Origin of the sequence: Acinetobacter sp. CIP 64.2 (assembly GCF_000369645.1) — a bacterium.
Lineage (GTDB): Bacteria > Pseudomonadota > Gammaproteobacteria > Pseudomonadales > Moraxellaceae > Acinetobacter.
Map to the genome: position 1 here is coordinate 896,812 of NZ_KB850121.1, position 54,131 is coordinate 950,942.

Genomic DNA, 54,131 nt, shown 5'->3' on the forward strand with positions numbered 1-54,131 from the left:
AAAGCATACCCATATTATGGTTACTTTGATTGTTATCTCCTTTGCTAGTTCCTTGAGACAGAACATAGTTAAGTCCTGCTAAAAGGTTCACTTTCTTGGTTTCAGCATTTACCGTTGAACTGGTTACGACCACACTGGTAGCTACAGCAAGATTTAGCATTAATTTTTTCATCTAATACTTATCCTATATATTGTTGTTATTGATAATGACCAGCCGATAGTAACTGGCGAATTTCACTTGCCATTTTAGGGCTACGCCAAGGAAACAAAACTTTAAGGCTGTAGTTAGGTTTAAATTGATCTCGTGTTCCAATATTGACTTGGAATTCACGCTTGATTGGTGTTCTATACTCACGTTGATTAACATGAGTTCCCATCATGGGGTTACTGATCACAGTGGTTGTAGTTCTAAAGCGATCCTCAACCAAGTTGTAGTGTCCTACAGAGGTGATATAGTCAAAAGGATATTTAACTAAACGTTGATCAGGTTGATCAAAAAGGATGATTGTTTTGTCTTGGCTATTAATCCATACCCCACGATTTTGATAATCAAATGTTTCACCCTGACTTTTGAGCTGATCAGTCATCCCATCGAAGTAGGTATTTCCATATTCATAGAGGTAGTAAATGATCACAAACCAGAATAAGTCAAAGCCAAAGAAAAAGTAGCCAAACCATCCAAAGGAAAAAATTTTGGCAACAATGAGAAAGATCACAACCGGCAATACCACACACTTTAAAAATAGCTTAGATTTTTGTGGACGCTTTTCGATTGGAATGATTTTTGGTTTAGTTAATTCAGTCATAGTTTTTCCCACATATGTTCAATGTAATACTTCACAATCACAAGGGGATATAAAAATAAGTATTTTTGTATAGGCGTGACTTAGCCATCCACCTTATGAATTGTTGTATTTAAAAAATGCTGCTTTTAATACAGTTAGTTAAGAATTAGCTCTGTATTGCCCATTGTTTGAAATAATCAGGCTGAACATGTGGTAGAGGTACAGATGAGAAAAGAGAATGTGACATGATAAATTCCTATATGCGAATAAATGTTCTACCAAATCACTGCTAAATGATGGTGGCAGAACAAAGAGGGGGTTAGCAGACTGGGCATATAGAACCAGCACGCACGAAGCGTCCCCCTCCCGTTCTACCGCAAAGGGGGAACAAGAAGGTTTCGCACATAATCCACACTTGGAAAAGTATGAATCTGGTACGCTATACGCCACGGTCTGCTAAAACCGACTGACAATTTAGGTCAGCAAAGGAATGATAGTTTTAAGCAGCCGTCCAGTCAATTACTTTGGAATCAATTTAAATTTTATGAAGTTTTATTTAATCTTGAGTGGAAGTATATTTCGTCAACAAATGCTTCTGTAATCCTATGATTTAATGAAACAAGAAATTGAGTCACGTATACCTTTAAATTTTTACATTAAAGTCTTAATCTATGTTTAAGACTTTAATTTCCCAGTCAAAATATAATTGTAAACTAAGGAATATTGGTGTGATTAAAATCCAATATTCTTGCTAACTTTCTCAAAAAGTCGCTGTTTTGTGAAAGCACGGAAAGATTTTTGTTCTTCAAGTAGTCTTTCCCATACTATTATGTCTGATTGTAAGCTAGCAAAAATCCAAGCATTTGGATCTAAATGGTCTTTCCTCATAACTGAAAAACCCATATGAATAGCGGAGCAGATAAATGCACCGTTAGAAACATAAGCATTATCGAATAGATTCAACTTCCGATGATATCTTTCAACACTATGTTTTAGACCATAACTTCCCAAACTATAACGAACCGTCTTTAACTTTTTTAAATGCTGTAAGTACATACAACATCGTTGGCACTCATCAAGTGAATTTCTTAGTATCTCTCGACTTTCATGAAAGTGCTTAATATATTCAGTCTTTGAATCATGAAAAGTACGTCTTTTATAAAAAGATTCATGATAGTTATCAGCATGACCAAAACCATTAGCTGTTAATAAAGGCTCTTGATCTAAGACCTTTGCAATATCAACAAGTGTAATTAAATAATTTGATGAGTCTGAATTTTGTTGAAGCTGAGCCATTGCTATAGCCCATGGTTTATTCACTTCTTTTAAAGAAATTGCATCAAGTGCATCAGTTTGATTTTTTGCCTGCTCACTTCTAACAAGTTCTTTAGCGCGTTTCTTTGCTCGCTGAACAGATAATCCAGATGGGAAAACTAAGTTTTGCATAAGTGCTAACCTTATAGCTTGCCATTTTCATTGTGCAGCCCACATCACCCCTATGGCATACAATAAGGATAGTAAGATTGATCTCAAGAAGAGAAATATACATTATCACAAGGGGATATTCGCCAACTCAACTAAAATTGAGCGGTGGACTGACTAGCATAGTATTGATGCTTCATACTAAATTAATGATGAAAAATATAAATGTCAAAAGATTTTTAGTATTTAGTAAAAACGAAAGAGCCTTTTTAGACTCCTTCTAGAATATGCCAGATTTTTCTATAGACCTGACCATTTACGCCTAATGCTTGATTCCAATCAGAATCGCTAAGATTTCTTAATCGGACACGAAGCGCAGGTAGTGATTCTTTAGAGTCAGATTTACAATAACTTGCTAAGGGCTTTGCAACAGTGCGGGGAATACCTAGTAAGCGCATGACGATTGCATCATCACTGTTAACACCATAGAAGACTTGTGATGGTACTCGTCCAGCTCTGCCAGCGATATTACAAAAGGTCTTCAGGTGGCATATCTTTCATTGACTTATTAATAGGATATTGATGCGAAGCTAAAATAACACCACTCACTGGAAAATTAATACCTTGAGCAATTGTTGTAGTCGCAACTAGATAATTTAATCTTTCGCTTTCAAAAAGCCATTCTATTAATTGGCGTACTTCTTCTGGTAAGCCAGAGTGATGAACACCGATCCCAAACTCTAATAATTCAATTAATGGAAAGTCTTTCCCTAATTCTAGAATAAGATAATTTTGAACAAGTTTTATATCCTCATGTATTACATTAGGTCTTGCCTCACTTTCTTTAATCTTTTGGGCTAATGACCATACAAATGCCGGCTTAGAGTGTATTATGATAACTGGTCCACGTTTTTTCAAAAATGAAGCAGCCATTGCTGTTATACGCCCTTGATGAAGCCTTTGAACAGAAATATTTTAAGAATTTAGAGGGAAATCCTGTCCACAATAGTGTCTAGGATCATCATTGATTCATATTTGTATTGAATCCCTCTCCCCAAACAACATTTTTTTTTGTACTTAAGTATAATAGCGAACTCAATTACCCTCGTTGCTATAAGCTTCAAGTATCAAGTCATGCATACATAACTCACATTATTATGCTAGGAAACTAAGTGAACATTCTTCAATACGAATCAAAAATCTGGGCAACAGCCGACCTACTACGTGGCTGTGGCATCAAAGAATCTGAATGGCCATCTTATATGATGCCATTTTTTGCATTAGCAATGATTGAAAGCCGCCTGATGCGCATGTTTGACGATCTTAGAACAGAGATTGGTGAAGATACATTTGCTCAAATCAAGAAAGATGATCTCTACGACCTGATCAAAGATAAAGGTCAAGGCTATAACATATTCATTTTTGAGAAAACAAAGTCGCTCACAGATATTTGCAAGAACGATAAGTCATTTGATATTGACTTCGATGCTTATCTAAATGGTTTTGATAATGAAACTAGAGACTTGTTAGGCGTAGATGCTTCTGAGGGAGAAAAATTTCTAGATATTAAAGGTGTTATCTCCAAGCTTAAAGCTAAGAAGGTATTGTTTAATTATACCAAGCTATGGGCAGAGATTGACCTCAAACCGTTCAATAACTCTGAAATTACTACACTAGAAGAACACATTAAGCGCAAGTGGGCTGATATTTCTGCTGAAACCGCTGGAGAACAATATACACCAGACGACGTGATCGCACTGATTGCTGAAATCATCGCATCTAAGATTGAAGAGTCAAGTACACTACTCAAAATCTATGACTGTACCTGTGGTGGTGGTAATATGTTATTTGGGGTTGAAGATCGCATCAACCAAAAATTCAAGCGCCTCACCCAAACATATGGTCAGGACTGGAACGATGCACTCTACGCCTTGGCCAAAATTGAAAGCCGCTTCCGCCCAGATTCTAAAATAGAGCATGGCAATACGCTGGTAGAAGACAAATTTTATAACGAAGAATTTGATGTTGTTATTGCCAACCCACCTTATGGTGTGAGTTGGAAGGGTTATCAAAAAGATATTGAAAATGATAAGACCAGACGTTTCAAATTCTTGCCTTCTATTTCAGATGGCCAACTTTTGTTTATGCAACACCTTATATCGAAGCTAAATGCCTCTGGTATAGGCGTGGTAGTTCATAACGGCTCTACCCTATTCAGTGGTGATGCAGGTTCCGCTGAAAGTAATATTCGCAGATGGATGCTCGATAGCGATATTGTCGAAGCAGTGATCCAACTACCTACCGATGAATTTTTTAATACTGGCATTTATACCTATTTGTGGATACTCAATAAAAATAAGCAGCCACATCACAAAGATAAAGTGATGCTAATTAACGCCAGCGATAAGTTCACTCCCCTTAAAAAAAGCAAAGGTTCCAAACGCAAAGAAGTAGATGAGATCAACCGCTTGGACATAGTTGCTACACTCACTGCCTACCAAGATAATGATTACGCTCGTGTGTTCGAAAAAGAATTTTTCTATTTCAATAAACAAGCCATCATGCTCACCAATATAGACGAGCAAAATAGAACCTTTGAAGCACACCTGCCGCTGAAGGAAGATAAATTTGGTGAAATGAAGCGTGCAAGCTCGATTGAGTTAATGCCCATCAAGATCACTCAAGGTGAACTGGAGCTAACTGAATTCAGTATCACTCAGTATGATACAACCCATCACGCCTCGCTAGAAAACTACTACATTGATGCCATCAAAACTAAAGTTGCTCAGCTAGATTACAAAGAGCAGCCTTTACTCATCACCACTATCGATGCTAAATACTATTACGATACCAATCAAGAAACCTTGATTAAGGAAACGGATAACAATAAAGAAGCTCTCGGCTGCGGTAAAATTATTGTGAAGGCTAGCTATAAAAAAGCCAACAAAAAATTCGCTGATCGCATTGAAATCAACGTGGAGCTAACGGCAGATTATCAAAAAGATTACGAAGTCATCCCATTCAATAAAGATCCCGTTATCAACCAAGCTGCTATTGAAGCCTTTATGATACGTTACATTAGTAAACCGTTTGAATATTTGGAAAACGTAGTTGGTGTGGAGATAAACTTCAATAAGATTTTTTACAAGCCCAAAACTCTACGTTCTGTAAATGAAATTACAGTAGAAATTGCAAAGTTGGATGAGCAGTTGAGACAACTAGAAACGGAGTTGGCATTATGAGTGTAATGAAGACTGAAGGTTATGCAACGTATAAAAATGCTGATACCGATTGGCTGGAGGCGCTACCAGAAGATTGGCATTATGCAAGGATAAAAGAAATAGGTACTGTAAGAGGGCGTGTTGGATGGAAAGCACTTAAAGCTGATGAATATGTTGATGAAGGATATATATTTCTTGCTACACCTAACATAAAGGAAAAAGAGATAGATTTTTCAAACGTTAATTATATAACCTTTGAAAGGTATGCCGAGTCGCCTGAAATACAACTGAGGCTTGGCGATATATTGCTCACAAAAGATGGTTCAACATTGGGAACTGCAAATATCGTTATCTCACTCCCCAATAAAGCAACTGTTAATAGTTCTATTGCTGTTCTTCGAATAAAAGAATCCGTATGTAATAAATATATTTATTATCAAATCTTATCAGAATTTATTCAAAAAAAAATTAACTTAAAAAAGAGTGGGATGGGCGTCCCTCATCTATTCCAACGAGATATCAACAATTTTTTTATTCTTCTTCCCCCCCTATTTGAACAAACTGCCATCGTTTCCTATCTCGACACCAAAACTGCACAGATTGATCAAAAAATAGAATTGCTTAATCAAAAGGCAATGCAATATGCCCAACTTAAAAAATCGCTCATCAATGAAACTGTGACCCACGGTTTGGATAAATCCGTGCAGATGAAAGCCAGCGGGGTAGATTGGATTGGTCTGGTGCCAGAACATTGGGAAATACAGCGTATTGGCACTGCATTTGAAGAACGTAGCGAAAAAGTAAATGACACAGATTACCCTCCATTGTCAGTGTCTATGGCAGGTATAGTTCCTCAGATGGACTCTGTTGCAAAAACAGATAATAATGATAATCGCAAGCGAGTTGCTATTGGTGATTATGTTATTAATAGTCGTTCTGATAGACGCGGTGCTTCAGGAATATCAACCTATGATGGTTCTGTTTCTGTTATTAGCATCGTGCTTTCGCCCAAAAGAAAATTTTTTGGGAAATACCTACATCATCTGTTTAGAAGTTACAGCTTCATTGAAGAATTTTACAGAGTCGGACGTGGAATAGTTGATGACCTTTGGACGACACGTTATTCAGTTATGAAAAGTATCGAGTTTTCCTACCCAACTTATGATGAGCAAAAACAAATAGCTGATTATTTAGATGAAAAAACCGCGCATATAGATCGGATCATCACTACTATCAACAGCCAAATAGATCAATTGAAAAACCTACGCAAAACATTGATTAATGATGTGGTTACTGGAAAAATAAAAGTAATAAACTAAGGATTGTTAGGATGAATGAACTGCACCTACAAGATAAATTCCTAATCCCATTCTTTCGAGATGGCTTAGGCTATAAGGAAGTCAAAGCCAATACGATCACTCAGTCTCTGATCATTGAAGAAGACTTACAGGCATTTATTGAAAGCAGTTCACTAAACCAAAAGCCTTACGAAGTTCTTCTAAAAAAATATAAAGGTGATAAAAAAACATTATTGCAAGATTTAATGATACTGCTTAGCGAGCGTATTGCCAGCAGCCGTAATATGGCGTTGTTCATTAATGCCAATAAATCGATTACCTTGCAAGGCATTAAGATTCATTTATTTTACACTAGCGACAGTGTCATTCATGGCAATACATTGTTTGATGAAAATATTTTTTCAGTCGTACAAGAATTACCTTATAAATTCAACTATCAAGGCACACAAATCTATTCGTTCCGTCCTGATCTTGTGCTATTTGTGAATGGTATTTACCTCGGCTATAGCGAATTAAAAAGTAACTACACTAGCCAGAGCGCCAGAAAAAATGGGCGAAGGAAGGTGCTGAAGGATTACTTTGATGCCGTGAAAGTATATTACCAATACATCGACAGCAATGTCATGCTGAGCGAGAAAGAAAAGCAACATGTGCGAAAAGATTTTCTCAAAATCTTTGAGAGTGCGATTCACATTACGACTACAGATGTTGGCGAAACTTATGTTATTCGCACTATTTCCGATTATTTTGACGAAATTTTAACTACCTGTCGTGAAGGCAAATTCGACCGCGAAGATATAGAAAAAAAGGTGAATAGTGTATTCAAGCTCTATCCCCTACTTAAACTCAATGCTGAAAAGAAAGATAAGCTTAAAGAACTATTTTCTGCTTTATACGGCAGACTGATGATTGAGAAGGAAATTCTGTATTATAACTTTATTGAGCGGGATGTTTATGTCAACAAAGGCGTGAAGGAAGTTAAAAACGAGCAAGGTCATTTGATTTCGCCACGGCCAAAACAGAAATACGGCACTGATAAAATCATGGCCAAGATTGATGAACTTTTAGCACATGAGCAAGATCCAGACTATTTTGAGAAGCTGCTGGAAAAACAGTTAGTAGGTGTTTCCGAGGCCAAGAAGAAAGAATTACTAGAAAAACGTAGGGCTTATTCCAACAACAAGAATGTGTATTCACTACTAATGCAATATGCCGCTGGGTTTGGCAAATCTAATATCATCGGTTGGTCTGCCCTACAATTAAAAGATCTACGTCGCCCCGATAACAACGGCAAATCACAATACGTATACGACAAAATCATGATAGTGGTGGATCGACTGCAACTGCGTAGCCAAATTGATTCACTTATGCTCAACATGAACATCGATAAGCGTATGGTGATCGAGGCAACCAATAAAAAAACTTTTCAAGAGGCATTGGCATCTGACACCCGATTGGTAATTGTTAATTTACAAAAATTTGGTGCAGTACGTGAAATGCTTGATGCTGAAGTACTGAAAAAACTCGCAGGTATGCGTATTGTTTTCTTGATTGATGAAATCCATCGCTCTAACAGTGGTGACCAGCATGAAGATATGGTGAGTATTTTTGATGAACTACAAAGCCCATTTGATGGCGCCAGCTATACAGAGCAAGCCACCAAAAAGAACTTGATTATTGGCTTTACTGCCACACCAGACGACCATACTCTAGCGCGATTTGGTGAGTTTAGTGGCTATGCCGAAAGTGAGAAACTATGGCGTCCGTTTGACAGCTATACTATGAAAGAAGCGATTGAAGATGGCTTCATTTTGAACCCACTTAAAAACATTGTGCCCGTTGCATCTAAGATGCTGTTTGATTTACCTACGAATCCACTGGAAGGCTTTACCAAAAAGGAATACAAAGATGCACAGAAAAAACAGATCTATGAAAATCGTGATCGAATTGAGGCTATCTCGAAATACGTTGCCGACCTATTAGTCAAAGATGTTTATCGACAGATACGTGGCACAGGCAAGGCAATGTTAGCCGTATATTCCATTAAAGCAGCCATTGCTTACAAAGGTGCTGTAACGAAACATTTTAATGATTTAGTAAAAGAACCCAAGTATCAGAAATACGCAGATGCACCTGTTCATATAGTATATTCCAGTAATCAAGATGAACAAAGCGCAACTGGACTAAATGGTGGTTTAACAGAAGAGAAGGTGCTGGAGAATTTTGCACTTAGTAAAAATGGCTTGATGATTGTTGTCGCTAAATTACAAACTGGATTCGACGAAAAGAAGTTACACACCTTATTTTTAGATAAAGAAATAAAAGGCATTGGTGCAATTCAAACTATTTCTCGTGTAAATCGCACCACCAAATATAAAAACGACTGCAAGATCGTTGATTTTTCATATAACAACGTGAATGTACAAAATATCAAAGATGCTTTCGAGCATTTTTCTGATATAGTAGTAAGTGACTTTGATCCATTTGGTGATAAAAAAGTATTAGCTATATTACTGATTGAATTGAAAAAATCAGATGCCTACAATAAATTCTTTGCCATATTTACCGCAATTCATAATAATACTACAAAGCGCGATGACCCAGAGAGCTATCTTGACTTTGAAAGTAGCTTGAAAAAATACATTGATGCTAACCCACAACGCACTGCTGATACCAAAGCCAAAGCCGCCCAATACTTCACTATTCTTAATCGCATTGAATTCGTAATACAATTGGATACTAAGTACAGTGAACCAAGCTTTTTATTCTTTTGGCAGAAGTTCAATATGTTGTACAACATGCTACATAGAAGCGACGATATTAAAGACCCAATTGAAGTGTATTTTGACAACAAGATTGGTATTGTTGAAGTCGTTGCCGAAGAGTCGAAAAATAAGAAGAAAAAACCAACAACAGTTGCTGAAGGTATACCATCAGGTCCCGGAGGTCAATTTGATATTCTAGCCATCATTGCAGCACGCAATGAGCAAGAAGCAAAAATAGGAACATTGATCAAGGATTTTGAAACCAAAATTATTGATTTCTTCCAATATGTGCGTGAGTCCAGTGAGGGCAAACGGTTAATCATTAAAATGAAGTCACATATTTCTGAAAATGAGATTTATGAAGATTTTTCAAAAATTTATAGACGATACCGCGCACTCTATCGCTCTAAAGTTGGTGACTACTTTTTCAAAGAAACTGAAGATCTTGTTGACAAGCTTTGTGATGACTTTGAGATTCTGCTTAAAGAAAATTAAGCATCTCACTATAATTATTCAAAATAAATTATAGGAAGATATTAAAATATTCATTCCTATAATTTATTAGTTTTAGTATGAGACTTTATTGTCTGATCACAATTAAAGAAACTATAAATATATTACTAATTACATCCAAACTAAGGGTTTAACAACCACCTATCCATCTATTGAATCATCCACAATAATCTGAACTTTACCAGCAGTCATATTCTGGCTGTAATTTGAAATTGCTAATACCGCATCAACAAGAGAATAGGATTTTTGTACAATACTCTTAAAAGTAGTTCCCATACCTTTGGAAATGTTTCTTGCAGCAAAGAACATGGAGAGCAAATTTTCTTAGCAATATATTGATTAATTTCAAAGCTTTCCAAACGCTTATTATCAAAAAAAATTGTGGTGTAAAACTCATGGGGTCAGCACTCATATATTCCTGAACGTTTACGCAAGAATGCTTTGACAGCCACTTCGATTGCCTTATTGGGGTTTACCTTATATCGCACTAATCTAATGCTAAAAGCAGATGGCTTTAGTTCCATTAAAAGGGCGCAAATGTTTAAACAGGAATATGCAATGAAATAGCTATTTGCTAAAGATAGTATTTTTACAGCAATGAAAAAGCCATTTATAACTTGGTACAAAAAGGATTTTCACCCTAATCAACATCCTGTAATTGCTCAGTATGATATTTGGGTAGAAACATTGGAGCGTACAGGAGACCCATTACAGGCTGGCGAAGCATTATGACATGCAGGGAAATAATTCTCTGCATGTAGAGTCAACGCTAATTAGATCAAATTTATAAGCTTGGTAAATGACAATACCATCCACCAAATACCAATCTCTTATAAAAGAAAAAGCTCGAAAATCGAGCTTAATACTTTGTTTAAATTAACATTATTCATTCATCTTTTTTATGAGCTATAGACTTTTCTTGTGCTGCATTAAATAGGCATTTATAGAGCAAGTACCAGCCAAACTCACCAAAGTGCTCGTTAATTTTATGATTATCAATTGTTTTTTGAATACGTAAAGACAATTGAGGTCTATATGCATCATATGGATCTTTCAATCTATAATCCAATAAACGAAGAATAGCTTTCAAATGATATCTTGCATGATCAACCATACCTTCTTCTTTTAGTTTATCAGCCACTGTCATGCCAATAAAATAAATATACTTAAATTCATCACTACTTAATTTATCTGGTAAAACATTGTAGAAATTTAAATATTTATTAACTTTTTCATGTGTTTGAATATAAATTTCTTGAAAATTTCTATTAATTAGTTCAATCCATTGTTCTTCCATAGGATCTATCACTGATTCAGGAATTTTTCCCTCATCTTTAATAAAAGCCCGCATCGAACCTCTTATGACTTCAAGAATATCTAAATAAACTGCCTTTTCCAATTTAAACCTAGCAACCATATATTTCTCTGAAAGTTTAAACATTAATATAAAAGCCCCAAACTATGTTTGGGGCTTTTTCTAAAAAAAATCAATTAGTTAAAAAGCTAACAAATGCTTCCCAGCCTTGATATTAGCTAAATACTCCATATCAAGGTGATTACTAAGAGACTCCATATCCGTTTCTTGTTGAGCATATACGGCTGTTATTGAAGCTTCTTGAGCACATTCATCAGGAAATCTTGGTATAATTTTAGCTTTTGAACTTGTTTCCATTGCCCATTTAACAATTTCTGGATTCATAATCAGTTCTCAAAAAATATATCTCCACTTAAGACTACAATTATAGCTTTACTGTGCCTAATAATTCAACACATGGGGTATGTTTAATGTAAATATTTACTCTATTAGGCTTAACTTTCTAAGGAATACCTCTCTCCAAAAAAGGTAGTACATAGTCTTTCCCATCTTGGAATACAACATATTGACCGTGTTTAATTTCAAATTTACTTGAAGTCCTATAAGTACAGCCATGAAAATATTTCATAGAAACCATAATCCAATCAATAACATATATTGGTTTAGATTCTTCTCTACTTTTAATAAGGAATGCGATTATCTCATTTTCCAAATTTTTCTTTTTCCTTTGTTGAACCTGAATCCTTTCTTCTTCACTATGATTACACACTAGATGTTTACCATACTTTCTGTTCAGATAGTTGATAAACCCTGTTAGAGCTGCTTTTTGACCTGATTTCTCTGACAAATAGTGACTAATTTCTGACTGAGTTGGTATCTGGTGCGTTCTTAGCAATAAACCAACAGCAGGTTGTAGAGCTAATCTTACTGATTTCAATGTAGTTCTGCCTGCATGAAGTTTTGCCATAAGCTCAGACTGATAACCTTGTAATAGTTCATAGATAATAGGTTGGTCAGCAATCTTGGCAAACAAAGCATCTATCCTACAGCCTTCAGCTAAATCCGTTTTTTTAGAATCCTGAAAGTTTTCTTGATAAAGGATATGTAGCCATTGTTTCACTTTAAGGTATTTTCTCAATCCTTTCGGTTTAAAGTGCTGAAGTATCAACTCATATGAAGGCAGCTTGTTCCAGAATCGAGTAACTTCCACAAAGAAAGGCACATAAAGCTCAATAGTCATCACAGCTTTATTACTACCAACATCCTGTAATAGCCATTCAGAGAACTTAATAAAAGCGACTCTTACCTGTTCAGCAGAAATAGTAAATTTTAGTAGATGGACTCTTTGCTTGAACCGCTTTAACCAACCACAGGAGTCACAGGTGCTTCCCATACCCGCAGGCATCTGTATTCCACAGACTTTACAGTCGATCAATCCAACTTCATGACATTTCTTACAAATCCTGACATGTTCAGTTTCTATTAAAAGGCGATTCTTACGGCATTGTGAACAATTTTCATAACCCTTCTCTTGTCGATAACATTTAGGGCAGATTGAAAGACCAGTGCCATTCTTTTCAGTTTTGGTTAATTTTGTGGACATTGCACCACAGTATCCACAAGGCTTTTTCTGCCTGAAATATGGGCTGCATGAATTACATACAGGTCCATACACTGTAATCTTTCCTATTTTATATTCTTGCTTACCACATCGAATGCAAGGCTTGTTATTATGGCAAGTTTCACAAATTAGTTTTTCCTCTTTATAATGAATTCGTTTTTTCTCACCACATGATGAGCATACACAAAGCTTGAACATACGAACATAACAACTATGGCAATATCCCTCACCTTTATAAATACGGTGATATTTAGCAACTGATTTACCACACTGACTACAATCTTTCACGAGGCAATAATCCTATGCACTTTACGTTGCAATCTTGCCCATTTTCGCATGACGATTTTCTCGGAAACGGGGTCATCTTTGCACTGACGTTTTGAGTAGTTCTTACTCTGTCGCTCTAAGCCATTCACTAAGGGAAATAAAGTCTGGGGCAGTTTATCCTGTGAGACAACATTCAAAATCGCATTCGCAGAAAGAGAGTGCGACTGAGCAATGTCTATGAGCTTTTCCAAAGGTTGTTGCAATAAGATATAGCAATCCCTCAACAAGCCGTGTCTCTCCGCAATCGGAAGCCATTCAAATGTTCCTACAGTCTTGGGTAAAACCAGTGTCTCTAGAGATACGCCCAAATCAGCAAAAATATTGGCAAAACGACCATTTTTATGTGCAGCAGCTTTTCTTAATAACAGAACGAATACCTTTGCCACAGCAAACCATTCGGCTACTAATAAGAAATTAGTGCCACAGTTTATATTGCCTTGTTGAATTGCAGCTTGGGCAGCTTTCTGGAATGCTGAATTTGCTTTAATACCTTGACTGTTACGAAGATCAAATCCGCAGTGATGACATATACATAATACGTGCTCCAAACCTTGCAATTTGTGTGGTAAGAAATAAAATCCACATTCAGGACAAGAATCTTGTAATGATATCTGATGCTTAATACAGACTGTTGCCCATGCCATTCTCCATTCCTTGCGTAGATAAGGTATCCCCTCAGCAAAACAATGTGGGCAATACTGTTGTCCTACTGACTTCTTACGATTTCTAATGCCTTGACACAATATCCATGACCAAATCGCACTCTCAGCATGGAATTCATGAACACATTTTTTTGCCAAATGGATAAGTAGCATTTGATCGAGCACATCAATTTGCAATCCTGTTGCCTTAGACAATGCCAATAAATGCTCATGTGCTAAATTACGTTCAAAATCTATTGTCCAAATTCTGTACTTATCCCAAATACGCCACGACAAAACCATAGGATCGCACCCTTGATACAAGGCTGTACGGACCAACCAAGAACTCAAGGTCTCATCATCAATTAAATGTGGTGAGCGTAAGAGGGAGCGTTTCATACTCGTCCCTTTATAGTAGAACGGAAATCCTGCTGTGCATTGATCAAATCAAGATCAATGATTTCTGAACCATTACGTATTGCCTTAATGGCACACTTTGCCAATAGATTACTGATATTTCCGAGATTTCCATCAGACTTGTAATAAATGGCTTGTGCTATTTTAGGGTCATGCAGATTAGATTTATGCTTAAGTGGCAGGATCTGTTCAAACGAAACCAGCATACGTTGAAAATCAGAATCTAACGGCCAAACAGGGAGTTCCGCCACGTCAAACCGACTAGCAAATTGTTTATCAGTAAATAAAATATTTACTGCATTTTCAGTTCCAACCCCAATAATTGGTATTCGTAGTTCATTACATAGTCTTTTAAGGGCATTCATCATCTCACGTTGTTTACGTGCCGTTCCTGTAAACATTGAGTGAAACTCATCAATTATCAGCATTTTCACACTATAAGTACGCATTAAATGCAAAGCCTGCGTATACAGAATTTCAGTGGAAGCTGTTTGACGATATGGTGCGACCAATTTCTCTAAAATAGAGATATACAATGCTTTTTCATTTGCGGTACTAGGAGCTTCGATCAAAATAATAGGGATGACCAATTCCAAATCTTCTGTCTCATAGGGTTCTTTATACTTCTCATAAAAATGCTGAACCAAAGTAGTTTTGCCATTATTTGATTCACCCACAATCATTAAATTGGGCATTCTAGGTCTCTTGGGAAAATTAAATAAGTCTTCCAAATTTTGTAAAATATCCTTAGCAGCCTGATAGCCAATCCAACGAGCTGTATTGATAAATTCAATTCTTTCATCATCAGATAAAACCACAATGTGCTGAAATTTTGGATGAATATGTGAGAATTTATGCATCATTGAATATCCTCAAATGGTTGAATGAAATCAGTATCTAATAATCCGTCTACTTTAATTGGGGCTTCATTTTCAGGGCGCTTTTGTTTTTCAATCGGTTGAACTGGCGTAACATTTTTTTGATGAATTTTGCTTCGTTGTCTCATACGTCTCATTTTTTTAGTTTGGGCCGCAGCATTATCAACAATCTTTTCCATTTCAATGAGTGTTTCAATGATTTGATGTTCGTTGTAGTCCTTGAGGCCACGTTCTTTTAACCGTTTTTTACTCGCACGTAACTGCCATAGACTAGTGGATGGCAAGTTCTGATTAGCTACAGGAATCGGAATATAGTTTTTCGTATCAGGATTTAAGAAATAAATAATGGAAATATCACGGGGATCTCTACGGAAGATATACTTACGTGCCTTACCATCCTCTCCCCGTAACCCAATATAAGGGGCAAGTATAAAATCAAAATATCGAACCCCATCCCAAGTTACACCTGTATTCTGGATAGTACGCTCTTCAAATGGCATAAAATCCAACATCACAGTTTTAGGATTAGCAGGTACATGTGGCAACCCACAACCTATCTCATAATCAGTCCCATAAATTCCATCACGCCATTTACTGGTAGGTGACATATTCAAAGTAGAGTGAATCTCTTTATGATAGACACTAACAATTTGTTTCAGTATCCATGCTTCAGCTTCATCAAATGTGAGACAGGCGTATTTTTCAGAATCATATTCTTTTCTTTCTTGAATATTAGAAAAGGTTGTACCTTTTAATTTATGAGTCTCTTTCATAAAAGTTCCAACCAGTCGCTCAATATGCCCACCATAATTAGGCACTTTAACTGGTCTAAACTCTAAATTGATGTCATATTCCAAACACGCCCTTCTCAAAGTTTCTGTGCGAAAATCTGGTCCATTATCTACATGAATCTTTTTAGGAATCCCCCATACTTTCCATTCACCAGTTATCTCTTTTGCTGCCAACCATTCCTCTTTTGGTAAAACAGCATGTGCTATACACATAGCAACTGCAATTTCGGATGGTGCATCAAGAGATAAGTAATAACCAAGGATCATCCGGCTATACACATCAATCGCAAAAGTAACCCAAGGTCTTCCTATCGGCTGTCTATTCAAATCATCAACCAGTATTAAATCTACTGGTGTATGATCTATTTGAATAACATCAAGTGGATACAATACATTTGGAAACATACCTGCTTTTGGGGCGAACTTATCTTTGGCTTTTTTAGGCTGTCCACGACCATATAAAACATCTTTAGCTGATAAACTTAATATGCGTTTACGAATAGAGTTTTTCGTAGGTCTTGTAAGATTTCTTTGACTACAGACAATTTTAATCTGATTAAATATCTCATGTTGAGATAATCTCTGAGGAGATAAATAATATTCCTGAATAACATCATGAATAATTTTGTCTTGTTCAAATGTTAAACGTGAATTGCCTTCTCGCCACCCTCGTTGTTTTGGTATTAAAGAGCTTACAGAACGTGTTGCCTTATATACTCCAAACCATCTATATAGGGTTGCTCGCCCAATACCCTTATTTTTTGCATATTCATCAATTTCTTTTCGCCCCGAAATCTCTCCATTCAATAGAGGCAAAATCAGGTTATATCTACGTTCAGCTTCTTTCCAGTCATCAGGCTCAATACTATTTAAGTCTGGATAGCTCACCTGTAGGGAATTATTTGATTTTGATAAAGAAAGGATGGGCAAAACCATTAGCCTACCAGTCTCACTACACTGACATTCAATATATGAGAAATCAATCTGCCGTTTAATTTTATAGTTCTTACCACTGGGTATATGAATAACCGATGCCCCAACAGAAAAATCTACTTGTTCCCGGTTCAGAGGAATCATACTTTCTTTGGAATTATCTTCCATACTGACTTACCTCAATCATTGAATCCTTGTTTAGGGGTAAGGACAAGTCTGTCACCAATATTTTCTTAGCCAGAAGTTGCCATAACAATTGAGATTGCCTAGCATGTTGCGCCACAGGAAATTGAACTAAATAATCTGCAACTGAAATCATTCCTGAATTTTCAATAAAGTCATAAGCTTTCTGGATTTCCTGCTCATTAAAAGCAGTTCTTTTAAAGCTATGTAGAATTTTAATATTGTCTAATTCTTGCCCACGAATTCTTGACTCATCATAGATATGGAATAAAAAGTTCCGTTTCTTTGCCCATCGAGCGGCTGCTTTCCATTTTGTACGCCAAATTCGCCAATTCTCTCGCCACTCACTTTCTGGTTTTACTTCAACCAACATCCCGCTTTTGGTGCAATTTTGGAATAGTACTAAATAATCTGGATGGTATTTATAGTTGCCCCCATTCAGTGCAAAAGGAATTGAAACTGGTTGTGAAATTATTTCAATCACATTGTCATCAAATTCATGAAGCATAACAAAGTCACGTTCTAAAGATGATTCATAAGGAATGGAAGCTTTGTTTCTAAAAGAGTAATATCCCGAAACACTACGTTTGGTTGGGCCAATTTTTCTAACAGATTTATACATTGTGATCTACCTTCTTATTTATACAATATTAGATGATGTCTCATCTATTTATGGTGTTTTTCAACACTGTCTCACTTATTTATGGTATTTTTGTCTCATTTATTTACGAATTATAGTCTAAAAATGGGGCTTTCAGCCTAATTTTGTCTCATTTATTTCTGATTATCACAGAGGCTCACAACCCAAACCAGGTGAAATCACCTTGGCGCATTTGGGTGTTCTATTCTTGGATGAATTACCCGAGTTTGACCGTAAAGTTCTGGAAGTGCTACGCCAGCCGCTCGAATCCAAAGAGATCGTGATTTCACGGGCAGCACGACAAACGACTTTTCCTGCAAACTTTCAATTTATTGCTGCAATGAATCCTTGCCCTTGTGGCTATGCCTTTAATCAGGATAGTCGCTGCCAATGTTCGCCAGACAGTATTCAACGTTATCAAAACCGAATTTCAGGTCCTTTATTGGATCGTATTGATTTACATATTGATGTACCGCCTTTACAGGCACAAGAATTACAGAATCGCGCGCCAACTGAAAACTCAGCCACAGTACGGCAGCGTGTGATTAACGCCTATGAAAAACAGCTGCAACGCCAGCAATGTTTAAATCAGGCACTTTCACCGAAGCGATTAGAACAACATGCTCTATTGGATGACAGTTCGAGTAAGATTCTTGAAATGGCTCAGCAACGTTTGAATCTGTCTGCACGTGCTTACCACCGGATATTAAGAGTTGCGCGAACCATTGCGGATCTAGCTGAAAATGAAGTGATCAATAGCAGCCACATTAGCGAAGCACTGTCTTATCGTGGACATCAAAGCTAAAAAAGTGGCCTTAAGGCCGCTTTTTTTTAGGTCAGCTAAAGTCAGAAGGCATAACCGAGTGCTAAAACCACTTTGTTCTTTTGTTTGGTTTCATCACGGGTGTAGCCTCCAAAAATATAATCCAGCCCCCATGTGGCGCCTGTATTGCCCAATGGGTGAGACAAACCTAGGGTTGCGTGGCGGAAGGCAAAATCCGTTTTGGTCACATCCCCTGCTTTGGCTTGATAAGCCAGATATTCATCATCATCGCCATAATAATAAGCAGCAACTTGTACTTTACCGGTAAAGCCACCGGCGAGTTTTGGTGTATAAGTCGCGAGGAAATAGGTATCACCTTTATTTCCGAAACTCACATTATTCAATAAAGTCTGTGCCGTTACGCTAAAGTCCTTATAACTCAACCCCAAAATAGTTTCATAACCTGTCGACTCCCAACCGGGGTAATAGTAATAAATCGTTCCGCCAATTTGATAACCCAGATCTTCGGTAATTTTGCCTTTATAACCTGCATAGAAATCATTTTCGAAAGATTTTTTCTCTTCCTTCACATCGGTTGGTGAGGTATTAAAATCAGCATAGGCAGCGGTTAAAGTCGAAAACCAATAGCCCAAATAAAACCCACTGTCATGCGTATAGTCCAGTCCCCCTTGGACCGCTGGCGTATCACTTTCTGGCGAGTTGGTCATGCCGCGTAAATTGTAACTTGAGACCACATTCACATTACCCGTAACGGTCCCTGGAAATGGGAGTTTATTCTCCTCCGCCCAACTCCATGCTGAGGTTGCAGTCATCACACCCAATAACGTAGCCTTGCTTGCAAATTTCATCATATTGATCTCCCCCTATATTTAGATACTCAATTGATTTTTAAGCTTTAAATTGCAGCAGAGTCTACTTAGCAATTGCTATGCCAAACTCAAAAATAAAAATAATTCAATATAAAACAAATGGTTAATATAAACTCAAACAATCAAACCCGCCTTCAGCTCAACCCAGTTTCAATCTTGCAATAGAACTGGGCGCGCCATACGCCTGATAGCGCATAAAAAGCACCGTTTTAGTCAGATGAAAAATCTTATCAATATAAATAATCACTTTAGGTTTGCATAAAAAATCAACAGAATAAGAAAAAATAATGTTTCATTATCGAGTTAGATTCATAGGTGAAGCCCTTTACAAATCACTTAGCACCTCACAGATGGGTTAATGATAATGATCGATGAAACCGTCCTGCTGACTTTAGGATTCTTTGCCTTCTGTGGTGGTCTGATTGACGCCGCAGTAGGAGGTGGCGGTTTAGTCCAAATTCCTGCGCTATTGCATGCCTTACCTCAACACAGCATTGCAACCGTATTGGGCACAAATAAGCTGGCGGTTTGGGCCGGAACCGCATCTTCCATTTTTAGATATGTGAATAAAATTAAATTTGTCTGGAAGCTTCTGATTCCAACGATGCTTGCTGCATTTATATTTGCCTTTGTCGGTGCAATGACGACTGCCTATATTCCAAAACAATTGATGAGCTATGTTGTTTTCTGCTTACTGATCATGATGGCCATTTATACTTTTTTAAAAAAAGATTTAGGCGCACAAAGTACTTATGTGAAATGTGGTTACAAAGACATCGCGCTTGGCGTTGTTTTTGGAGGGTTGATTGGATTCTATGATGGTATTTTTGGCCCAGGTAGTGGCAGCTTCCTTCTTTTTCTCTTTGTCAAAGTTTTTGGTTTTGATTTTCTCAACGCATCTGCATCAGCAAAGGTTGTTAACCTTGGTACCTTTAGCTCAGCACTTTTATTTTTTATTCCAACAGGTCATGTGCTATGGGAAATCGGCTTAATCATCGCCTTATGTAATGTGATTGGTTCTTTAGTTGGTGTATTCCTAGCACTCCGATATGGCAGTCAATTTATTCGCTTGTTTTTTCTGATTCTGCTCATTTTTCTGATTGCTCGCATGGGATGTTCAATATTTTAACCCTACCTCAAACGTTTATACTGCCATATCATAGTCTTTCTGCTTCTGAAAAAACCTGATCTCAAATCATAAAAGCCAGCAGGTTTGCTGGCTTTTATCTTAATGTAATCAGAAGCTTTTGCTTAAGCTAAATAAAACACCTGTGTCATAAGGTTTTTTCTGCCCGTCGGTCATGCCTGACTTACTGATATTAGTTCCAACCACATCGACCTCAGCCAAAATCCCAAGGAAATTATAATTTACGCCCAATTTATAATCGACATAATTATCATCCTTGCCAGGCCCACCAGCAACAACACTTAAAGCATCGGTATTCTTCAATTTATTGTAACCCACCGATGCAAGACCCGTTAAGCCTGTATCAGCAATCGGAGCTGAATATCCTAAATTAAAATACCAGAAATCATCACTTCGGCCCCAGTAATCCGGTGAATAGTTCACTCCTACACTCAGTGCATCACCAGCAAAAATAGTTTCTGGGAAGGTTAATTTTCCGAACACTTCAGTAAAGGCCAAACCCTTTTTACCATTATAACTATTTGTATAATTTGACTTAGATCCAATATAACCATAATGAGTCACACCAACGTCATACACTGGCTTAATTTTATCTGTCAAAGCAAAGCTATTGGTGAATCCCAAGGTCGCATCAGTTTCAGTGGAAACACCAGAGATACCGAAGTCAACACTGGAACCCCAAAGAGCTAAATAAGCGCCTGAAGTATGTGAAAATGTAAAACCACCTTGAATGGCCGGGTTATTTGAAGATTGCGTCACACCACGGAAACGATAGTCCGTTGTAGCAGCAACATTCCCTGAGGCTGTTACCCCATAAAATGAAGGTTTATCTTCCGCCATAGCAAAAGTCGAAGTCACAGCACAAACACTCAACGCGATCGCTTTACATGCAAATTTCATCATATTGATCTCCCCCATGATGGATATTCGACTGAATTCATGTTTTAAATTGCATCGAAGAGTAATTAGCAATTGCTGTGCCAACTTAGGAAAATCTGCGTTAAATCTTATTTCAGTTTGGCAAAAGTACTGATTTTTTGCTTTATTTGCCTCAAAACTGGTCTTTCATAAAAAAATCATATTTTTTTGAACTATTTAAAAGCATATAAAAAAACAAGGCTATTTTATGCACAAAAACAATGCATCAAGTGAATGTTCAGAAACGCTAATCATGCTTAAAACAACAGCACCTCACTGGGAAATTTAACTGTGTTCCACAACAGTGCGTCTACAAAAAGCTTAAACAGGTATGAACAAAGTAAACTTTAGATTGGTCAGTCACTGTCATTCGTCGGGATGTCATTTTTTGCAAATTCATCTGAATATTTTTTAAACAAAGAAAAAATAACTCTTTCAATAAAAAGAAAAAATATAACAATAAATCACATATTTCAACCAGAATAAATTTAAAAATAATTTGTATATTTCACATCCAAAATAAATCAATTTATTATTTAAAATCAAAATATTAAATTAATTATGATTGTTTTTTAAACACAGAACAAATCATAAAATTGTATAAGTATTTTATTTAATAATAATTAAATTATTTTAATAAAAATCTATCTTTTTTATGCATAACTTATACAATTGGTCAAAATTTCGGTCTTACCCCAAATTTATTTTATTTAATGAGGCGAGCTATGCCAAAGGCAAAGAAACTTACTTTAGCGGTTTTGATTAATGCCGCGTTAATTACCTCAACATATGCAAGCGAACAAAGCGAAGCAAAAGGACTTGTTGAAGATGCCAAAGGGGATATTTTATTCCGTACTGGTTATTTAAGCCGCGACAAAAAGAATGGTGTCAAAGACACGAGTTCATATGCTCAAACAGCAATGGTAAAACTAGAAACAGGCTTTACCCAAGGTCTAGTTGGCTTTGGCGCGGGTGTGATCGGCGATGGCTCATTTAAACTGGGCTCAAACAACAATTCTGGTAACGGTATGATCCCGAAACGTCCAGATGGTTCAGCCTATGATCACTGGGCACGTGGTGGCGGTTTTGTTAAAGCGCGTATCTCAAATACAACCGTAACCTACGGTACCCAAGTGTTAGACCTTCCAGTTCTAGCAAGTAATACTACACGCTTGGTTCCTGAATACTTTGAAGGTGTTTTGGCAACCAGCCGTGAAATTGATGGCTTAGAATTAACTGCTGGTAAATTCACCAAAGACCAGTACTCTGATCAAATCAATCGCGATGGCCGACATCTTGATAGCGCTGTAGTTTGGGGCGCAAAATATAAATTCGATGACAATTTAAGTACGTCTTATTTTGGTATGGATAGCAAAGACAAACTCAAACGTCATTATGTCAATGCCAACTACAAACAACCTTTAGATAAAGATAGCGCGCTTACTTATGACTTAAGTGCTTACCATACCAAGTGGGATAAAGAAGCAAGCACGTATTCAAGCACGACTGATGACTTATCTAATCGTAAAAATACCATTTGGGCTCTGTCTACCACGTATAACACTGGGCCTCACAGCGTAATGTTGGCTTACCAACAAAACAATGGCAATACTGGTTATGACTATGGTGAGAATGCCGATGGCGCTCAAAGTATCTACTTGCCAAACTCTTATCTGTCTGACTTCATTGGTAACAGTGAAAAATCGGCGCAATTGCAATACAACATCGACTTTGGTGGCTATGGTGTTCCAGGCTTAAGCTGGACTACAGCTTATGTCTATGGTTGGGATATCAAAGTTAAGAATTTGACTGATAATGCACATGAACGCGAATTCTTTAACCAAGTGAAATATACTGTGCAATCTGGTTTTGCCAAAGATGCAAGTTTGCGTTTACGTCATTCATATTATCGTGCAAGCGATGACTACCAAACAAATGCCTACATTGGAGATACCAATGAATGGCGTATCTGGCTTGATATTCCTGTGAAATTATTCTAATTCACAGTTCATCAAGTTAAAAAAACCTCCATTCAAATGAATGGAGGTTTTTTATGACCAGCAACTAAACAAAAAGCAGCTGATCACGCCGACCAAAATTACTTTTTAGCCGCTTCAATCGCTTTAAGCACTTCAGCTTTCGCCACATCAGCACCTTCCCAGCCACTGATTTTTACCCACTTACCAGGCTCTAAATCTTTATAGTGAGCAAAGAAATGCTCCACTTGGCTGATCAATAACGGTGGAAGATCCGTATATTCTTGAACGTCTTTATAAAGTGGAGATAATTTTTCGTGTGGAACCGCGATCAATTTCGCATCAATACCACCATCATCTTCCATTTTCAATTTACCCACTGGGCGGCAACGAATCACAGAACCCGCAGCAACAGGATGTGGGGTTACAACAAGTACGTCTAATGGGTCACCATCTTCTGACAATGTATTTGGCACATAACCGTAGTTTGCTGGGTAGAACATTGCTGTACCCATGAAACGGTCTACAAATAATGCATCTGAATCTTTATCAATTTCATATTTGATTGGCGCTGCATTTGCAGGAATTTCAATGATGACATAGATGTCGTTTGGTGCGTCTTTACCCGCAGGAATATTGCTATAGCTCATATCAACACTCGTTTATATTGTGAAGTCAGATTTAAATCGGACAGATTATAACGTGAATACAATGAAAATGATGCTAGATATACGCCGAGCTGGCGAATTTTATCGCCAGCCACGACTAAGTCATTTTGATTGTGATCACAAACAGTAAAATTGGACAAAGTAGAGAGAAAAACCAGATGATGGAGCGTAAAGTTGCAAGATTAGCTAAATAACAAATCCCATAAATCACGCGAAATACGATATAGGCCCAGCCTAAGGTAAAAATAAATCGCTCTGGTACCACCATGTACTCAGCCATCAAAATGGCAGCAATAAATAACGGTAGACTTTCAAAGCTATTTTGCTGCACCGCATTTGCCCGTGCAGATAATCCCGTTGTTTTGGCTAAAAATTCACGCGGATTTTGATTATCTTTTGCCTGAAAACCACCTTTTGATTTCGCAATCAAGGTAAATACATACGGCAACAAACATGCGACTATAATCATCAATATAATGCCGCTAATACCTTGCATGCTGAGATCCATCATTTGAAGTTCTTCTGATCATGCTATCATAATCTATAATTTATTGAACTTTCATTTGTGCTTGTTCAACAAGCGTTTCTTTTACACAGGATGTTTGTGTAAAAGTTGTGTTTTTTCATACAGTTTTAAGGTCAAGCTATGCGACAACCCGATCAAAAAGAAATGTTTGATGTGCTCGCACAACAACGACAACATCAGCTTTTAGTTGATCGTGTCTTGAAAGTCGTGCTTCCAATCATGGCATTTCTGCTCAGTGTGATTTGTGCCAATCTCAATTGGCAGTCAACTTTGGGGACCTTTGTGATCCTAAGCATTGCCTTTTATGCAGTTGGTATTTATCGCTTAACACTGTGGCATTGGCTCGCAGTCATTGCGCTGTATGCGGTTGCTGATAATTATTTTAGTTTTAATGGTATTGATGCCACCCGATTACGTTTTCAATTGGCCACAATGATGGTATTTGTCGGCATTGTCGGGATCGGACGTCCTTATATCGATCGCTGGCTCATGAAGTCAAATGGTACTAAATAAATCCAAATAAAAAAACGCCGCGATTGCGGCGTTTTTTCAGCGATGTACTTAAGCTGGTTTACGTAAATCTTTACGTAAGATTTTACCGACGTTTGATTTCGGTAACTCTTCCATAAACTCAACATAACGTGGGCACTTATAACCCGTTAAGTTTTGTTTTGCATAAGCAATGATTTCTTCAGTCGTTAATGATGGATCTTTCTTCACAATGAAGAGTTTCGGCACTTCACCTGATTTTTCATCAGGCACGCCAATCGCAGCCACTTCCAATACTTTTGGATGTTTGGCAATGACTTCTTCAATTTCACTTGGATAAACGTTAAAACCAGACACCAAGATCATGTCTTTCTTACGGTCAACAATCTTCACATAACCACGCGAATCCATCACACCGATATCACCCGTACGGAAGAAGTTATCAGCGGTCATCACTTTCGCGGTTTCGTCTGGACGGTTCCAATAGCCTTTCATGACTTGTGGACCACGAATCGAAATTTCACCTTGTTCGCCGAGTGCAACTTCGTTACCGTCGTCATCTAAAATCGCCACTTCAGTCAATGGCAATGGAATACCGATCGTGCCACTAAATTCAGTGCTTGCAGGTGGGTTTGCCGTTGCAACAGGAGACGTTTCAGACAAGCCATAACCTTCGATAATGGTTGTGCCTGTGATCTTTTTCCAAGCTGCTGCAGTTGATGGCAATACTGCCATACCACCGCCCATCGCCATCTTCAGATTGCTATGATCAAGCTGTTTGAATTCTTCGTTATTCACCAAAGCATTGAATAAAGTATTTACTGCTGGGAAGAATGAAGGTTGATATTTACGTAATTCACCAACCACTGCTGGTAGATCACGTGGATTTGGAATCAAGATATTGGCTTGACCTTTGTACATACCGTAAAGCGCGCACACCATAAATGCAAAGATATGATAGAGCGGCAATGCACAAACGATACGGTCACCCTTCGCGCTATCAGAACTACCAAACTTACTTGAGAAGATCGCTTCGCACTGAAGCAAGTTCGCCACAAGGTTTCGATGGGTCAATTCAGCCCCTTTCGACACACCAGTGGTACCACCTGTGTATTGCAATACTGCTGTATCGCTTAAAGTGAGGCTTGGACGTTTGTAGTTACTTGGATTGGCTTTATTTAATGCGGCATTGAATTTGGTATGGCCTGGGATATTCCATGCTGGAATCTGTTTACGTACTTTACGCAACACAAAGTTGACCAATGTGCCTTTCAATGCGCCCAGCATATCACCCACTGAAGCCACCACGACATGCTTCACAGGGGTCTTACCAAGAATGCTTTGATAAACACTGGCAAAGTTTTCAATAATGACCAAGGCTTCTGCACCAGAGTCATTCAATTGATGCTCAAGCTCACGCGCTGTATACAATGGGTTCACGTTAACAAGGACTAAACCTGCACGGAATACCCCTAAAGCAACCACTGGATATTGAAAAACGTTCGGCATCATCACCGCAACACGAGCGCCTTTGGCTAAACCCAGCGTTTGTAAATAGGTTGCAAATTGACGACTAGCGACTTCTAATTCATTAAACGTTAAAACTTTATCCATGAAGATAAAGGCATCACGTGAACCAAATTTTTGGAAATTGCGTTCAAAAATATCAACAAGTGAGGTGTTTTCAGCAGGCAGTTCAACTGTTTCTGGAATTCCTGTCTTTTGGTATTCAGCAAACCAAATCTTTTCCATAATGCCATTATCTCCGAGTGGTAATCCTTAAAAATGTAACAACGTTACGTCCATGACAAAACATTTTTTTTAACTTTTTGAATTGCCCTGTCAACCTATCCAAACAATATGAATACATTGTCATATATAACGTATTTGTATCACAGAATACTAGCCTTATCTCTGAATGAAGAGTCTATTTGCTTTTTGATATCCGCGTGGTAAAAGTTGCCCCTTTGTTGCTCTTTTTCCTAGATATTTTTGGAGATCATCCCCTTTCAGTTTGAGGTGCTGTTGTCCTGCAGCGACTTGGATTATTTCATCTAACGTTAGGGTTGTCATGGATAAAATTTGCTCTTTTTCATCAAGTTGTATCAACTTGTTACCTTTACCTTTATTCAGTACAGGAAGTTCTGCTAAATCAATAATCAGCAATCGTCCTGATGAACTCAGTATGGCAACGTGGGTTGCTTGCTGGATTGGGAGTAATGGCAGAGCTGTTGCCTTATCTGCAACTGTCAAGAAAGTCTTGCCTGCTTTGGCATTGGTATCCAGTTGTGCAACTTGGGTTTTAAAACCATAACCTTTGGAACTGGCAACCAGTAATTCATTCTGGTCATCGTCCACCAAGACTTGAATAAATGAAACACCGCTTGCTGGTGACAGTTTGGAACTCAAAGGTTCACCAAAGCCACGCGCTGAAGGGAGGCTGCTAATTGGCAAGGCATAACTGCGCCCCGTTTCATCTAAAAAGTACACCCGTTGATTGGTTTTACCAACCGCATGACTTAAATACTGGTCACCCGCTCGGAAGTTGAGATTAGCCGCATCCACTTCAGCACCTTTGGCTGCACGGACCCAACCTGCTTCGGACAAGACCACGGTCACGGCTTCTGCTGGCATCAAATCCTGTTCTTTAATCTGGACGGCGTCTGCACGGACGACCATTGGTGAACGGCGATCATCACCGAACTTTTTCGCATCTTCTTTCAATTCATTGATAATCAGATTTTTTAATGATTCTGGATTGGCCAATTGCTCGCGAATAATCGCCGCTTTTGCTTCCAGTTCTTCTTGCTCACGGCGAATTTCCATCTCTTCAAGCTTGGCCAAATGGCGCAGTTTCAGCTCTAGAATCGCTTCGGCTTGAATATCATCAATCCCAAAATGCTGCATCAATACAGGTTTCGGTTGATCTTCTTCACGGATAATCCGAATCACGGTATCAATATCGAGATAAGCAATTAAAAGACCTGCCAAGATATGCAGGCGTTTTTCGATTTTATTTAAATGATACTGCAAACGACGCGTTACCGTTTGCTTACGGATCTCAATCCACTCTAACAAGATACGGCGAATCGATTTCACTTGCGGGCGGCCATCGGCCCCAATCATGTTCAAGTTAACACGATAGCTGGACTCTAAATCCGTGGTTGCAAACAAATGACTCATCACCGTTTCTGCATCAACACGATTAGAACGTAGCACAATCACCAAACGAGTAGGATTGGCATGGTCGGATTCATCACGAACATCACTGACCAAAGGCAATTTCTTGGCAATCATCTGATCGGCGATTTGAGTAATTACCTTTGAACCAGAAACCTGATAAGGTAATTCAGTAATCACGATTTCATTCTTATCGACCGTGTACACGGCACGCATACGATAGCTACCACGACCTGTGGTTTGAATTTTAAGCAGTTCTTCAGGCGGAGTAATAATCTCTGCTTTGGTCGGTAAATCTGGTGCAGGAATATATTCTGCTAATTTTTCATCAGTGGTTTCAGGATTACGAATCAGTGCGATCGTCCCTTTTACCACTTCACGTAAGTTATGTGGCGGGATATCCGTCGCCATTCCCACCGCAATCCCCGTGGTACCATTCAGCAAGATATTCGGCACACGTGCAGGTAAAGTAATCGGCTCTTTCATTGAACCATCAAAGTTATCCTGCCATTCACTGGTACCTTGCCCGAGCTCGCTCAGTAATAACTCACTATATGCGGACAGTTTAGCTTCGGTATAACGCATAGCCGCAAATGATTTTGGATCATCGGGTGAACCCCAGTTGCCCTGACCTTCAACCAATGGATAGCGATAGCTAAATGGCTGTGCCATCAACACCATCGCTTCATAACAAGCGGAGTCACCATGTGGATGGTATTTACCAAGTACGTCTCCCACGGTACGCGCCGATTTTTTCGGTTTACCGGTCGACTTTAAGCCCAGCTCGCTCATCGCATAAACAATACGGCGCTGTACAGGTTTTAAACCATCACTGATATGGGGCAATGCACGATCCATAATCACGTACATGGCATAGTTCAAGTAAGCCTGCTCAGTGAATTCGGCTACGGAACGGTTTTCTGTTGCATGATGTGCAAGGCTGGTCATTTCAGCGAGTCATCCAAAATCATTTATTATCGTCAATGCTTTGTATGCTATGTGGATGAAGGCGTTGTGACAAGCCCTTGTTGTTGTTTAAACGTCAAATGGTGTCTTAGAAGGATTTCAAGCCCTCAAAACTTAAACATTCTTCAAGATTTATAAGCTGACAAGCGGCATGACGCCGCTATTCAAGGCTATATTTTTGCTATATACATTCACTTCTTTTCAAAGATTTTTCTTTTGACTTAAATAGATCAATGCTCATCTGTTGAGGAAGCAGATTCTGCATCATCTTCCTTATAGATAAATTTCGGCATTTCCAGCCCAAAATAAATCGCAATCAAACGTAGCGTAAAACCAAAGACCAAAGTCAAAATTACAGTCAGATCATGTGGTAAACCAACTTCCAAACACACCCAATAACAAATCACGGCGACAAAGGAAATACTGGCATACAACTCACGGCGGAACACCAACGGTACATCATTACACAAGATATCACGCAAAATACCGCCCGACACCCCAGTGAGTACCCCTGCAACCGCAGACACCACAAAACCATGTCCCATCGACAAAGCAATCTGACAGCCAATAATAGTAAAGCCAATTAAGCCCAAGGCATCTAGAACCAAGAAGATATTGCGCAGATGGCGCATCCATTTGGCAATAATAATGGTGACAAAAGCGGCAATACAGGTCAGCACCAAATATTCAGGATGTTTCACCCAAGTCAACGGATAATGCCCTAATAGCACATCACGTACCGAGCCACCGCCCAATGCCGTGACACAGGCAATCAGTACCACACCAAACCAGTCCATACTGCGTCGCCCCGCTGACAGTGCGCCCGTCATTGCTTCCGCAGTAATGGCAATAATATAAATTACGGTGAGTAACATCTGCCTACATCCCTAAATCAGGCGTAAAAGTGTGCGCTATTCTAAGACAAACTTAGATGAATTGTGCACAACATTGTTTAAATTTTTTCCCCGAGCCACAAACGCAGGGTTGTTTCATGGTGATTTGCAGATCCAGCGTCGGATCAAGGAAATACCACTGCTGTTGGTGTAATACAAAATGTGAAATCTCATGATGAATATGCGCTTGCTTGCCATCATGATAATGTGCCTTGAACTCAACCAGCGCATGGGTTTTATCCAGCTTGGGCTGATGTTGCACGACATCCAGTTTGAGCCATTGATTCGATTGACTCCAGTCTGCAATCGCAGCTCGATCTAAAGCGGTTTGTTGGCCCAAAGCGGTGGTTTGCAGAATATAGTCGATCTGCTGCAAGGCAAAGGCACTATAACGCGAGCGCATCAATTGCTCTGCAGTTTGCGCGACCTGCTGTTTTAAATGTAAGGGCTGGCAGCACTCAGCATATTGCCCCTGCCCGCAAGGACAGTGTTGTGACAACGTCATTTTCAACTCTCAAATAAAATAGCCCTGAACCAGACCATTGCGAAACAAAGGTCAAACTCAGGGCTATTCGGGAACGACTACATTATTTCTCTACAGGTTTTTCTTTGGCAATAATGCGCACTTTTTCGATTTTGTGCCCATCCATTGTGACCACTTCAAAACGATAGCCATCGACTTCGATCATGTCACCATTTTCAGGTAAACGACCCAAGTGGAACAGGATATAGCCAGACAACGTAGAATATTCTTCACTTTCATCAACCAAGTCTTTGCCCAATAGCAAAGACACATGGCGAATATCAGTTGAACCTTCCAGTAACATCGAACCGTCATCCAGACTTTCCGCTGTTGCTTCTAATTCATCTTCGTCAGGAAATTCACCTGCGATCGCTTCCAGCATATCAATTGGTGTGGCAATACCTTCAATTGAACCATATTCATTCAAGACAATCGCCATTTGCAACGGTGCTTGACGTAACTGTTCCATCACCATCAACACTTGCGCATTCTCATGCACAATCACAGGTTCACGTAAGTGCTTAGTAAAATCAATCGCCCCGGTTTCAATGTATTCATTCAACACTTTATGCGTTAAAACAACACCTTCAATATTGTCCAACTCACCACGTGCAATGATCAAACGTGAATGGGTCATCGCCATTAAACGTTCTTTTAGCTCGGCAGGATCATCATCTAAATCCAGCCATTCCAACTCTGGGCGTGGCGTCATCACTGACTTGACTGGACGCTCGGATAAACCCAGCACACCTTGTACCAAGACACTATGATAGACCCCATTGTCTTCATCAAAGACTTCTTTGGCATAAGCCTGTGTTGCTAAAACATCTTCAGTTTCTTTATGCTGACCTTCGTTACCACTGCCCTTACTGCCGAGCATACGCAGTACCGCAGAAGCAGTGCGATAACGTAAATCTGTCGTGGTGACCAATTTCTCTTGGTTACGGCGCATGGTTTGGTTCACCATTTCCACCAGCACAGAGAAACCGATCGCAGCATACAAATAACCTTTCGGGATATGGAAACCAAAGCCTTCGACCACCAATGAGAAACCAATCATCATCAGGAAGCCAAGACACAGAATCACCACGGTCGGATGCTTATTAACAAAGTCCATTAACGGGCGTGAAGCCAACAACATGATGCCGATTGCAATCGTGACCGCGATCATCATCACCGAAAGCTCTTTCACCATCCCCACGGCAGTGATGACGCTGTCGAGTGAGAAAACCGCATCCAGCACCACGATCTGCACCACCACCATCCAGAACACGGCATGCACCGGATTTTCTTCTTTATGTGCTTGCTTTCCTTCGATTCGTTCATGCAGTTCCATGGTGCCTTTAAATAACAAGAACACACCACCAAACAGTAGAATCAAGTCACGTCCAGAAAAGGGATGATCAAAAATATGGAACAGCGGTGTGGTTAATGTCACGACCCATGCGATCGAGGCCAGCAAGATCAAACGCATTATCAGGGCCAGCAGCAAACCAATCTTACGCGCAGCATTCCGTTGTTCGGGTGGTAATTTTTCGGCTAAAATTGCAATAAAAACAAGGTTATCAATACCCAATACAATTTCAAGCACCACCAATGTAGCTAAGCCAACCCAAGCAGCAGGATCTGACATCCATTCCAGAATCATTGAGGTGACTCCTCTGCAAAATCAGCAATATTGTTATGAAGTTGAGATTTTAAAAGGCTGGCACTAGGAGCCAAAACATTTTTTTTAGGAAATAAGAACAATGCGGAGCGACAACAACCACTACTCATAGAGGTACATAAATTAATAAAAGGATTTTCAGTATAGGCAAGATTGCAGTGAAATTCATCTTTTTTATGTGGATGATTTTGTCAAATTCTTTCGAGGCACGCCAAAAGTCCATTGTATGTAAAATGTGCATAAAACTGTCACAAACCTGATTTAGCCTAGACAAGCACAGTGAAAATGATAAGGTGAAAATAAACGAATGAATAGTGTATTAAGAATGACAGAGAAAAAAAGCATTAACCCGACTCCCATAACCACTCAATCTCTGATTGCCCTCTATTGCGGTTCGCGTACAGGCAACAAACCGATTTATCGAGACAAAGCCATTGAACTTGCCCAGCATATTGCCAATCAGGGCTTTGGGATTGTCTATGGCGGTGCCAGCATTGGCTTGATGGGCCAAGTGGCTGATACCGTACTGGAACATGCGGGTGAAGTGGTCGGCGTGATTCCAGAGTTTATGCTGGACTATGAAATCGCTCACCATAAACTGACCGAACTACATATCGTTAACAGTATGCATGAACGTAAGGCACTGATGGCTGAACGTGCCAGTGCCTTTATTGCCTTACCGGGTGGTTTAGGCACTTTTGAAGAAATTCTGGAAATTGCGACTTGGGGACAACTCAATCAGCATCAGAAACCGATGATTATCTATAACGTCAATCGTTTTTATGATGCGCTGATTGCCCAGCTGGATCATGCGGTTGAAGAAGGCTTCTTACCGCCGCAGCATCGTGCCAAAGTGATTATTTGCGAAACACTGGAACAGATTTCAAGTGTGATTAAAAACTTAAACACGCCCAGCCATATCGAAGTCTGAAACCGACCAATAAAAAGCGGATCACATCGATCCGCTTTTTTTTTTATCTCTCACATTGATTTATTGCACATTTACTTGGTACACCGCGGTTGAACCACTCACTTCATTGCCGACGACCAATAAAGGCTTGCCGTTTGGTGAGTCTTTAGCTGCAATAAAGATCAGGCCTTCAGGCCCTAAATCTCCCTGTTTGGCAATATCCGTCTCAGCAAAATGACGCGAGGTAAAATATTCAATAAATTTTGGTTTATTCGGTGTGCTGATGTCATACACCATAATACCACTCATCCGTTCCAAGCCGATAAAAGCAAAGGTTTTTTGACCAATTGTGCCAATTGTAACCCCTTCTGGTTCAGGGCCTTTATTATCACTACGGTCATCAAAGGCAACCGCTTCATGATCACTGTTAAAATATTCAGGGAACAGTTCAGCCGTTTTCTTTTCAAACTCACTGCCTGAATCCCAGACCAACTGACCTTGGGTATTCCAGATACTGAATGAACGTGCACCATAAGCATAGAGCTTGTCATATGTGAGCAAACCATTGGCATCCAGTTTCGGAGAACCATCCGCATTGGTCTGATAGCCCATATTCCATGCGATGTTAAGACGGCCTAATTGCGCATCCTCACGGCAAGCACCTGCGGCTGTCGCCGTTGCGCCACAATATGCAAAAGTCACTGGATTGAGTTTGGCACCCTTCACCCCGACCGCAAGTTGTTGTAAATGTGCTGGGTAATCGCCACCCGTATTAAAGCCTTTGCTGTTAAACAGATGCTTCATTCGGATATTTTCAACAAAGCCTTTACTGGCATCGCCTGCATAATAGGCTTTGGAATCTTTTAACCACTCACGGCTATCCCCTTCATTGGCCGTGACCAAATAGGTTTGACCATTGGCTTGATAACTGGCAATCGAGTCAGGTTGGTACATCCCGACCAGCCCCGCCCAGGTCTTGATATCAATCTTCTTGTCTTTATCACTGACATCGAGCTCATTACCGACTTGACCGTGATCTTTATAACCCAAAGGATAAATATCCGTGACTTTCTTTTGCGCAATATCAATCCGCGCAATGGCATTATTTTCTTGTAAGGTCACCCAAGCCGTTTTACTGTCTGCGGCAACAGTAATATATTCCGGCTCCAAGTCTTGAGCCACGCTTGCATTGGGCCCAAAAATACGTACACCTTTGGCAAGCAAATCTGCTTTCTGCGTATTCCACGCCTTAAAATCAGCCGTATTTACTTTTGGTTGCTGAATATTACTGACATCAATAATGCTGACTGATCCTTCAGGATCAACTGAATAATCATCATTCGGCTCGCCTTCATTGGCCACCAAGACGGTTTTGCCATCAGGGCTAAAGGTCAACATATCAGGCAAAGAACCCACGGTAACCTGACTGATAAAACTTAAATCTTTGGCATTGAAAAAGACCACCATCCCTGCATCGGTTTTGTTTTCAGCTTGAACGGCGAGTGCAACAATGCCATTTTTCACCGCAACACTATTGACGTCTGAATTGGCTAAATAGGTTCGTGCAGAAAGTTCTGCAATATGGATGGGCTTTTCAGGTTTAGATGCATCTAAAACATCCACTAAACCTTTCTGTGCGTTGACCACAAACAGACGTTTTGTCGCAGCATCATAGGCTGGAATTTCTGCTGCGCTTTTGGCAAAAACGTTAGTCTCGTAACGTCCTAGCAAACTCAGTTTGATGGTATTTGGCGTCGGCTCAACCACCTCAGCCGGGTTGCTCTTGTTGTCATTGTCATCATTACACGCCACCAACCCCACAGACAGTATTGCGGTCAGTAAAACTGAAATCCTAAATTTCATGATCAAATTCCATACAATTCATTTTGTAAGGCTAATCTAGTCCATTGAGTTTCAAGTTCGATGACACTCTAATGTCATTTCCATGACCACTCCTTGACAATTTTTGTCTTTATTTCACACACAGTTGCATTAAACTAAAACTGGCTTTTTATTCATCATGGCTCATGACAACAACACATCAAGCAGTACAGCCTGAATTTCGTCTATTGGTGCTCTTAGTCTCGATTGGCTTTTTTATGCAAGCCTTGGATACCACCATCGTCAATACGGCAATTCCAGCGATGGCCGTACAGCTCAATGAAAACCCATTGCAAATGCATAGTGTCATTGTGGCCTATGTGCTGTCGGTTGCAGCCTGTATTCCACTGAGTGGCTGGCTGGCGGATCGCTTCGGTATCCGGAATACCTATCTCAGTTCCATGGTGATTTTTAGTCTGGCCTCTCTCGGCTGTGGTCTCTCCCAAAATCTGGAACAACTGTTATTCTTTCGCGTGATACAAGGCCTTGGCGGCGCCTTACTCATGCCTGTCGGGCGTTTAGCCCTGTTAAAGCTGATCCCACGCACACAATTCCTGTCTGCCATGAGCTTAATGAGCCTTGCAGGTCTGGTCGGTCCCTTGCTGGGGCCAACCTTAGGCGGATGGCTGGTTGAAGTCACAACATGGCACTGGATTTTCCTCATCAATATTCCAATGGGCGTGCTGGGCATGATCATGACCCTAAAAGTCATGCCAAATCAAAAAGAACCTACGGTAAAAGCGTTTGACTTCAGTGGCTTTATTTTATTAATGGTGGCAATGGTGGGCCTATCTTTAGGCATTGAAAATATTGCGGCTTCACAATATTCACGTCTGGTCAGTCTGGTATTACTGGCAGGCGGGCTAATTGCGACCGTGGGCTATGCTTATCATGCCCACAGCCATCAAAATGCGCTCTTTCATGGCCGCTTATTCCGCTACAAGATTTTCTCTATCGGGGTGCTGGGCAATTTCTTTGCCCGTTTGGGCAGTAATGCCATTCCCTTTATTTTGCCTTTGATGCTGCAGGTTGCCTTTGGCTTTGAACCTTTCATCACGGGTTTGATGATGATTCCAATGGTTTTAGGCTCATTATTTTCCAAACCGATCGTAAGGCCACTCATTCAGCATGTGGGTTATCGCCGTTTTCTGCTGACCAATACGGTTCTGGTCGGCTTATGTATTGCCAGCTTTTCACTCATGACCGCAGCAACCCCGCTTGGGTTGAAGGTACTGCACCTGTTTATTTTTGGCACACTCAATTCCTTGCAATTTGTCGGCATGAATACACTCACCCTAAAAGATTTGCCGCAACAGGATGCCAGCAGTGGTAATAGCTTCTTGTCTATGATTATGATGCTCTCGATGAGTATTGGCGTGGCGCTGGCAGGAACACTGATCAATGTATTTGGTCAATACTTTACAACAGCATCGATTAGTACTGCGTTTCATGCCACGCTGATTACACTGGGCTGTATCAATATTATTACAGCAATGGTGTTTTGGCAGATTCCCAAAGAAACGACCGAATAAGTCAAGAGATCACGCCTCAAACAAATGAAAAGAATAAGGAAAATGACATGATTATTCCTCAGCATTGGGCTGAAGCCAAAATCAAAACCAAGATTGCAGGTCGCCAATACTCACTCAAACGTTTTGGCTGGTCAAATCAAGACCCTGATGCAGCCCAAGCACATGCTGAGCAACGCCTTGCCGAAGCAATTGCAAAGATCAAAGCCGGAGAAAATATTCATCGTATTGATCATAAAGTTGCTTATAACGGTGCAGAAGGCTTACCCATTCGAGAAGAAATCATTGCTCAGCATGATGATGTGATTATCACACGCAATGCCTATGGTGCCTTATGTTTAAACACTCCAGATGTATTATTTGCAGATATTGATTTTATTGATACACCGTCTTTTAAACTTCGTTTGATTGCATTTTTAATCCTGTTGCTGAGCTCAATCGCAGCTGCAACCTACTTGATGTCATGGTTGATCTTCGGTATAGGTGCTGTCATCACCCTTCTATTTACAGAGCTTCTCACCAAAGGACTGGCCCGTATCCAAACTCAATTTGCAGGTCGTCCAGAACAGCGGACTTTAAAACGTATTCAACAGTTCTCGACACAACACCCAAGCTGGCATTTACGCGTCTATCGCACTCCCAAAGGTTATCGAATCTTAGTGATGCACCAGATCTTCCAACCGAATGGCGAGATGGCCCAGCTCCTTTTTGATGCGATCCAAGCCGATCCCAATTATGTCCGTATGTGCAAAAATCAGAACTGTTTCCGTGCCAGAATCAGCCCAAAGCCATGGCGGATCGGTATCAACCGTTTACGCTTAGGAGTATGGCCAGTCAGTGCGGAAAGACAAGCCATTCGGGCGAAGTGGGTTCAAGATTATCAACGGCAGGCTGAACATTATGCTTCTTGCCGATTTGTGGCACAATTGGGCAGTCAGGCCATCAATCTCAAGGCAAAACGAGTACAATCCCTACATGATCAATACTGTAAATCTAACTCCTCTTTAGATATCGCATAATCCTGAACGATATGGTAAAAAAATCCGCGAAATCTCAGTTTGCACAACATTATCCGACCTATGCCAGTATCGGGTTAGCCGTGATGCTTGGAGCGGTCAGCTACTTTGGATTGTTCTATCAGCAAAAGGCTGTTGCCCAAGATTATTCCATCCGTGGTTTTGATGTTTCCCACCATCAAGGTGAGATTAACTGGAAAAAAATCTCTCCAAGGCAATATCACTTTGTCTATCTTAAAGCCACCGAAGGCGGTGATTTTAAAGATCAGAACTTCCAGCAAAACTGGCTTAAAGCACGCGAACAGGGCTTACATGTCGGTGCTTATCATTTCTACCGCCTATGCCGTGACGGCGCCATTCAGGCCGAAAACTTTATTGCCACCGTTCCAAACAAAGCAGATGCTTTGCCACCGGTGATCGATTTGGAATATGACAGTAACTGCATCAATACCTATACCAAAGAGCAGCTGTTAAAAGAAATTCAGGTCATGCATGATCAACTCCATCGGCATTATGGCAAACAACCGATTTTTTATATTTCCAAAAGTTTTTATCATATTGTCTTAATGGGAAATTTTAACAACACCCCGTTATGGGTTAGAGACTATGAGGGTAAACCTGAGCTTAAAGATGGCCGGCAATGGCTGTTTTGGCAACATAGTAGCCAAGGCAAAATCTCAGGCGTGCCCAAAGCCGTCGATTTAAATGTTTATGCAGAATCACCGAAACAATGGCGCATGTTTCTAAAAGCACAGGGCATCGAAGATGCCAAATGAGCTACGTAAAATTATCCATATCGATATGGATGCCTTCTATGCCTCGGTTGAGCTCAAAAATCGCCCTGAGCTAAAAGATTTGCCTGTGGTGGTGTCGTCCCATCATCCTCGTGCGGTCATTGCTGCAGCGTCTTATCCAGCCCGTGTTTTTGGGTTACGTTCTGCCATGTCGATGGGTCAAGCCAGAAAACTGTGTCCACAGGTGGTGGTGATTGAGCCCAATTTTGAAAAATATCGTGAAGTTTCAGCACAAATCCATCAGATTTTTCAGCAATATACGACGTTAATCGAGCCCCTGTCTTTAGACGAAGCCTATCTGGATGTCACTGAAAACCTGAAGAATATCCCCAGTGCCACCGAAGTAGCGGCACAAATTCGTGCAGATATTTTTGCAGTCACTGGACTTACCGCTTCGGCAGGCGTCGCACCGAATAAGTTCTTGGCCAAGATTGCCTCGGACTGGAACAAACCTAATGGCTTATTTGTGATTAAGCCCCATCAAGTGCTCAGTTTTATTCAGGATTTGGCACTGAATAAAATTCCGGGAGTGGGTAAAGTCACTCAGGAACGACTGCAACAACTGAATTTACATACCTTGGGTGATCTGCAAAAAATTGAAGAAAATGTGCTGATTCATCATTTTGGTAAATATGGCAAACAACTGTATTTATATGCGCAGGGTATTGATCATCGTCCCGTCAAAGCAGAACGGGAGCGTCAGCAGATTTCCAAAGAAATTACCTTTGATGAAGATTATACTTTTGCTCAATGCAGCCATGCGTGGCAGCCTTTGACCGAACAAGTCTGGCGCAGCTTGAATAAGAAACAGCTGACTGCTCGCGGCGTAACCATCAAACTGAAACTTAAAAATTTCCAGGTGCTGCAACACAGTAAAAGTTTTAAACAGGCACTACAATCGCAACAGGACTTGGGACAAGTGATACTGCAACTATTGGATGAAATGCATATTGACCCAGAATCCCAATTTCGTCTGGTTGGCGTCGGCGTATATCAGTTGCAAGCGGTACAAGAAGAATCACAACTTTCTTTATGGTAGTGCTGTTTTTTACACAAAAATATCATCTATGCTGAAAATTATGTTTGCTTTTTATCCAGTTTTCAGTACTCTAAGTAACGCAATAACATTATCCTTGTTATTCGCTTTGCTAAAGAAAACCTCACTTTTAGCATCTGCTCCTGTGGTTGGCGTGACGATCAAATCCGAAGATTACAGGGCGCTTCAGGTCTTCTTTCTCTGCCCTCTTTTTTCCTAGAAAAAAATCAATATTTCCCATTACGCACTTCGTGACTTCAGTTAAACTCAGCAGAGAAAACTAGAAAATTCTGTATGACAACTGCCTTATGAAGCAAAAACAAATTCTCTGTGTTGAAGATGAAGCTGCAATCGTCCTGCCCCTGCGTTATGCACTTGAGCGCGAAGGCTGGTCCGTCAGTTGGGTTCATACTGGTACACAAGCACTACAACTTCTGGCACAGCAATCCTTTGATTTTATTATTCTAGATATAGGCCTACCAGATCTAAATGGCTTTGAAGTCTGTAAACAACTGCGCCAGAAAGACCACACCCCTTTACTGTTCTTAACAGCGCGTGATGATGAAATTGATCGGGTCGTCGGCCTCGAAATCGGTGCCGACGATTATTGCACGAAACCCTTTAGCGCACGTGAGATTGTTGCGCGGATTAAGGCCGTTTGGCGCAGAATGGAAATTCAAACTGAGCCTGTTATAGCGTCTGTAGCAATGACGGAAACTGAAATTATTGTACAATCTTCAACATGGTCATGTAATCCACACACTTTACAAATTCATTATCATGGGCAAGTGCTACAGCTTACGCGTTATGAATATCGCTTGTTATTGCTACTGATTCAACATCCAGAGCAAGTATTTAGTCGCCAACAATTGATGGATCATATTTGGGAATATCCAGAGCATAGTCTGGAGCGCACGGTTGATACTCATATTAAAAGTTTAAGGCAGAAACTCAAACAGATTACCCCACAGGATGACCCAATTCGTACCCATCGTGGTTTTGGCTATAGTTTGGCAAAGTTGAGCTAAAGCATGTCGATCTTTGTCCGTATCTGGTTTTTCTTTAGCTTGGTGGTGGTACTAAGTCTAGGCTTTATCGCCTATACCCTGACTCAACAAGTCAAACCGAATGTACGGCAAGTGGTTGAAGACACTCTCGCTGAAAATGCCAATATCATTGCCCAGTTAATTGCAGAAGATGTCTATCAGCACCAAGTCGACACCCCAGCATTTGATCAAAAAATTCAGGCTGCGTTATCCCGTCAACTAAACGCCACTATTTGGCAGTATCGCAAAGAACAAATTAACCAACAGCTGTATATCACTGATCCCAAAGGTATTGTAACCTATGATTCAGAGGGGCAAGCCGTCGGACAAGACTATTCTAAATGGAATGATGTTTACCTCACCCTACGTGGCAAATACGGTGCACGTTCGACTGCAACCAATCCTTATGACAACAATAGCAGCGTCATGCATATTGCAGCACCTATTATTTATGATCAGCAATTATTGGGGGTTGTCAGTATTGGCAAACCCAATCAATCGGTACAGCCTTATATTGAGCGTGCCGAACAGCAACTGATCTATCAGGCCCTCTGGATTGCAGCACTCAGTTTGCTCTTGGCCAGTATGGTGGCCTATTGGCTCAGACATAGTATTGATCGGGTACGTCGTTATGCGCAGGCACTCGCACCTGTGAATCAGGCGCCATTCTTCTATTCCGCCAAAGAGCTCAACCAAGTGACTCAGGCACTGAGTGAAATGCGAGAGAAGCTGGAAGATCGAGGCTATGTGGAAAACTACGTCAATACACTCACCCACGAACTCAAAAGCCCGCTTACTGCCATTCAAGCCAGCGCTGAACTGCTTCAAGATGATTTACCCTTGGCAGATCAACAGCAATTTGCATTGCATATTGTTGAGCAAAGCCAACGTTTGCAGTCTTTGGTTGAACGGATGCTACTACTCACACGACTCGAAAAAAACCAGCATGTCTTAGAGTTTCAATCGGTCGATCTGAATCAACTGATTCAGCAGTGTGTTCAGCAACAACTGAGTGCGCTACAACGGAAACAGCTCCAAATCCAGCTTGACCTGCCTAAATACTGTTCAATCTATGCTGATCCATTTTGGTTGAAACAGGCATTGAATAATCTGTTAGACAACGCCAGAGATTTTTGTCCGGCACAAGGAAAAATCGCTGTTCAGCTTCAACAAGATCCTGTACATGACCGTATTACCCTATTGTTTTTTAATGAAGCTGAGTCCATTCCTGAATACGCCTTGACTCGTGTGTTTGAAACTTATTTTTCCCTGCCGCGCCCACATAATCAGCAGCGTAGTACTGGGATTGGCCTCAGTATCGTCAAGCAGATAATTCAACAGCATCAAGGTCAGATTAATATTCGGAATATTCAGGCCAATACACTCGACTTCTTGCACACGCATCATGCAGGCGTACTTCTGACGATCACACTTCACACAAACTTCACTTAAGCTTCAGACTAAGCTCATCCGAAGTGCATCTCCGATCGAGATACTGGTCATATTACCATGAACCGTGACATGCGCCACAATTTCATTAGTTTTAAAATCGGAGCGATTTTATTGCTGATTTTTATATCGGTTTATTTTTTATTTCAAGTTTGGTCTCTAAACATCAAAGCCATCAACAACAGCTGATTCATGACCTTGCCCATGAACCCCAACGTGATGATCTCTGGAAACAAGCTGAAATTATTTTTTCGCTCTAAGCTGCGCGAGGGCTCAATGCCAAGCCAATCTTCAATATTGATGGAAAAACCTATACGTTTGATTTTTTTAGAACAAAGCCAAGAACAACGGGGGTTGATCTGGTGCAGCGTCAAGCTGACTGGACAAATATTGCACTGGTTACAATAGTCACAAGCTGTGTTGTTTGTGCTGTTACGTTCAATCCTGTCCTTGCTTGATTGCCTCTGTCATGTTTCTTACTCGTCCATGTCAATTGGTATCAATCTGAACAAGCAAGGTATTAACACTATTCGGGTCGGGCGAAACCATGCTTTCGCCCATTTTTGATAAAATTTCATAGGAATAAAAAGATGTATCAAGCCACTTATTCAGCATTAAGCCAACTCAAACAACTTTGTCCTGCACACAGTTCTATTGCAAGTTGCTTGAATCAGCTACGACAAGCTCAAATTCAGTTTTTAAATCTGGGGAATATTGTTATCTGCCCACAACAAAGCTGCATTTTATTTTTTAAAAAACGCCATTTAATGGAAATAGAAACTTTTTCAGCCTGATTTATACAAAATTACACTGTGCCTGAATCGCATCAAGTACAATCCAGTCTCTATATTTTTTGATTCAGGAATAACAATGTCTGTGCAACGACTTCATGTCACTTCACGTTATTGCGAAGTCGCAATTTCAGGAAATCTAGTTCATTTAGCAGGTCAATTGGCAGATGACACCAGCGTCGATGTAACTGCACAGACCCAGCAAACCTTAGACAATATTGACCGCTTACTTGCTGAAGCAGGAACTGATAAGACCCATATTTTATCAGTGATTATCTTTTTAAAAGACATCGAAAAAGATTATGCCGCCATGAATAGCGTCTGGGATGCATGGATTGCAGCAGGTCATCCGCCAGCACGTACCTGCGTCGAGTCTAAACTCTACGCACCAGATGTACTGGTTGAGATGACTGTCACTGCAGTACGTCCAGATTAATAAGATTTCATCGCAAATTCATTATATTTCATCATTCGATCCGCTTTAGCCATCGACATTGAAGTAGAAGTGGAGATAGTTACAACTGAAGCAGGTTCAAACAGATCTGGCACTAAATCTTGTCTGAGTTCTTGTTCCGTTGGAATACTGCTATAGCGCAACACACGATAGCCTGCTAACTCCAACAGGCTGTCCTGATAATGTTTTTGATGTAGACGATTGACATAAGATTCGTCGGCAATTTCAATAATTGCAAGCACTTGGTGTTGTTGGTCTAAGACCACAAAGTCGGCCACCAAACCTTGATATTTACGCCGTGTGTGGGCAAATTTAGTGGTAAGTAAGGCATCAAAAGAAACATGTGCCAAGACTGTATGACGTGGCAAAACCGCTTGTAAACGCATCAGTGTAATTTGTTCAGCGATATTGAGAATACCACGACGTTTGAGTGGACTATCCTGACGCCTGTTTTGTTGTAGGCGGCGCAACGCAAGCGCTGCGATTAACAGCAGCCCAACTATTGTTATAAAATAATACATTTCTAACCAATCCCTTTAGATTTTTTATAATCATTTTGGCTTTAAGCCAATTTTTTTAATCAAGAACAGCGATAGCAAAATCATTTTGCAGTGCAAACTTAAGTTTTTTAATCGTGTTTTGCTAGACGACCTAAGTCGTAAAAGCCCTCTGCCCTTTATTTATAATCATTCGCTATTCAATATTCAAGTCGTTATTGTCAGTTTATGTTTCCTTAGGCGACAGTTTTATGATCAAATTGTGAGCGCTTATGCCGAGCCGAAAAAAAGCAGGCATGATCTGGATCATGCCTGCTGTAATATCGAATTAACGAGCTGCTTTGGTTTTCGGCTTGGTTTTACCAGAGAATGGTCTTTTCTCACCTGTTTCACGTGGTGGTAAGCCATTATGCTGAGTTAACACCTGTCCTTTCTGTGGGCGCTTTTGTCCTGATTGTGGGCGAGATTGGCTCTGACCACGTTTGGCCGAATCTCCCGCCACAGAGGAGTTCTTCTTGCGCGCTGATTTATATTCACCCTCAGCTGTACCTTGCGGCTGATAGGTTGGAATCAAATGCTGTTTTGAGTTACCGATCAGATCGGCACGCCCCATGTCTTTCAAGGCTTCGCGCAATAAAGGCCAGTTATTTGGATCATGATAACGTAAAAATGCCTTGTGCAGACGGCGACGCTTTTCACCTTTGACGATATCGACATTTTCAGTATAGCGCGCCACTTTAGACAGCGGGTTCTTACCTGAATAATACATGGTGGTCGCAGTGGCCATTGGCGATGGATAGAAGGTTTGAACCTGATCGGCGCGGAAACCATTCTTCTTCAACCAAATTGCCAGATTCATCATGTCATAATCCGTGGTACCCGGATGCGCAGCAATGAAGTATGGAATTAAATATTGTTCCTTACCAGCTTCCTTACTGAAACGCTCAAACATTTGTTTAAAACGATCATACGTTCCAATCCCCGGTTTCATCATCTTCGATAACGGGCCAGTTTCAGTATGCTCAGGCGCAATTTTCAGATAACCACCGACATGATGCTGCACCAATTCTTTAACATATTCAGGATTCAATACTGCAAGGTCATAACGCAGCCCTGAACCAATCAGAATCTTCTTCACGCCTTTGATTTCACGAGCTTTACGATACAGCTGAACCAAAGGTGCATGGTCGGTATGTAGGTTTTGACACACTCCTGGATAGACACAAGACGGTTTACGACAATTCTTTTCGATCTCAGGATCGTTACAGTGTAAACGGTACATGTTGGCGGTTGGACCACCTAAGTCCGAGATAATGCCCGTGAAGTTGGGTGCCGTATCACGGATCTTTTCAATTTCACGTAAAATTGAATCTTCCGAACGGTTTTGAATAATCCGGCCTTCATGTTCAGTGATCGAACAGAAAGTACAACCACCAAAACAACCACGCATGATATTGACCGAGAATTTGATCATATCAAAAGCAGGGAAACGCGCATTCTCATAGGTCGGATGAGGGAGACGTGCGTAAGGCAAGTCAAACACATAATCCATTTCCTCCGTCGTCAGAGGAATTGGAGGTGGATTGATCCAGACATCACGTTCGCCATGACGCTGTACCAAGGCACGCGCATTACCAGGATTGGTTTCCAAATGCAAAATACGGTTGGCATGTGCATATAGCACATGATCATCAGCTACCTCTTCAAAAGAAGGTAAACGAATCACCGCCAACTCACGTGGAGGCAATTTATGTTTAATCGCTTTGGATGGTGCAGGCTTTAACTGCACAATCTGGGTATCTGGATCAAGCTGATCGCCTTCACGAACAATCGGATTGGCAACAATTTCTTTTTGGAAGTTTTGATATTGTGCCAGTGAGTTGCCTTTTTCTTTTTCAACTTCACAGCCATCAATATCTTCAGTCATGACATAAGGATTGATAATTGGATCGACACGTCCAATGGTATCCACATCATTGCTGGCGATTTCAACGAATTTGGCTTTCGAGGCTTTATTGTGTTTATTAATAATAAATGCGGTACCACGAACATCGGTAATCTCGTGGATTTTCTCGCCCTTGGCTAAGCGATGCATGACATCAATAATCGCACGTTCACCATTGCCATACATCAATAGATCAGCTTTAGAATCCATCAAAATAGAGCGGCGAACTTTATCTGACCAATAGTCATAATGTGCAATACGACGCAAGCTGCCTTCAATCCCACCCAGCAAGACTGGCACATCTGGGAAAGCCTCACGACAACGCTGACAGTAAACTGTTGCTGCACGGTCTGGACGTTTATTCGGCTCATTGTTTGGTGAATAGGCATCATCCGAACGGATTTTACGATCTGCCGTATAACGGTTGATCATCGAATCCATGTTGCCCGCAGTCACCCCCCATGCAATGGTTGGCTTACCGAGCACACGAAAACTCTCCACATTGGTCCAGTCTGGCTGTGCAATAATCCCGACACGGAAGCCTTGAGCTTCAAGCACACGCCCAATCACACCCGATACAAAAGAGGGATGGTCAATATAGGCATCGCCACACACCAGAATAAAGTCACATGCATCCCAGCCGAGTAGATCCATTTCTTCTCGAGACATCGGCAAAAATGGTGCAGGTTCAAAACACGACGCCCAATATTTGTCGTAATCAAACAGCGCTTTTGGCGCAGTCTGCATGGTGTAGGCAGTAGACATGGCTTGCGAATCTCGGCTAGCAGATGGAGGAGAGACATCTAAAGATGAAAGCCGATCATTTTAACATGAATTTCATTCATTTTCCCTGTTTATAAAACATTCAGGAACAAGGAGATAACAAATTATTTGTACAAAGATTAAGCAAGGCCAAGATCGCTTAGCCATTTTGGGGAAATTGAGCTAACTTCACCGCCAAGTAAAGCCCAAACATTAAAACCACAGCAACCATGAAATTAATTCCACCCCAGCCAAAGTTTTCCCAAACTAAACCACCACTACTGCCCAGTAAACTCGAGCCGATGTAATAGCAGAATAAATACAGCGAAGACGCCACGGCACGATATTGCACTGCCTGCACCGACACCCAGCTACTGGCCGTGGAATGCGCTGCAAAAAATGAAAAGGTAAAAATGGTAAGGCCCAATAAAATCGTCCAAAGCGATGGAATCAAGGTAATTAATAAACCAATGATCATTATGACTAACAAAACCGGCAGAACTTTATCACGCCCATATTTAAAGCCCCATTGTGCAGCTTTAGGTGAACTATAAATTCCAGCCAAGTAGGCAATTGAAATCAGACCAATCCATGTTTGCGATAAATGAAATGGCGCTTCTAATAAGTGGTAACTGATATAGTTAAATACTGTGACCAGGCAGCCCATCAGAATAAAGCCTTGCGCAAATAAAATCCGTAGTTTGGGATCTTTTAAATTTTGCTCAAACGCTGCTTTAAAACGTGAAAATCGAAACGGGAACGGCTTGAAATGCTGTGATTTAGGTAATAATAAATAGAATAAACAGGCAATCAGCAGATTCAGAAAGCCAATAATATAAGTCGCTGATTGCCAAGAAATAAAATCGACCAACACACCAGCGATCAGACGTCCCCCCATTCCCCCAATCGCTGTACCAGAAATATATAAGCCCATGGCAAAACCGATATCCTGCTGTGCAATCTCCTCTCCGATATAGGTCATTGCCACTGCGGCAACACCACTCACGGCCAAACCAATCAAAACACGAGTGGTCAGGAAAATTTCCCAAACAGGAAAAGAAGCACTGATCAGCAATAAAATCGAGACCAGAACCAAAGCAAATACCATGATCGGTTTACGCCCAAAGCGATCAGAAATAAAACCGGTAAACAGCAAACCAATCGCCAGTGCAATGGTCGAAAAGGATAAGGGAAAACTACTGTGGGTCGGGGTGACATGAAAGAATTTTGCGAAAATCGGCATCATCGGCTGTACACAGTACAAAGAGGAAAATGATGCAAAACCGGCAAAGAACAATGACCATAAAATCGCAGTAAACGATTTTGAACCATACTCAATATGGGTTGGGCGCAACACTGATTCAGACATGAGAACTCCTTATGCCCGATCAGTATACGCCCTCAGCCAAAATGCGGAATGATCATTTCGGCTATTTTTACCTAATGTTTAAAATAATGCTTTGGGCAAGCGAATCTGAATGATTTCATTATCATCCGCGAGTTTAGCATTCCGTCCAGAAGAACCAGGGAAGTTATTGTCATTCAGTACCGTCAAAGTCGTAGCATTTTCAATGATCACATCCTCAATGGTTTCAAATGGGAAAGCAAACACCTTACCTGTTCCGATATCACCAGTCCGTGCAGTGCCATACAAGCCATTTGGATTGGCAATTTTCATTAAATCCACCAGATCTTCACGTGCGACGGCTTGCTTCGGCTCATTGAATTTAATTCGGATCAGCTTTTTATAGCCGCCCAGATTATTCTGGCTGACATCACGTTCAATAATGATACCTTCTTTGTCATTGAATAATTGGAAATCTCCAATATTGGTGGCTTTACTATCCAGTACAAACCAATAATAAACACCTGTATAGGTCTTTTTCTGTAGATCAAATTGGGAGATCAGTAATCTGCCTGTCGAGTCATTGACGAGAGGCTTTTCTAGCAATGGATACAGATACTTGCCATCTGGTGAAATCGCCATGCCTTCAAAACCACTACTGCGTCCAACCAAGGGTTCAACATAATTGATCTTGGCTTTATTCAATTGATTTTGCGGCGAACGTAATTCTTGCGCTGGATTCATTGGATTTGGCAATCCAATCGGTGCATCAAGTAACACTCCATCTGCAGAGAAGTGTAGTAAATAAGGACCAAATTCCTCACCGATCCAATAACTACCATCAGGCGCACGCTGCATGGATTCAGGGTCGAAATCCGCCCCAGTCAATAATCGCTCTGGCGTATTGCCATTTACAATCTCAAAAGGAACCAATTTATTTGGGTCTCGTAATTGGATAAAACTTTGTACTTGTACCTGTCCTGTCCCTTTGCTCTTGGTTTTAAAGTCAGCTTTGAGTTTATAAATTCTTAATAAGAAATCGGCTGAATTCTCCTGTGTACCAAAACCGTTATCGGCCATGGCCATATAACTACCATCAGCATTTTTCAACGCGGCTGAAAAGCCTTGGACAGGCTGCCCTTTGAAAGGTGGATAAATGCCATTGGCGCCACTGACGGCTAGACCTGAATCGGGTCCAGCGGCATAAGTAGCCACAGGAAGTTTAGCAAAAGCGACCAATGTCGGTTCAGTGACTGGGTCTGTCGAGGTATTCTGGTCTTGATTATTATTGTCATCATTACAGCCGGTTAAACCCAAAGCTGTGCAGCAAAATAAGGCCAATAAAGTTTTCTTGTTCATTGTTTTATACGTTTGGTAAAAATTAGACAAATTTAAACAAGTTTTTATGACGCTTTTACTGCAATAAAATGAAGTCTTTATGGCGAAAAGATGACAATCACGCTTGGTTTTTCTCTCTAAGCGCAACCAATTGTCACCATATCCTATTCTAAAGTTTGGTCGGCTGATATTCCCCGGCAATTGCAGCTTTAAGCAACTTTTGAAAGGTTGGACATTGCAGATGATGTGCTGCGGGACAAATGGCTGCATGTCGAAGTCCTTCACTGATAAAATGCAACCGCCGCATCATCTGTTCAAGTTGTTCCGCTTTTTTATTCAACATGTTTCGATCTAATTGAGGCTGACCATCTTGATCAAACATCTGTGCAATTTCAGTTAAGGAAAAACCTGCTGTCCGCCCCAAAGCAATCAATGCCAATTGATCCAAAACTTGTTTGCCATATTGTCGGCGTAAGCCATGACGACCAATCGATTTAATCAAACCTTTTTCTTCATAAAAACGTAGTGTCGATGTTGCAACATTCGCTTTTTTTGCAACTTCACCAATATCCATACATCCACCTTGACTTCAAGTTGACTTGAACTTGCACACTGTCTTTATCTCTTTTTGTATAGAAAAAATCAAGGTGTAAAAATGCAAACTGTCGAACTGTTTTTTCAAATATTTTGTCTCGGGATTGGTACGACCATCCTCATGGATTTATGGCTTCTAGTTTTAAAAAAACTCAATCAGCCCATCTTAAATTTTACCCTGCTGGGTCGTTGGGTCGGCTGGATGCTTCGCGGCAAATTTCGGCATCAATCGATTGCCCAAAGCCCCGCCATTCGACATGAATATGCATTGGGTTGGCTGGCGCATTACAGTGTCGGCATCCTGTTTGCATTTGGCTTTATTTTAATGATAGGCAAACAATGGCTGTTACAGCCCCAATTTTATTCCGCTTTTTGTTTTGGTCTGATCACGGTGCTCATGCCTTTTCTAATCATGCAACCCGCCATGGGTGCGGGGATTGCTTCATCCAAAACCCCACACCCCTTGCAAAACAGCCTTCGAAGTCTGCTCAATCACGCTATTTTCGGTTGCGGTTTATACCTCATGGCTCAGCTATTGCAACGGTTCAACTAAGACACACAAAACCTGCTCGTTGACAGGAATGAACGGCAACCAACCCTATCGGAGAAAGCCTCAACAGGAGATCGGGGCTTTTTTCTTCAGCTGAATAGCTAAAATTAAACGATTTACCCAAACAGATTACATTGACTCACATCAACTTGCTCCCTACCATCCGCATGTTTTTTATATTTGATGGTCAAATTGTTTCACGATGATAATTTACAACAAATTTTCTTTTTCTTGTTTTCAAATCTCTTTTGCCAAATTAACTCTCATTGTTTTTAGTACTTATCTCACTGTGGCTTGTACCAGCACCAAAGTTGCTACAGTTAATCACTCTCAAAAGCTTGCTTCAGGCATTCAAAGTGCTTTTTCAGTTTCACCAACAACGGCAAATCGCGTTGCACCGATCATTCTGCAAACGGCCGAGCGCCATAATATTTCACCCCATTTGCTTGCAGCCGTGATTCGTCAAGAATCCAGCTATAGAACTCGTGCACGTTCTTCAGCTGATGCGGTCGGATTAACCCAAGTCCGACCAAAATTCTGGCAACAGTTCTGTCCTGGTGATTTATATGATGAACACGTCAACATCAATTGTGGTGCCTACATTTTAGCGAACTATTATCAATCCACAGGCGATTGGTCAAAAGCACTTGGCTACTACAATGTTGGACCTACAGGTTATCGAAGAAGTCCCTATATGCGCCAGCAAGCTGAACGCTATGCCAACTCGGTTAAACGGCATGAACAAAGCTTAAAAGCAGCGCTATAATGTATTGTTGTCAGTCAAAACCTACATAAACTGTGGTGATTCGCGAATATCTAAGATGGCACAATTGCCCTAATCTGTTCATCATACAGAGATAGGATGTCTCATTCAGAACAACAAGAAACACTGGATGTGGTCGTTGACAGGAGTTGGCGGCAAGAAACCAAATATGAGAAAGCCTCGACAGGATGTCGGGGCTTTTTTATGTTCAGGTCGAGTCCAATCATTACGGTAAAATAACTGCTATTGACTCCCCTAAACCGAGTGCATACCATCCTTATAATTTTGTTTGGTATCGGGTCTTGGTTTTGCACATCACATCAACTTCATCTGATCAACACACGGCCTTTAAACCGTTCGCCTTCATCATTTTAAAGATCAGCCTTGTTGTGCTTGCAATCAGTCTATCTGCCTGTAGTAGTTTAAGTGGCTCCTTTGCCAATCGCTCAAATCAGCTTTCATCAGGCTTACAAAATGCCTATTCGGTTTCCCCGACGACCGCCAATCGCTTATCGCCGATAATCATTCAAAGTGCTGAACGTTATGAAGTCTCACCTACACTGCTCGCAGCTCTGATCCGCCAAGAATCCAACTACAATAGTGCGGCCCGTTCACCCACAGGTGCAATAGGCTTAACCCAAATCATTTCCAGTCATTGGCGTCAGTCCTGCCCAGGCAATCTCTATGATGAGAATGTCAATATTAACTGTGGTGCACATGTACTCTCGACTTACTACAGATCAGCAGGTAGCTGGTCTAAAGCTGTGGCCTATTACAATGTCGGACCAACCGGCTATGAACGCAGTTTCTGGACCCGCCATAAAGCCAAAAAATATGCACGCTCCGTCAAACGCCACGAAAAAACCCTAAAGAAAGCACTTTAAAATCAATTAAGACTAAAAAACCATGCGCTTAGGCATGGTTTTTTTATGAGCTGAAGAATGAAATTAAGCGTCGTCAAATAAACCTTCAAATAACACTGAAGATAAATAACGCTCGCCACTATCAGGCAAGATCACCACAATGGTTTTGCCTGCATTTTCAGGACGTTCAGCAATTTGCGCTGCCGCCGCTAATGCTGCGCCACTCGAGATACCGACCAAGATGCCTTCTTGTGTTGCACACTTTCTTGCCCACTCAATCGCATCTGCGCTATTCACAGGTAATACTTCATCAACCAAATCAAGGTCTAAGTTTTTAGGAATAAAGTTCGCGCCAATGCCTTGGATTTTATGGGGTGCAGGGGTGATGCTTTCGCCACGTTTGGTTTGAGTGATAATGGGTGATTCGGCGGGTTCAACAGCAACTGAATAGAGCGGCTTATTCTGAACTTGCTCAAAATAACGTGAAATCCCAGTAATGGTACCACCCGTTCCTACACCCGCAACCAAGATATCAACTTGACCATTGGTAGCCTGCCAGATTTCAGGACCGGTGGTATCAACATGAATCTGTGGATTGGCTGGATTTTCAAATTGCTGTGGCAAGAAATATTGTTCTGGATTTTCCGTTGCTAGACGAACTGCCTCATCTACTGCACCTTTCATGCCTTTGGCAGGATCAGTCAACACCAGATGTGCACCTAATGCCTTTAACACCTTTCTACGCTCTAAGCTCATACTGGCTGGCATTGTTAAGGTAATCGGATAACCTTTGGCTGCCGCAACAAACGCCAATGCAATCCCTGTATTACCACTGGTTGGCTCCACAATATGCATACCTGCTTTAAGTACACCACGTTTCTCCGCATCTGCGATCAACGCTGCGCCAATACGGCATTTCACTGAAAATGCGGGGTTACGGCTTTCAACTTTTGCCAGTACAGTTGCGCCTGTTTTGATCAGACGATTAATACGAACTAAAGGTGTATTACCAATCGCTTCGGCATTATTGGAATAAACTGCGATACCTAGGTTGGCAGGTACTGGAAATTGTTGATCGGTCGACATGTTATTTCCTTATTAGATTTGGAATGATTCTCAATCATTATAGGCTTGTCAGCCAAGGAGAAAAGCAGAAAACGTTAAGATTTATGAAAAGTTATAATCTTCAATGATATAAAAGATTAAATGAGCAATTAATCTCATTCTGCTAACAAATTTTTTTTATTTTTAAATCAAACTATATCTAATTCTATCTTTATATATGCCTCTTATTAGCATAATTTCAGTCAGGGTTGTGGATTAAGCTAGGGATTACCAGAGCTCACCTTCTCGCCAATCAGCGCAAATCGTATCATCAGCTGTACTACGTGACGGCAACTCTTTCAGTTGAATACTCAATGGATACAGCATGATTTCATTCTCATCGGTCAGATAAGTAGACCTATCTTGCTGAATATATAAATCCCCCAACCAAGAAGTCCAGCCTAATTTTTTATAGAATGCATCATTTTCAGGCTGTAATGCGGCAAGTTCATAACCCAAGCGAGTTAAGGCATCGACCAAATATCTTAATAATTGTGATGCTAATCCTTTACCCCGCATCATTTCATCAGTCGTCACGTATTCAACATAAGCAGTTTTTACCTGATGATTACCATGAATAGTGAAAACTCTATCTGTCCATAGGGCATGCGATACAATTTTTTCGTCCAAGATACCGACGAGATGAGTAGCTGTTTGCATGAAAGCATATTGGCTCCAAGGATCCTCATCAAAAGCAGCAAAACACAACTTGGCAATCTGTTGTCGCTGTTGTGGCTCTAGGTCTCGGGCTGCGATAATTTTAAACTGCATAGCAAAGGCTCAATTCAAATTGAATGTATTTTAGGCAAGGATTAGGATAAAATGAAGTATTTTTAGTCAAATCTAATTAAAACAAATGGATATATCATTAAAAACCCTAAATAGGCGCTTCCGATAGCAAATAAAAGTGTATGGAAAATCATATCAGGCCTAATAGCATTTCTTATTTACGTCTTTTTAGATATTAAATTATATTTTCCCAATAAAAAAACACCCCCAACTGTTATGTTGGGGGTGTTTAGTATTTAAAAGCTGGCGATGACTTACTCTCACATGGCAAGTGCCACACTACCATCAGCGCTAAGAGGTTTCACTTCTGAGTTCGGGAA

The 54,131-nt window shown here is 40.5% G+C and carries 46 protein-coding genes and 2 pseudogenes (1 of these 48 running past the window's edge); 20 read left to right on the top strand and 28 right to left on the bottom strand.

Annotated elements, in window-relative coordinates; genetic code table 11:
- From F895_RS12155 to F895_RS20155, 4 genes are all read right to left on the bottom strand, one after another.
- A protein-coding gene (locus F895_RS12155; protein WP_005240258.1) for a tetratricopeptide repeat protein crosses the window boundary here: on the bottom strand, positions 1-172 show its 5' portion. Its footprint begins 1,073 nt before the window's first position; only the first 172 of its 1,245 coding nucleotides appear in the window; it begins with the start codon at positions 170-172; the stop codon falls past the left edge of the window.
- 25 nt (positions 173-197) lie between these two features.
- The gene (locus F895_RS12150; RefSeq protein WP_005240260.1) at positions 198-806 is read right to left on the bottom strand and encodes a sortase family protein; all 609 of its coding nucleotides are present in this window, start codon (positions 804-806) and stop codon (positions 198-200) included.
- 711 nt (positions 807-1,517) lie between these two features.
- The gene (locus tag F895_RS0118850; RefSeq protein ID WP_005240261.1) at positions 1,518-2,231 is read right to left on the bottom strand and encodes a hypothetical protein; all 714 of its coding nucleotides are present in this window, start codon (positions 2,229-2,231) and stop codon (positions 1,518-1,520) included.
- Positions 2,232-2,735: 504 nt separating this feature from the next.
- Positions 2,736-3,140, bottom strand: a complete 405-nt coding sequence (locus tag F895_RS20155; RefSeq protein WP_005240265.1) for a helicase-related protein — start codon at positions 3,138-3,140, stop codon at positions 2,736-2,738.
- Between the two features lie 239 nt (positions 3,141-3,379).
- Between F895_RS20155 and F895_RS12140 the strand changes: the two genes are divergently transcribed.
- From F895_RS12140 to F895_RS12130, 3 genes are read left to right on the top strand one after another with little or no spacing between them, the layout of a single operon-like run.
- Complete coding sequence (locus F895_RS12140; RefSeq protein ID WP_005240268.1) at positions 3,380-5,449, top strand: HsdM family class I SAM-dependent methyltransferase; 2,070 nt, start codon at positions 3,380-3,382, stop codon at positions 5,447-5,449.
- Positions 5,446-6,747: a restriction endonuclease subunit S gene (locus F895_RS12135; protein ID WP_005240270.1), complete on the top strand. Its 1,302-nt coding sequence runs from the start codon at positions 5,446-5,448 to the stop codon at positions 6,745-6,747. The genes F895_RS12140 and F895_RS12135 overlap by 4 nt, the downstream gene beginning before the upstream one ends.
- 11 nt (positions 6,748-6,758) lie before the next feature.
- The gene (locus F895_RS12130; RefSeq protein ID WP_005240274.1) at positions 6,759-9,986 is read left to right on the top strand and encodes a DEAD/DEAH box helicase family protein; all 3,228 of its coding nucleotides are present in this window, start codon (positions 6,759-6,761) and stop codon (positions 9,984-9,986) included.
- 904 nt (positions 9,987-10,890) lie between these two features.
- Here F895_RS12130 and F895_RS12125 read toward each other — a convergent pair.
- The 7 genes from F895_RS12125 to F895_RS12095 all read right to left on the bottom strand — a co-directional run bounded on the left by F895_RS12125 (position 10,891) and on the right by F895_RS12095 (position 17,732).
- On the bottom strand, positions 10,891-11,445 hold the full coding sequence (locus tag F895_RS12125; RefSeq protein ID WP_010589803.1) for a hypothetical protein: 555 nt from the start codon (positions 11,443-11,445) through the stop codon (positions 10,891-10,893).
- Positions 11,446-11,499: 54 nt separating this feature from the next.
- Positions 11,500-11,703 (bottom strand): hypothetical protein, encoded by a 204-nt coding sequence (locus F895_RS12120; protein WP_005240278.1) that lies wholly within the window; start codon positions 11,701-11,703, stop codon positions 11,500-11,502.
- 118 nt (positions 11,704-11,821) lie between these two features.
- Positions 11,822-13,228 carry a hypothetical protein gene (locus tag F895_RS12115; RefSeq protein ID WP_005240280.1) on the bottom strand — a complete coding sequence of 469 codons (1,407 nt, stop codon included), beginning with the start codon at positions 13,226-13,228 and terminating at the stop codon, positions 11,822-11,824.
- The gene (locus tag F895_RS12110; protein ID WP_005240281.1) at positions 13,225-14,307 is read right to left on the bottom strand and encodes a TniQ family protein; all 1,083 of its coding nucleotides are present in this window, start codon (positions 14,305-14,307) and stop codon (positions 13,225-13,227) included. The genes F895_RS12115 and F895_RS12110 overlap by 4 nt, the downstream gene beginning before the upstream one ends.
- Complete coding sequence (locus F895_RS12105; protein WP_005240283.1) at positions 14,304-15,188, bottom strand: TniB family NTP-binding protein; 885 nt, start codon at positions 15,186-15,188, stop codon at positions 14,304-14,306. The genes F895_RS12110 and F895_RS12105 overlap by 4 nt, the downstream gene beginning before the upstream one ends.
- Positions 15,185-17,095 (bottom strand): Mu transposase C-terminal domain-containing protein, encoded by a 1,911-nt coding sequence (locus F895_RS12100; protein ID WP_005240285.1) that lies wholly within the window; start codon positions 17,093-17,095, stop codon positions 15,185-15,187. Before F895_RS12100 ends, F895_RS12105 begins: the two co-directional genes overlap by 4 nt.
- Complete coding sequence (locus tag F895_RS12095; protein WP_005240287.1) at positions 17,085-17,732, bottom strand: TnsA endonuclease N-terminal domain-containing protein; 648 nt, start codon at positions 17,730-17,732, stop codon at positions 17,085-17,087. The genes F895_RS12100 and F895_RS12095 overlap by 11 nt, the downstream gene beginning before the upstream one ends.
- Positions 17,733-17,904: 172 nt before the next feature.
- Between F895_RS12095 and F895_RS12090 the strand changes: the two are divergent.
- Positions 17,905-18,555: pseudogene (locus tag F895_RS12090) on the top strand (ATP-binding protein); the annotation flags it as partial.
- Between the two features lie 41 nt (positions 18,556-18,596).
- On the opposite strand, the gene F895_RS12085 reads toward F895_RS12090, so the two are convergent.
- Positions 18,597-19,385 carry a TorF family putative porin gene (locus tag F895_RS12085; RefSeq protein ID WP_005240292.1) on the bottom strand — a complete coding sequence of 263 codons (789 nt, stop codon included), beginning with the start codon at positions 19,383-19,385 and terminating at the stop codon, positions 18,597-18,599.
- Positions 19,386-19,767: 382 nt separating this feature from the next.
- Between F895_RS12085 and F895_RS12080 the strand changes: the two genes are divergently transcribed.
- Positions 19,768-20,532: a sulfite exporter TauE/SafE family protein gene (locus tag F895_RS12080; RefSeq protein ID WP_005240293.1), complete on the top strand. Its 765-nt coding sequence runs from the start codon at positions 19,768-19,770 to the stop codon at positions 20,530-20,532.
- Positions 20,533-20,640: 108 nt separating this feature from the next.
- On the opposite strand, the gene F895_RS12075 is transcribed toward F895_RS12080, so the two are convergent.
- On the bottom strand, positions 20,641-21,453 hold the full coding sequence (locus F895_RS12075) for a TorF family putative porin (RefSeq protein ID WP_005240296.1): 813 nt from the start codon (positions 21,451-21,453) through the stop codon (positions 20,641-20,643).
- Between the two features lie 740 nt (positions 21,454-22,193).
- On the opposite strand from F895_RS12075, the gene F895_RS12070 reads away from it, so the two are divergent.
- Entirely contained in the window at positions 22,194-23,468 is a 1,275-nt protein-coding gene (locus F895_RS12070) for an OprD family outer membrane porin (protein WP_005240298.1), read from the top strand.
- 98 nt (positions 23,469-23,566) lie between these two features.
- Here the strand turns inward: F895_RS12070 and ppa are convergent, their stop codons facing one another.
- Together ppa and F895_RS12060 are read right to left on the bottom strand one after the other, a co-directional pair.
- On the bottom strand, positions 23,567-24,094 hold the full coding sequence (ppa, locus tag F895_RS12065) for an inorganic diphosphatase (RefSeq protein ID WP_004656389.1): 528 nt from the start codon (positions 24,092-24,094) through the stop codon (positions 23,567-23,569).
- A gap of 115 nt (positions 24,095-24,209) precedes the next feature.
- Positions 24,210-24,608 carry an MAPEG family protein gene (locus F895_RS12060; protein ID WP_005240301.1) on the bottom strand — a complete coding sequence of 133 codons (399 nt, stop codon included), beginning with the start codon at positions 24,606-24,608 and terminating at the stop codon, positions 24,210-24,212.
- Positions 24,609-24,758: 150 nt separating this feature from the next.
- On the opposite strand from F895_RS12060, the gene F895_RS12055 reads away from it, so the two are divergent.
- Positions 24,759-25,151, top strand: coding sequence for a hypothetical protein (locus F895_RS12055; RefSeq protein WP_005240303.1), 393 nt, complete (start codon positions 24,759-24,761; stop codon positions 25,149-25,151).
- A 48-nt stretch (positions 25,152-25,199) separates the two neighbouring features.
- Here the strand turns inward: F895_RS12055 and F895_RS12050 are convergent, their stop codons facing one another.
- The 5 genes from F895_RS12050 to F895_RS12030 form a co-directional block, all read right to left on the bottom strand.
- Positions 25,200-26,879, bottom strand: coding sequence for a long-chain-fatty-acid--CoA ligase (locus F895_RS12050; RefSeq protein WP_005240304.1), 1,680 nt, complete (start codon positions 26,877-26,879; stop codon positions 25,200-25,202).
- Positions 26,880-27,035: 156 nt separating this feature from the next.
- Positions 27,036-29,255 carry a DNA topoisomerase IV subunit A gene (gene parC, locus F895_RS12045; RefSeq protein ID WP_005240306.1) on the bottom strand — a complete coding sequence of 740 codons (2,220 nt, stop codon included), beginning with the start codon at positions 29,253-29,255 and terminating at the stop codon, positions 27,036-27,038.
- A gap of 248 nt (positions 29,256-29,503) precedes the next feature.
- The gene (locus tag F895_RS12040) at positions 29,504-30,148 is read right to left on the bottom strand and encodes a trimeric intracellular cation channel family protein (RefSeq protein ID WP_004656399.1); all 645 of its coding nucleotides are present in this window, start codon (positions 30,146-30,148) and stop codon (positions 29,504-29,506) included.
- Between the two features lie 52 nt (positions 30,149-30,200).
- The gene (locus F895_RS12035) at positions 30,201-30,671 is read right to left on the bottom strand and encodes a YchJ family protein (RefSeq protein WP_005240309.1); all 471 of its coding nucleotides are present in this window, start codon (positions 30,669-30,671) and stop codon (positions 30,201-30,203) included.
- 82 nt (positions 30,672-30,753) lie between these two features.
- The gene (locus F895_RS12030; RefSeq protein ID WP_005240311.1) at positions 30,754-32,337 is read right to left on the bottom strand and encodes a TerC family protein; all 1,584 of its coding nucleotides are present in this window, start codon (positions 32,335-32,337) and stop codon (positions 30,754-30,756) included.
- 325 nt (positions 32,338-32,662) lie between these two features.
- On the opposite strand from F895_RS12030, the gene F895_RS12025 reads away from it, so the two are divergent.
- Positions 32,663-33,286: an LOG family protein gene (locus F895_RS12025; protein ID WP_005240314.1), complete on the top strand. Its 624-nt coding sequence runs from the start codon at positions 32,663-32,665 to the stop codon at positions 33,284-33,286.
- 60 nt (positions 33,287-33,346) lie between these two features.
- Here the strand turns inward: F895_RS12025 and F895_RS12020 are convergent, their stop codons facing one another.
- Positions 33,347-35,128, bottom strand: coding sequence for a choice-of-anchor I family protein (locus F895_RS12020; protein ID WP_005240316.1), 1,782 nt, complete (start codon positions 35,126-35,128; stop codon positions 33,347-33,349).
- A gap of 164 nt (positions 35,129-35,292) precedes the next feature.
- Between F895_RS12020 and mdtD the strand changes: the two genes are divergently transcribed.
- The 9 genes and pseudogenes from mdtD to F895_RS11980 all read left to right on the top strand — a co-directional run bounded on the left by mdtD (position 35,293) and on the right by F895_RS11980 (position 43,243).
- Complete coding sequence (gene mdtD, locus F895_RS12015; protein ID WP_005240318.1) at positions 35,293-36,678, top strand: multidrug transporter subunit MdtD; 1,386 nt, start codon at positions 35,293-35,295, stop codon at positions 36,676-36,678.
- A gap of 47 nt (positions 36,679-36,725) precedes the next feature.
- The gene (locus F895_RS12010) at positions 36,726-37,694 is read left to right on the top strand and encodes a hypothetical protein (protein WP_005240321.1); all 969 of its coding nucleotides are present in this window, start codon (positions 36,726-36,728) and stop codon (positions 37,692-37,694) included.
- An 11-nt stretch (positions 37,695-37,705) separates the two neighbouring features.
- Positions 37,706-38,467, top strand: coding sequence for a glycoside hydrolase family 25 protein (locus F895_RS12005; RefSeq protein ID WP_005240322.1), 762 nt, complete (start codon positions 37,706-37,708; stop codon positions 38,465-38,467).
- Positions 38,457-39,524, top strand: a complete 1,068-nt coding sequence (dinB, locus tag F895_RS12000; protein WP_005240324.1) for a DNA polymerase IV — start codon at positions 38,457-38,459, stop codon at positions 39,522-39,524. The genes F895_RS12005 and dinB overlap by 11 nt, the downstream gene beginning before the upstream one ends.
- Positions 39,525-39,829: 305 nt before the next feature.
- Positions 39,830-40,549 (top strand): two-component system response regulator CreB, encoded by a 720-nt coding sequence (gene creB / locus F895_RS11995; RefSeq protein WP_005240326.1) that lies wholly within the window; start codon positions 39,830-39,832, stop codon positions 40,547-40,549.
- A gap of 3 nt (positions 40,550-40,552) precedes the next feature.
- Positions 40,553-42,019 (top strand): two-component system sensor histidine kinase CreC, encoded by a 1,467-nt coding sequence (creC, locus tag F895_RS11990; protein ID WP_005240327.1) that lies wholly within the window; start codon positions 40,553-40,555, stop codon positions 42,017-42,019.
- A 69-nt stretch (positions 42,020-42,088) separates the two neighbouring features.
- Positions 42,089-42,381: pseudogene (locus tag F895_RS20240) on the top strand (hypothetical protein); the annotation flags it as partial.
- A gap of 225 nt (positions 42,382-42,606) precedes the next feature.
- Complete coding sequence (locus F895_RS20245) at positions 42,607-42,810, top strand: hypothetical protein (protein WP_005240328.1); 204 nt, start codon at positions 42,607-42,609, stop codon at positions 42,808-42,810.
- Positions 42,811-42,886: 76 nt separating this feature from the next.
- On the top strand, positions 42,887-43,243 hold the full coding sequence (locus F895_RS11980) for a RidA family protein (protein ID WP_005240329.1): 357 nt from the start codon (positions 42,887-42,889) through the stop codon (positions 43,241-43,243).
- Here F895_RS11980 and F895_RS11975 read toward each other — a convergent pair.
- The 5 genes from F895_RS11975 to F895_RS11955 form a co-directional block, all read right to left on the bottom strand.
- Positions 43,240-43,782 carry a DUF2726 domain-containing protein gene (locus F895_RS11975; RefSeq protein WP_005240330.1) on the bottom strand — a complete coding sequence of 181 codons (543 nt, stop codon included), beginning with the start codon at positions 43,780-43,782 and terminating at the stop codon, positions 43,240-43,242. The genes F895_RS11980 and F895_RS11975 overlap by 4 nt on opposite strands.
- 304 nt (positions 43,783-44,086) lie before the next feature.
- A complete protein-coding gene (locus F895_RS11970; protein WP_005240331.1) occupies positions 44,087-46,468 on the bottom strand; it encodes a YgiQ family radical SAM protein in 2,382 nt (793 codons plus the stop codon).
- A gap of 157 nt (positions 46,469-46,625) precedes the next feature.
- On the bottom strand, positions 46,626-47,834 hold the full coding sequence (locus tag F895_RS11965; protein ID WP_005240332.1) for an MFS transporter: 1,209 nt from the start codon (positions 47,832-47,834) through the stop codon (positions 46,626-46,628).
- A 78-nt stretch (positions 47,835-47,912) separates the two neighbouring features.
- Positions 47,913-49,169, bottom strand: a complete 1,257-nt coding sequence (locus tag F895_RS11960) for an esterase-like activity of phytase family protein (protein WP_005240339.1) — start codon at positions 49,167-49,169, stop codon at positions 47,913-47,915.
- A 148-nt stretch (positions 49,170-49,317) separates the two neighbouring features.
- Complete coding sequence (locus F895_RS11955) at positions 49,318-49,722, bottom strand: helix-turn-helix domain-containing protein (RefSeq protein WP_005240343.1); 405 nt, start codon at positions 49,720-49,722, stop codon at positions 49,318-49,320.
- 81 nt (positions 49,723-49,803) lie between these two features.
- On the opposite strand from F895_RS11955, the gene F895_RS11950 reads away from it, so the two are divergent.
- From F895_RS11950 to F895_RS0118860, 3 genes are all read left to right on the top strand, one after another.
- Positions 49,804-50,295 carry a DUF2938 domain-containing protein gene (locus F895_RS11950; RefSeq protein WP_005240345.1) on the top strand — a complete coding sequence of 164 codons (492 nt, stop codon included), beginning with the start codon at positions 49,804-49,806 and terminating at the stop codon, positions 50,293-50,295.
- Between the two features lie 199 nt (positions 50,296-50,494).
- A complete protein-coding gene (locus F895_RS11945) occupies positions 50,495-51,058 on the top strand; it encodes a lytic transglycosylase domain-containing protein (protein ID WP_005240347.1) in 564 nt (187 codons plus the stop codon).
- Positions 51,059-51,420: 362 nt separating this feature from the next.
- Entirely contained in the window at positions 51,421-51,939 is a 519-nt protein-coding gene (locus F895_RS0118860) for a lytic transglycosylase domain-containing protein (RefSeq protein ID WP_026040139.1), read from the top strand.
- Positions 51,940-52,002: 63 nt separating this feature from the next.
- On the opposite strand, the gene cysK is transcribed toward F895_RS0118860, so the two are convergent.
- Together cysK and F895_RS11935 are read right to left on the bottom strand one after the other, a co-directional pair.
- Positions 52,003-53,004 carry a cysteine synthase A gene (cysK, locus tag F895_RS11940; protein WP_005240351.1) on the bottom strand — a complete coding sequence of 334 codons (1,002 nt, stop codon included), beginning with the start codon at positions 53,002-53,004 and terminating at the stop codon, positions 52,003-52,005.
- A gap of 246 nt (positions 53,005-53,250) precedes the next feature.
- Entirely contained in the window at positions 53,251-53,793 is a 543-nt protein-coding gene (locus tag F895_RS11935) for a GNAT family N-acetyltransferase (RefSeq protein ID WP_005240353.1), read from the bottom strand.
- Positions 53,794-54,131: the final 338 nt, after the last annotated feature.

Bases quoted from the DNA above. Each gene is read 5' to 3' on its own strand.
- F895_RS12150 (WP_005240260.1), bottom strand. From the start codon at position 806: ATGACTGAATTAACTAAACCAAAAATCATTCCAATCGAAAAGCGTCCA.
- F895_RS0118850 (WP_005240261.1), bottom strand. From the start codon at position 2,231: ATGCAAAACTTAGTTTTCCCATCTGGATTATCTGTTCAGCGAGCAAAG.
- F895_RS20155 (WP_005240265.1), bottom strand. From the start codon at position 3,140: ATGGCTGCTTCATTTTTGAAAAAACGTGGACCAGTTATCATAATACAC.
- F895_RS12135 (WP_005240270.1), top strand. From the start codon at position 5,446: ATGAGTGTAATGAAGACTGAAGGTTATGCAACGTATAAAAATGCTGAT.
- F895_RS12130 (WP_005240274.1), top strand. From the start codon at position 6,759: ATGAATGAACTGCACCTACAAGATAAATTCCTAATCCCATTCTTTCGA.
- F895_RS12125 (WP_010589803.1), bottom strand. From the start codon at position 11,445: ATGTTTAAACTTTCAGAGAAATATATGGTTGCTAGGTTTAAATTGGAA.
- F895_RS12120 (WP_005240278.1), bottom strand. From the start codon at position 11,703: ATGAATCCAGAAATTGTTAAATGGGCAATGGAAACAAGTTCAAAAGCT.
- F895_RS12110 (WP_005240281.1), bottom strand. From the start codon at position 14,307: ATGAAACGCTCCCTCTTACGCTCACCACATTTAATTGATGATGAGACC.
- F895_RS12105 (WP_005240283.1), bottom strand. From the start codon at position 15,188: ATGATGCATAAATTCTCACATATTCATCCAAAATTTCAGCACATTGTG.
- F895_RS12100 (WP_005240285.1), bottom strand. From the start codon at position 17,095: ATGGAAGATAATTCCAAAGAAAGTATGATTCCTCTGAACCGGGAACAA.
- F895_RS12095 (WP_005240287.1), bottom strand. From the start codon at position 17,732: ATGTATAAATCTGTTAGAAAAATTGGCCCAACCAAACGTAGTGTTTCG.
- F895_RS12085 (WP_005240292.1), bottom strand. From the start codon at position 19,385: ATGATGAAATTTGCAAGCAAGGCTACGTTATTGGGTGTGATGACTGCA.
- F895_RS12080 (WP_005240293.1), top strand. From the start codon at position 19,768: ATGATCGATGAAACCGTCCTGCTGACTTTAGGATTCTTTGCCTTCTGT.
- F895_RS12075 (WP_005240296.1), bottom strand. From the start codon at position 21,453: ATGATGAAATTTGCATGTAAAGCGATCGCGTTGAGTGTTTGTGCTGTG.
- F895_RS12070 (WP_005240298.1), top strand. From the start codon at position 22,194: ATGCCAAAGGCAAAGAAACTTACTTTAGCGGTTTTGATTAATGCCGCG.
- ppa (WP_004656389.1), bottom strand. From the start codon at position 24,094: ATGAGCTATAGCAATATTCCTGCGGGTAAAGACGCACCAAACGACATC.
- F895_RS12060 (WP_005240301.1), bottom strand. From the start codon at position 24,608: ATGCAAGGTATTAGCGGCATTATATTGATGATTATAGTCGCATGTTTG.
- F895_RS12055 (WP_005240303.1), top strand. From the start codon at position 24,759: ATGCGACAACCCGATCAAAAAGAAATGTTTGATGTGCTCGCACAACAA.
- F895_RS12050 (WP_005240304.1), bottom strand. From the start codon at position 26,879: ATGGAAAAGATTTGGTTTGCTGAATACCAAAAGACAGGAATTCCAGAA.
- parC (WP_005240306.1), bottom strand. From the start codon at position 29,255: ATGACCAGCCTTGCACATCATGCAACAGAAAACCGTTCCGTAGCCGAA.
- F895_RS12040 (WP_004656399.1), bottom strand. From the start codon at position 30,148: ATGTTACTCACCGTAATTTATATTATTGCCATTACTGCGGAAGCAATG.
- F895_RS12035 (WP_005240309.1), bottom strand. From the start codon at position 30,671: ATGACGTTGTCACAACACTGTCCTTGCGGGCAGGGGCAATATGCTGAG.
- F895_RS12030 (WP_005240311.1), bottom strand. From the start codon at position 32,337: ATGATTCTGGAATGGATGTCAGATCCTGCTGCTTGGGTTGGCTTAGCT.
- F895_RS12025 (WP_005240314.1), top strand. From the start codon at position 32,663: ATGAATAGTGTATTAAGAATGACAGAGAAAAAAAGCATTAACCCGACT.
- F895_RS12020 (WP_005240316.1), bottom strand. From the start codon at position 35,128: ATGAAATTTAGGATTTCAGTTTTACTGACCGCAATACTGTCTGTGGGG.
- mdtD (WP_005240318.1), top strand. From the start codon at position 35,293: ATGACAACAACACATCAAGCAGTACAGCCTGAATTTCGTCTATTGGTG.
- F895_RS12010 (WP_005240321.1), top strand. From the start codon at position 36,726: ATGATTATTCCTCAGCATTGGGCTGAAGCCAAAATCAAAACCAAGATT.
- F895_RS12005 (WP_005240322.1), top strand. From the start codon at position 37,706: ATGGTAAAAAAATCCGCGAAATCTCAGTTTGCACAACATTATCCGACC.
- dinB (WP_005240324.1), top strand. From the start codon at position 38,457: ATGCCAAATGAGCTACGTAAAATTATCCATATCGATATGGATGCCTTC.
- creB (WP_005240326.1), top strand. From the start codon at position 39,830: ATGAAGCAAAAACAAATTCTCTGTGTTGAAGATGAAGCTGCAATCGTC.
- creC (WP_005240327.1), top strand. From the start codon at position 40,553: ATGTCGATCTTTGTCCGTATCTGGTTTTTCTTTAGCTTGGTGGTGGTA.
- F895_RS20245 (WP_005240328.1), top strand. From the start codon at position 42,607: ATGTATCAAGCCACTTATTCAGCATTAAGCCAACTCAAACAACTTTGT.
- F895_RS11980 (WP_005240329.1), top strand. From the start codon at position 42,887: ATGTCTGTGCAACGACTTCATGTCACTTCACGTTATTGCGAAGTCGCA.
- F895_RS11975 (WP_005240330.1), bottom strand. From the start codon at position 43,782: ATGTATTATTTTATAACAATAGTTGGGCTGCTGTTAATCGCAGCGCTT.
- F895_RS11970 (WP_005240331.1), bottom strand. From the start codon at position 46,468: ATGTCTACTGCCTACACCATGCAGACTGCGCCAAAAGCGCTGTTTGAT.
- F895_RS11965 (WP_005240332.1), bottom strand. From the start codon at position 47,834: ATGTCTGAATCAGTGTTGCGCCCAACCCATATTGAGTATGGTTCAAAA.
- F895_RS11960 (WP_005240339.1), bottom strand. From the start codon at position 49,169: ATGAACAAGAAAACTTTATTGGCCTTATTTTGCTGCACAGCTTTGGGT.
- F895_RS11955 (WP_005240343.1), bottom strand. From the start codon at position 49,722: ATGGATATTGGTGAAGTTGCAAAAAAAGCGAATGTTGCAACATCGACA.
- F895_RS11950 (WP_005240345.1), top strand. From the start codon at position 49,804: ATGCAAACTGTCGAACTGTTTTTTCAAATATTTTGTCTCGGGATTGGT.
- F895_RS11945 (WP_005240347.1), top strand. From the start codon at position 50,495: ATGATAATTTACAACAAATTTTCTTTTTCTTGTTTTCAAATCTCTTTT.
- cysK (WP_005240351.1), bottom strand. From the start codon at position 53,004: ATGTCGACCGATCAACAATTTCCAGTACCTGCCAACCTAGGTATCGCA.
- F895_RS11935 (WP_005240353.1), bottom strand. From the start codon at position 53,793: ATGCAGTTTAAAATTATCGCAGCCCGAGACCTAGAGCCACAACAGCGA.